This window comes from Salinimicrobium marinum (assembly GCF_014651535.1).
Taxonomy (GTDB): domain Bacteria; phylum Bacteroidota; class Bacteroidia; order Flavobacteriales; family Flavobacteriaceae; genus Salinimicrobium; species Salinimicrobium marinum.
Genome location: NZ_BMXB01000002.1, coordinates 173014 through 230684, shown reverse-complemented (window position 1 = coordinate 230684; position 57671 = coordinate 173014). Strand labels below are relative to the sequence as shown.

Below are 57671 nucleotides of genomic sequence, written 5' to 3'. Positions count from 1 at the left end.
TTATAACCGTAAGGGCCTTACTATAACAATACCCCCTTCAGTTTCCTTAAAGATAGATTGCGGTACCTTGGGCAGCGCAAGTGTAGAGGGCTTAACCAATGAGCTTGAAATAAACACCAATGTGGGCTTTATTAAACTCAACAATGTGACAGGCCCGGTTACGGCACACAGTGCTACAGGAAATATTGATGCTGTTTTTACCAGTGTTGACCAGGGTGCGCCCATCTCTGTAAGTTCCTCTACCGGAATGATCGACGTTAGCCTTCCTTCCAACACCAAAGCCACCATAGAACTTAAATCTACCATGGGGTCGGTATACTCAAATTTCGATCTTGTGAAACCAAGGGAAGATGGGCTAAAGGCCATAGGCGGCAATAAATCCATTTCAGGCAACATAAACAATGGAGGAGTCAAAATTTCATTGAAAGCTTCTGTGGGCAATATTTATCTACGAAAAAAGTAAAAACCATTCATCAATCAAAAAACAACAATTATGAAAAATCTAGTCTTATTACCTTTTATTGTACTATTTGTTACCGCTACCTATGGACAGCTAAACGTAGAAGAAAACTTCCGTGTTACCCCGGAGCAGCAAATCAGCTTGAATTTAAAATTCGCAGGCGAAATCACAGTTGTTCAATGGGACAAACAGGAAGTAAAGGTAAATGCCAGTGTATATGTGGATAATGGCGAGGGAAATAGTGCCTACAGTTTAAAGTCCAAGGAATCTTCGGAGGGAATCAATATATTTTCTGACTTTGGGAATTATTTTGAACAAAAGGAAAATACGGTAATCAATAATTGCAATAGTAAAACCGAAATAAGTTATGTGGTCTATGTCCCCAAGAATTGTAAGCTTAAGGTAAAGAGCATTACCGGTAACGTATTTTCAGAAAGCTTTTCAGGAAAACTGGAAACCGATTTAATAGCGGGGGGCGTAGAGCTAAAACAATACCATGGTGAGCTGGTATTAAAAACCATTAGCGGTAACCTGGATGTCACTATGGACAAAGCCAATATTGAGGCACAAACCCTTACCGGGACTATATATTCTGACCTTGATATCTCTACGACCCAAAATAGCAAGGAAAACGCAATGACCACAAAAGTCTCGGGCGCTGTTAACAATGGAGGGGAAAGGGCAAAACTTGAAACCATTTCTGGGAATATTTATATGCGCAAGGGATAACAGGAATTTATGTTTAAAATATGGCCTTTTGTATTTTAAATATAGAAGGCTTTTTTTTTCTCTGACCTTCTAGTTGGACAATTGAAAAAGTGATAAAATATTCCTAAAATACGCTCAACCCAACAAATTCTAGGACATTTACAATCACTGAATTTCCCCATGCCGTTCACACCATTCCCTTCCACTCCGCAAAAGCTCCGTTTCAGAATAAGCGGTTTGCAAGAAAGGTCTTGGACACGAGCCAAAAAAGATCCATAATTTGGTATAGAAGAATGAACGAAAGACTTTTTTGCCCCGAGTCCGCTGTTTGGAACCAGGAACAAACTTTTGTTTTCAGAAGCAGCATTATCCGAAACTCAGGATTTGCACCTGGTTTCAGACGCCTTGCCTTTTTATGTTCAAAGGAACAGGATTCGAAATTAGCAACCTGCATTAAGCAGTTGTTCAATTACTTCTCTTTTGTTCCTCATCGTTCCCAAAGTTCCTGTTTTTCACGTTTACTTTTTTGTTTCCAAAATCATAGGATAGTGAGACTCTCAGATTTCTAGAACTTTCATTCTGCCTGTAAATTTGTTCAATCCCGTTTACGGTAGATACATAATTGTTCAAACTTGCTGTGTTAAAAACATCGCTCAATAATATAGACAATTGAAGGCTACCACTAAAGCTATGCTGTAACCCAAGAGACAAATCAAACATCTCGCCCACACTGAATAACCCCCTGTTGTGCTGCGAACTATAATAAGAATTTAGTTGAAGCCTGGTCTTATCACTTAACGAAAATGTATTGTTCGATGTCAGGTAAAACTGAACGCCGTTTTTAGGTTCGGCACCAAAACTTTTCGTAAATTTAGTGTAATACCCTAAAAGGTTGATACTGTTGTCACTTTTAAACCATTTGATATTATTGAACGAATAGCTTTCCGTTATTCCGTAATTGTATTGTTTAAAATAGTTTTCCCTGGTAATTATCTGTGTTTGATTTTCTGCATCCGAAGTGAAAACAGTTCCGGAACCATCAGTTATAATGCTTAAAAAGATACTGGAGTTCAGTTTCCTTTTGTACAAATGATTGAACTCAAGATTATCTGAAAATGAAGGCTGTAAGAACGGGTTCCCAACACTGTAGCTACTGGCATTTATATAAAAACGAAATGGGTTTAGGTTTCTAAAATTTGGTCTGTTGATTCTTCTCCCGTAGGACAAGGAAAAGTCATTATCATCGTTGTTGGTATAGGAGAAATAAATGGTCGGGAATAGTTTTAGGTATTTGTTGACTGTTTCCTCACTCACCTCCGCATTGATCCCTTTAGTTCTGGTATCTTCCAATCGCAAACCAAATTGGACATTTAGGTTTCTACTTAGGGTAGCATTTCCGGATATATAGCCAGCCAGCACATCTTCCTGGTAATCAAATTCATTGGACCTCTGCGGATCTAGGATTTCGTATCCAGATAGTTTGTCATAATATAGTGCATCACTTTTCGTTCGTGTAAAACTTGCTTTTATTCCGTAGGATAGATTAATTTTTTTTCCAGGAAATTCCACATCAATTTTTGAGCTGAAATTTTCTATTTCCTGATTCGCAATATTTAAGGCTGCGGAATTTATACCCTGGGAAGTACCGGAATTATTGAATTGTTCTGTAATGAAGTCGCGGCTATTCTCGGAATTGAATATAAAATAATCTGCGTCGAAAGAAATACTTTTTCCTAAAGTATCTAACTGGGTAATAGCATGGAAATTCAAGCTGTGATTATTGTTATCCACATCATTATCTCCTTGGTTTACCAGGGTTCTTTCTAAATTATTATCATTATCAAATATTGAAGAAGTTGTTGTGCCTGTTATATTGGGTTTTGAAGTATTGCCCAGGTATTGCAGCCCCATAGTTATTTTTTCAGAAATAGCATAATCCATTAAGAAGCGTCCGGAAAGCTGGTCTTTTCCTAATTCTGAGTCCACAGCGATATCCCAGTTGTTTGTGGGATAATCAATTAATAAGCCCTCTAGATTTTCAACACCTCCTTTGGTCGCATTCAAACTTCCAGAAAAAGATATTTTATCTTTGTTGTAAAAGAAGTTGTTACTGATAGATGCAAAACTGTATTGGTTTTGATTGTAGGAAAGGATGGTTGAATTTCTCCAGGAATCCTGAACTCCCTTTTTCAAAATTATGTTGATTAAGCCTCCATTCCCGGTTGCTTCATATTTTGCGGGTGGATTTGTAATTACTTCTATTTTTTGGATATCACTAGCAGAAATCCCACTTAGAAAACTAGCCAGTTCATCACCTTGCAAGGGGGAAATTCTATCATTGATCATGACTTGGGTTGCACCCTTTCCAAGAATTTCAAATGATCCGTTTTGAACCTGAACCCTAGGAGTGATTTTTAAAACATCCAATCCATTTCCCCCGGTTGATGCTATACTTTTATCCACATTAAAAACCAGTCTATCAATCTTTCGCTCTATCAGTCTTTTTTCTGATTTAAGAACAATTTCATTTAAGGATTGTGCACTTTCCTGCAAAATGATTGTTCCTAAATTGACATCTTCTTCTACTGAAACAGTCTTTGCGATACTTTTATACCCAATAAAGCTTATGGTAAGGTTGTAAGTCCCCGAAATTACTTTTACTATAAAAAAACCATTTTCATCGGTTGTTGTGCCTGTTGTACTTTGATTATCTTCCCTGGTCAAGATCACATTTGCGAAGGGAATAGCGCTATTTTCTGTTACGTCCATCACTTTTCCAGAAATTGACTGGGCATAAATAATAGCTGGAAAGAGCAGAAGAATTGAAAAGGCAAGTGTTCTCATTTTAGTTTTCATCTTATTTCATTTTGATGAAACAAAAGTGCGATAGGAATGTATTTTAGATGACCGATAACAGAAAGTCGAACGCATTTTTAGAAGAATAATGAGTTCGACTTTATATTAAAGACGTTCGACTTTAAGACAACGTCCTGATATTAAGTTGATTTCCTAAATTCGGTCGGTGTCTTTCCTGTATGTTTTTTGAAAGCAGTATTAAAGGAAGATTTAGAATTAAAACCAACTTCATATAAAATTTCTAGGATGGTTTCTTCTTTTTTTACCGGGTTTGCTAAGATGTCCATGGCTTCCCGGATGCGATAATCATTTATAAAATCGAAAAAATGTTGGTTTAAGTTCTGATTGATTAAAATGGATAGATCCCTTGAATTCATTTCCATCTGCTCAGCTAAATTTTTAAGAGATAAAGACGGGTTTAAATAAGGTTTTTCTGTTGCCATATAATGTTTTAACCGCTGAATTTCGTTGTTGTAAAGTTTATAGTTCTCACTTTTATCTACATCAACTAAGTTATGGGCTAAGGATATTTTAGAATCTACCCCGCTAAATAGATTGGGATAGCGTAAGGCTTTCAAAACATACCAGCACACAATGCCTAAAACAAATAAAGCAACAATAGTCTGGGCAATTTTGAAAACATCACCTTCCCCAATATACTTTAAAGTATTCTTGATTAATGCTACGCCATACAGTAATGAAGTAAATAGTAAAAGCTGAAACAGCCATTTATAGGTTTGTATCGTATTACTGGAATAATTTTCTAAAAATATATTTTTGGCTTTATTTAAAACAATGAAGCCGGCTGTTAGATAGATTATTGCTTGAAGGTGAAGTGAAATATGAAAAAAAATTATTTCGGGAATATTGTTGTAATCCGCAAAAAGTTCTAATTTTTGATTTGTGTTGCTCAAATAAAACCTCGGTATCAATATTAGATTTGCAATTAAATATGGTAGAACATGCCATAGGTGTTTCCATTTTATTCTGAAATCGGAAAAACAAACAGATAATATGTATAAATAAAATATTGGCATTGGTAAATAAGCCAATAAATCTTTTGCTATCAGCAGATTATGCAGCAAATTATTAGGTGTGTCAAAAAAAAGGTACATAAACCAACTGCTGAATTCCAGGGCATTGAGCACTAAAAAGGAGGCAAAAAGTTTGTTGCTGATCTTATTTTTGGATTCAACAGAAGAAATAAAAACGGCTAAAAGTAAGGCAATAAAGGTGGAGATTATCCCTGCTATTGTTATTAAATCAACTTCTCTCATCTAATCTCTAAAAGTTTTAGAAATCAAATGTACTTTTAAATCTTGTTTTTACAATTGTAGTAGGTTTTGTTATTCAGAATTTTATTTCAATGAAAAGTTGACTTTAAAAGAAAACAAGAATAGTATTTTCGACTAAAACTGGTTAATCAACGCAGAATCAGGTTAAATGAACTTTCACCCCATTTTCATGCACTCCGCAAAAGCTCCGTTTCAGGAAAAGTGGTTCGCTAGAAAGGTCTTGGACACGAGCCAAAAAAGATCAATAATTTCGTGTAGAAGAATGAACGAAAGACTTTTTTTGACTTCAACCCGCTGTTCGGCACCAAGAAGAAAATTTCGTTTCAAAAGTAGCGTTATCCGAAACTCAGTATTTGCACCTGGTTTCAGACGCCTTACCTTTTGATGTTCAAGGAACAGGATTTGAAATTAGCGGCCTGGATAAAGCCGCTTTGCTGCGCTCCGCTTTTTATAAGGCCTTCCTAATTTCAAATCTTGATATGTAGGGCCACATCAAAAGGTAATGCAGACGGCTCTGAAAGAAGTAAAAACAAAGGCAGTAGTTTTTCTTTTCGGCCGTTGTATTTTTTCAATTAGAAATAGCTCGAAGTAATCAAAGGAAAATGCACCGGGTAAAAAAAGTAAATGTTTCTAATTCTTGTTTAACTGCCAACATTTTTAAATATTAAGTTGTCAGGGAAAAAATTGTCCAATTAGGAAGCTGGTAAATAGTGTAAACAAAATTGCTTATATTTACATAATGGATAACTTCTTAAAATATAAGGGCATTCACCCGGGAATTGTTATAAAACGTGAACTGAAAAAACGTTCTATAAAACAGCGCCCTTTCGCTATATCTATACAAGAACATCCGCAAACCTTGAACGCCATTACCAATGGGAAAAGAAACCTTAATACAGCCCTAGCACTAAAAATTGAGGATAAACTAGGTTTGGAAGAAGGTACGTTGGCAATCTTACAGACTTATTACGAGATAGATAAGGAAAAAGAAAAGCTTGAATCAAAAAAACCAAATTTATCCTTACTTAGAAAATCATTGTTTTGGGATACCGATATAGATCAGATCGATTGGCAGAAGCAAAGTAAGGCAGTGATAAGAAGGGTTTTCGAGCGTGGAAATGAAACAGAGAAGAACGAAATCCTTCGCTTTTATGGCAGGCAAAAAGTAAATACCATATTAGGTTCAATTCCGAGAAAACCATATACTGTTTCAATCAAATAGCACCAAAGATGCTTTATTACAATACAGTGAATCATTTGCTTCGTGACAGTCTGATTAATCTTCTGGCTGCGAAGGAATTCAGTATGTTCAGATTGGTTGGTGGCACTGCATTGAGCCTGCAGATCGGTCATCGGCAGTCGGTCGATATTGATCTTTTTAGCGATATTGAGTACGGCACCATTGATTTCGATGTAATTACCGATTATCTAGAGGTGAACTTTCAGTATGTGTATCACCTGTCGATGCAGCCAGCAATGGGAAAATGCTATTTTATTGGAGAAAATGCCGCTAAAGCTATCAAATTAGATATTTTCTATACCGATACCTTCATTCAACCAGCACTCGTAGAAGACACGATACGTATGGCTACCCTGGAAGAAATTATCGCTATGAAAGTGGATGTCGTACAACGTGGAGGACGTAAGAAAGACTTTTGGGACCTGCATGCGCTTTTTGACTCATATAATATGGAACAAATGTTACAACTGCACGAAATACGGTATCCTTATAGTCACGATAAAGAGCTAATACTATAAAATTTTACTGAGTTTACGGAAGCGGATAATGATTTCGATCCTATCTGTTTAATGGGAAAATATTGGGAATTCAATAAAGATGATATCCAGGGCATTGTCTCCGATTATATGCGGAAAACAGATCTCTGATGAAAAATGTGATCAATAACCTTCCGGAGTACCCACTGTTGATTTTTTAGGTACTAAAAAATCAACAGTGGGATCAGGGAAGATCCATTTTGCTGACACTGGTGAGACTACATAGGGAACATCCTTAACCAGAAATTCCACGGACTGATTTCACAACCCCCTTCCTGAACGAACATCAGTATCAACTTTTTCATTCAGGAAGCTTACCACTTCGTCAATAAATTTCATTTCAGCAAATGGAAGTAATTTTATAACAATGCCAATGACATCTGCAATGTTATATTCCGGATCGGTGATATAGGGTTCTTCTGAAACATGAAGGCCATCAAGGGCTTTCTTTGAGGTTTTGAGCAGATGGCAATAAGGTTGACCAGTTCTGAGTAATTTGAAGCCAACCCACAGGTCATATTGATCCCTTGTTTAGGGTCGATCATTTCTATATGCGTGGCTTTAAGCTCATGGAGTTTTTTGACCAAATGTTTATTTTTCATTTTAATTGGTTTTAGAATTTTATCTGGCTTGTTTCTCTCCAGAGTTGTTGAGATTATCACCAAATTCTTGAAATATTATTTCTTTGATACGGTCCATACAAACCATTTGGTCAGTAGGTAGCAGGTCAATGGCCATTTCCAGAACCAGGTTCACTGTGGCGTCTTTTGTAATATGGGTGAACTTCTTTGAACAGAAACTTCCCTGTCCTTCCAATGCAAACACACAGACTTCCAGCAATGCTCGGATCCTCATTAGGTAGTCTTCATGATCCTCTACAGTAAACCTAATCTGCTTTAGGTTTTTCCGGCAGCCAGGGATAGGCTGCAGTCCTTCATCACGATTCTTCAACAGTGCTTTTATCGCATTGTATTTCTTATTGTTTGCTTTTGTTTTCATGGGTTTTGGAATTTTAGTTGAGATATCCGTTCCTGAAGAATTGGTGCAACTTGTTCTTTAAATGAAAGGACGTTCTGATAAAATAGCTGTACTTCTTTTTTGCTGAACCTATCAGTGCTGCGGAACCGGAGATCGCTGGCACTTGTTTTTAATTGTCTTTTAAATCTTTCCTGGTGAAACAAACTATCCGGAAAAACCGATGCAGGAAGTCCGCAGCAGCTTTTACAAAGCTGGAAGAGGTACTGAACATTGAATTGATTGGGATGGTAATTAATGAAAGCATATAATATTCCCAGACAAAGCTGTTCAATTGTATTGCGAAGCATATAAGCAGCAACAAGGGGTTGATCAATGAACAATTGTACATTCTCCAGTAAACCCTCTGCAATGCCCAGACGGTTTCTGGTATAGGTAATGATGCCCTTATAATCAAGGTCAGGAAGGTTGTCTAGCTTTAGGCGGGCTAATTCTGGGGGTTCTCCATAGATCAACCAACCTGACCGGATTATTTTGTCAAAAAGATGCTTGTGTTCATTATTGGATTTAGCTATCTCTTTGAGACTGTAGCAAAGAAGAATTAGACCTATTTCTCCTTTAGATTGCTGGTAGACGATATCCGCAAGATTTGCACTGGAATGGGAAGGAATGTTCTCACCAATAAGCAATAGGTTTATTTGCCAATGTTGGTGGTTTTCACAATTTCCCTCTATCACCATATTCTGGATAGAATGACAATTGGATTCAAAGCCAAAGCAATAGACCGCTTCTAAATTCACGTGCTTTAATAGTGTTTGCAGCACATCGTTCAAAACTTGTTGAATAGTCTGTTGAACTTCTACCTTGTCTGTAGGATAAATTCCTATATTTGTTAATACCTTCATAATTTGATCTTGTTTTTAGTTCTTGTTGAAGGTAGAAAGATGCAGGGCCGTACCCTACCAAAGCACTTTGTAGAATACTTGAAAGTGTTTGTATTTTACCCGTGAGGGTAATTCGTAAAAGTTTTAGAAAGAGAAATCGTTATTTTTAAGTTATGACAACAGCAACAAAACCCCAACACATAGGCAGGAAGATAGCCCGGATTCGTGAACTGCGCGGAATGAAGCAGGAAACCCTTGCCGAAGAACTGGGCATTAGCCAACAAAGCGTTTCTCACATCGAAAAGAGCGAATCTTTGGAAGATGAAAAGCTAGAAAAAGTAGCTAAAGTTTTAGGTGTTACTAAAGAGGCTATTGAAAATTTTTCTGAGGAAGCAATTTTCAACAATATTCAAAATAACTACGAAGGATCAACTATAAATGCTGGACCTACAGTAAATCATCACTGTACCTTCAATCCTTTGGATAAATTGATCGAGGCTTACGAAGAAAATAAAAAGCTTTATGAGCGGTTATTGGCTGCTGAAAAAGAAAAAATAAGCTACATTGAAAATTTGCTGAAAAAAAATTAGTATTCATAATTGTGTATAAAAAGTTTAAACCATGAGTGATCTAACCAATATAAAAATTGCTTATGGTTTTAAATTTTATAGAATAGGCTTTCTGTGAACATTAGAAGAGAGAGGAAAAAATTAATTAATTTTCTTATTATATGTCTTGCATATAGTTGTCGTTTCTTTTTTGGCTCAATTTTAAATAATCGATATTAGAATAGATATGAGTTCACCGTTAATTTTTGAGTTTATCATGAGCTGAAAATCTATATCATGCTTATTCGGTTACCTAATCGGTTAACTTTTTTGTCTTTTCTTTCCCCAGATTTGAGTTTCCTGAATTTGTTTAAATAAGTACTAAAAAACAAAGGCGATAAAATCCATATCCACTCCACACTTTTTGTATCGCATCTCAAAACTACCTTGAATTTTCCTTAACAGATTTTCATAAATTGTTCTTTATAGATGTTGATTTTTCCTAAGTATTGTAGGAATTATTTATCTTAGAACTGCCACTTAAAAACGGCATTAAAACCAGATTTATGTCTATTCTGCCTAACAGACTTACGCGGTATCAAAAATTCCTGAGTTTTATGCTCAAGTATTGGAACAGTGACCTATTAAACGAAACAACATCCAATGCCCTGGAAGGTGAATCTGCCGGAGAATTCTCCGATTATGACCAGTCTCCCGAAGAGCTTGTAGATGATCTTAAAAAAATGGGACCTACTTATATCAAACTGGGCCAGCTGCTTTCAACACGTCCTGATTTGCTTCCTGATAATTATTTAGAAGCACTCACAAGTCTACAGGATGATTTGCCCACCATACCCTATGAAAAAATCCGGGAAATAGTGGAGGATGAATTAGGAAGCCGGATTTCGAAAGCGTTTAATTGGTTTCAGGAAGAACCACTGGCAAGCGCTTCTATAGGTCAGGTTCACCTGGCAGAACTGCGTTCTGGTAAAAAAGTCGCGGTAAAAATTCAGCGTCCGGGAATCAGGAAAAAATTTCTTGAAGATCTGGAAACTTTAGAGGAAGTGGCAGGGTTTGCAGCAAATCATACTGAAATAGGAAAACAGTATGCATTTGACGATGTTCTTGCGGAACTTAAAAGGATCATGCTGCATGAACTGGACTATCTAAGAGAAGCAGAAAACCTGGTAACCCTTGGAACTAATCTCAAATCGTACAGAAGATTACTGGTTCCTCAACCAATACCTGACTATACTACCTCGAAGGTTCTTACCATGGAATATGTTCAAGGCAAGAAAGTGACCAGCGTCTCCCCTTTAAGAAAATTAGAGGAAGACCACACAGCCCTTGTTGATGAACTTATTGAAAGTTATTTAAAGCAGATTATCTCTGATGGTTTTGCCCATGCTGACCCTCATCCCGGAAATATCCATTTAATGGATAACAATAAGATAGCTCTTATGGATCTCGGTATGGTGGCACAGTTCACAAAAAAGATGCAGGAGTATTTGCTCAGGCTACTCATAGGACTAAGTAAAAATAACGGTGAGGAAATAACGGATATCTTACTGGAGATGAGTGAAAGATCAGAAGTCAGTACAGAGAAAGAATTTCGTAGACATATAAATACTATGATCAATGACAGCAGGAATAGCACTGCTCAAGATATGCAAACCGGGAAGTTGTTGATTCAAATGAATCGCAGTGCCGCTCTTAATGGGATACATCTTCCTGTTGAAGTAAATATCCTTGGAAAAATCCTTTTAAATATGGATCAGATAATTCTGGCCCTTTCCCCGGGATTCGATCTAAAAGATGCAGTAAGAAGGCATGTAACGAAAATTATGCAAGATAAAATGGTAAATGAACTTGCTCCGGAAGAAATGTTCTCAGCACTACTAGAGTCCAAGAAACTTGCAGAAAATTTACCAGAACGTATAAATAAAATCACAGAAAATCTGGCAAATAATGATTTCAATATAAAAATTGATGCACTAGATGAAAAAAGGCTCACAGATGGTTTTCAAAAAGTGGCCAACCGTATAACTTTAGGAATTATTATTGCAGCCATGATTATAGGAGCAGCCATGATGATGCGAGTTCCGTCACCCTTTATGATATTTGGATATCCGGGATTAGCAATTATCTTCTTTTTAGTGGCAGCTATTGGAGGAATTGCTCTTAGCTATACAATCCTTTTTAAGGATGAATAGTCACTGAATAATATATTAAGAAATATAGGAGCCTCTTCTGAGAAAGGATAAAAAGATGTAGTTTTGAACAAAAATTAATATGTTTTCATTTTTTCAAAAGAAAGTTTTTTTGAAGGATCATTTAAATGGTCTTGTAGATATTCATAATCATATTTTACCTGGAATTGATGACGGTGCTGCAACGGTAGAAGATTCCCTTGCTCTCATTAAAATGTTTTCAGAATTGGGCATAACTGAATTTATAGCAACTCCGCATGTAATGAATGACTATTATCCTAATACTCCTGAAACAGTCCATAAGGCGTTGGAAGAAGTGAAACTGGCTTTGCCCGAAGCAGGTTTGAACAACATAAAAATAAAAGCTGCAGCTGAATATATGATGGATCAATCTTTTCTTGAAATAATTGAAAAGGAAAAATTACTGACCGTTGCGGAAAATTTTGTTTTGGTAGAAATGTCTTATTTTCAGGCACCCATCAATTTAAATGAGATTCTATTTCAAATACAAACGAAAAAATATCAGCCTATCCTTGCTCATCCCGAACGTTATGCATTCTATCATTCTAAGGACCTGATAAAATATGAAGAGTTAAAAGATCGTGGTTGCCTATTCCAGTTAAATCTACTATCCATTACCGGTCATTACGGAAAAAACATTCAGGAAACAGCTTTCCAGCTTCTGGATCGCAATATGATTGATTTCATAGGAACCGATACTCATCAAATGCGGCACCTAGACAAACTATTAGAGATAAAAATGTCTGAAAAAAGAATAGATCAGCTAAAACCTATTTTTCGTAGAACAACAGAAACTTTTAAGCCTTTTTTCGATTAAATAATCTATCGATGAGGGATTTCTTCTCATCATCGGCGCCATAGCCATAACCGTATCCATATGAATAACCATATTTGGCGCCATAAGAGAACTTCGAGTAATCCACATCATTTAAAACTATTGCCACCCCTTTTAATTTTCCTTGCTCCCTCAAATCCTTAGGAAAGTCTAATAATTTTTTTTCAGTATAGCCTGCTCTTGTGATATACAATGTAGTGTCAGCCAGAGGGCTTATAAGCAATGTATCTGTAACAATCATTGTGGGCGCTGTATCTACAATTATATAATCATAGTTATTTTTTTCACTTTCGATCAATTTCTCCATTCTATTGTTCATCAATAACTCAGCAGGATTAGGAGGGATTGCACCTGAAAGTATTAAATCTACAGGTATATCGCCCTGATTAGTTGGAGTGATTACATCGTTGCTGTTTAAATCATAGTTATACAAATAGTCTGATAATCCTTTGGCTCCAACTGTGGCTCCTGTAAATTTGTGAAGCTTTGGATTCCTAATATCTGCACCTATAAGAAGCACACTTTTACCTGTACTGGCAAGCGTACGGGAGAGATTATAAGAAACAAATGTTTTGCCTTCTCCTTTAATTGTCGAAGTAATAAAAATTACTTCAGCCTTTTCTTTGTTCCTAGATTGCACGAGGTATGCAAGGTTCGTACGTAATATTCGGAAAGATTCAGCCAATGGAGAACGATCATTAACTTGAATAATGTCGTCTCCTTCAGGTGAAACTTTTGGGATTTCTCCCAAGAAAGGTATGTGCTTGTTCAATTTTTGTAGATCCCCTTTATGGTGCACTTTCGTATCGAGGAAATTCTTCACAAAAACAACCAGTAAAGGAATAATAAAACCAATTAAAAACCCACCCAGGAGGATGAACCAGGGTTTGGGATCCACCGGAGTGTTTTCTGAAAAGGCAGGATCAATAACTTTTGCAACCGGTGAGGTTGCAGCTGAAGAAATTGCCGATTCTTCGCGCCGCTGCAATAGAAAAAGATATAACTGTTCTTTTATTTGTTGTTGACGCACAATATTTCTCATACCCTGCTCCAAACCTGGAAATGCACTGAATTCACCCTCTGCCCTTTGACTCCGTTGATCCAGTTCTCTAATCCTAATTTGCAATGAATTAATAGTACTTTCAATATTATCTAAAATATTACTCCTCAAAGCATCTATTTGATCGGTCAAAGTTTGAACTACTGGATTTCTTTGGGTGGATGTTCTTAAATATTCATTACGTTCCAGAACTAAGGTATTATAATTGTTAATTCCCCCCGCAATTCCAGCTTCCTGAACACCAACTCCTGAAGGAAGTAACCGGTAAGGGTCTGAAGAAGTTAATGTTTCTCGAATTGACCTGATAATCATCAACTGAGTCTCCAAAGTAAAGACTTCCTGTTCAGCTGAGGTCGATTGTGTAATATATTGTGATGCACCAGCATCAACGCTTAAAAATTGATTTTCCTGTTTAAATTCAGCTATGTCACTTTCAACTGAATCAAGTTCTCCCGTTATTCTTTGCAACCTATCCTGGATAAATGCTGCAGTACTCTCTGATACTTGTCTTTTATCTGCCATTCCATCAAAGTTGAAATGCTTCATCAAAGTGTTTAGAAAATCCTGTGATTTTTGTTTTACTTCCCCTGTGACAGATAAAGCAAGAATATCTTCAGCTTTACCCCTGGAGGAAATTTCCATTTTGGATATATAATCATTGGCTATTTTTCGTAAAGGGGAAATCTGAATATTTACAGTGTTGTTATTGCTTAAAGAGCCCCCTCTAGGCTCGATAAAAAACTCCAATTTTCCAAGCTTTACAATTTCTCCGAATTTATGCACCTCGTCATATTCAAAAGATTCTTCCTTTAGTCGAAAAGTGGTTTCAGATTCTGGAGTCACTAATAAATTTCCCGAAGCAGCATGAACAATGGAGTCGGAACTTAAAAACTGAATCACCACAGAACTGCTCTTATATGCTTCTACAGCAATTACATTTCCTTCATTAAAATAAGAAACATTCAGGTCCAATTCATTTACAACATTCTCTACTAAACGTTTAGATCGAAGGTTTTCAATATGGTTCTGAATCCCTGAGTCATCTGTAGTCAAAATTCCCCCACCGGGAAGAGCTCCAGAAATTCTTTTCTGCTCATCCTGCAAAATCATCATTGAAGCCTCTGTACGATACTCAGGAATAGTATACCTGTTATATAAAAAAGCAAGGAGCAAACCCAAAAGACTACCAAAAACCAGCCATTTCCAATGAGCTAAATATTTATATATTTCTGCTTTAAGATCAAAATTAGATTCTTCTGCTTCAGAAAATTCCTGTAATTCTTCCATATACTATTATCGAGTAAATAATATGACGAGGCTTAATGCTGTTGTGAAAATGGATACAAGTCCTTGCCAACTGTTGATAAATCCTGCAGACTTCACTGTCCTATAAGTAGGTTCAACGTATACTATATCATTCTGTTTTAAAAAATAGTAAGGGTTCTCAAAAATATCAACATCTGTTAAATCTACCCTCCCATAAGATTTTTTACCATCGTGATCCCTTATAACTAGAATATTTTCCCTCTTTCCATTGTAGGAGATATCCCCTGCCATAGCAATAAGTTCGGGCATTGTGATACGCTCATTGGGAACCTGAACAACCGAAGTCCCTGTTTCTCCAAGGACTGTAATCCTAAAATTAATAATTCTCACCCGCACAACCACATCAGTAACATACTCTTTTAATTCTTCAGTAAGAAATGTTTCAAGCTCTCGCCGAGTTTGACCTTCTACATTTAAATTTCCCAAAACAGGAAATTTAATAGTTCCATCCACTTCTACTATATACCCCATGGGACCTCTATTCTGGCCGGCACTTCCACCTCCCCCACCAGACTGCCTGTTCACCTGAAACTGGAACGGTGCAGCCAGATCTTCATTGAACGAGGAAACTTGAATATCCAACACATCATTCACTTCTATTCGAGGCTCAAAATGCTCAATGGCCTCCATATCATCCAATTTTTCAAGGTTTTGAAAGTACACTATTTCGTCTTTTGTAGCACAGCTGCTTAAAGAAATGATTACAATAATAATTAAAAAAATATTCTTCATATGTTAGGGTAACGTTCAATGAGATTGGATTATTCTCCAAAGTTTTTTCTAAACTATTTTTCTCTGTATATTCTTTTTCTCCAAATTAATAGAATCCAGTTTCTCAAAACTAGAGTTATTGCTTTTAAATTCCGGAACGAGCTCTTTAAGTTTAGCCACCACTTTCCTGCTCTTCAGTTTATTTGCAGATTTCACTATTTTTTCTACTGAAAGACTTATATATTCGTAATCTCCTACTTCATCCTGGGCAATCATTATCTTTTTGTGATGAGTAGGTAAAGTTTTACTTTTATCACTTAAAAGTTCCTCATATAATTTTTCACCAGGTCTTAACCCAGTGATCTTTATTCCTATCTGCTCATGAGGCGTAAAACCTGCTAGTTTGATCATTTTAATAGCCAAATCCATGATTTTTACCGGCTCCCCCATATCAAAAATGAATATCTCTCCACCATTTCCCATGGCTCCTGCTTCCAACACTAATTGGCATGCTTCAGGAATGGTCATAAAGTATCTAATAATATCAGGATGGGTAATGGTTATAGGTCCTCCTTTTTCTATCTGTTTTCTAAATAAAGGAACAACAGATCCATTTGATCCCAAAACATTACCAAACCTGGTTGTAATGAATTTGGTACACTTTTCATTTTTTGCTTGATTATGATATAAGGACTGAACATACATTTCAGCCGCACGTTTGGACGCACCCATTACATTGCTAGGGTTTACAGCTTTATCCGTCGAAACCATTACAAAATGACCTACATTAAATTTCACTGCTAAATCTGAAAGGTTTCTTGTCCCAGCTATATTCACAAAAACAGCTTCATGAGGATTTTCTTCCATAAGAGGCACATGTTTATAGGCAGCTGCGTGATAAATGACATCAATACTTGATTTCTCAAACAGCAACTCCAGACGCTTTTTATTGCCTACATCACAAATAATAGGTTTAAAATGTAAAGAAGGGAATTTGGATTGAATTTCAAGCTGCAAATTATGAAGAGGTGTTTCTGCCTGGTCCAAAATTAGCAACATTTTAGGCTCATATTCCGCTACTTGCCTTACAATTTCACTACCTATAGAACCAGCTCCACCTGTCACAAGTATCGTTTTTCCTGTAAGTTGTTGTCTCTTATTTTCTTTATTCAGCAGAATCGGTTCTCTATCTAACAAATCCTCAATCTGCAGAGATTTCACCTTATGTGAGACAGCCTTTTCATCCTCATAATTTGATACTATAGGAGAGTTAAATACCTGTATGTCATTCTCCAAACAATCTTCTACAATTACCAATTTTTCTTCCGCAGTAAGTGTATGTTCAGAAAAAACTACGGCGGATGCTCCAAGAAGCTTTACTTCTTCACTTAATTTAAAGCCATTATATATCACAGGTTTGTCAAGAATTCTAATATTCCTCCTCGTTCTATCATTAGTAATAAAACCACGAATATTGAATCTTTTAGGGTGCTCTATTTCTAATGCACCGGCAACAGAGATTGCATTCTCATCAGCTCCAAAAATTACAGCCTGCTGCAACTTTTCGGATTTCTGTGCCCGTTTAAAATATTCATAGACCTGCTTTACACTTAATCTAAATAAAAACAGCATAGAGAAAGAAAACAGGAAATAGAAAATAAGCCCAGCAACCAAAAAAATCCTCTCTCCAATGATTGCTTCAGTAGTGTAATTGAGTAATAGAAGAGTCACAAATGTACTGAAACTGGCTAACAATAATTTTAATGCATCAATATATGATGAGTGTCTAATCAGTCCTGCATAGGTACGGTATATAAAAAAGAAAATAATGTTTACAGCCAGGATTAGTAATATACGTTGAGACAAGGTAAGAAGAGTATAAAACATGTCTGTAAGATCTCTTAATGCCAGAACCGTTAAAAGGTTAGCCAATAATATAATAAATATATCAATAGCTAAAATTGCCCAACGAGGCAAATATTTTATATTTCTAATATCTAGCTTATTCTCCTGAGCTAAAATTTGTTGCAGGGCGTAATTTAGTTTCTTACCCATTATATCTCTCTTTTCCTAATCCTCATACTGCTATACCTCTTTCAAAAAGCCATTTATTGCATCACCTATTCGTTGCATTTCCTCTTGTTCCAAATTTGACCCTGAAGGAAGACATAAACCAGTGGTGAATGCATTTTCAGCTATACTTTCCCCATAAAAAGGTGCATCTTGAAAAACAGGTTGTAAATGCATAGGTTTCCATAGGGGACGACTCTCAATATCCTCTATTTCCAAAAATAACCTTAGTCTCTCGCGGTTTAGTTTTGGATTGGCATTTCCTTTTATAGTTATCACTGTTAACCAGTGGTTACAAAAATACGTATTTTTAGGTTCACTATATACTTTTACCCCAGTTTGATCTTTAAATAACCCTTTGTAAAAGTCATTGATGTTCCGCCTTTTTTGTACATGGTCATCAAGCACCTCCATTTGCCCCCTACCTATTCCAGCACAAACATTGCTCAACCTATAATTGTATCCTATTTCACTATGTTGATAATGCGGAGCCTGATCCCTGGCTTGTGTGGCGAGGAAAATAGCTTTTTCTTTTTTTCCAGCATCTTTAGTAACCAAAGCACCACCACCAGAAGTGGTAATTATCTTGTTCCCATTGAAAGACAATATGGAAAGGTCTCCAAAAGTCCCACATTTTTGGTTCTTATAAGAACTTCCTAAAGCCTCCGCACTATCCTCAATTACTGGAATTTCATACTTTTTGGCAATGGAATGGATTTCATCAACTTTATAAGGCATACCATATAAATGAACTCCTATAATTGCTTTTGGTTTTTTACCTTTTTTGATCCTATCCCTTATTGCTTTTTCTAAAAAGTAAGGACTCATATTCAAAGTTTCCTCCTCACTATCCACAAAAATCGGCGTGGCACCTAAATAAACAATAGGATTTGCCGACGCAGCAAACGTAAGACTTTGGCATATTACCTCATCTCCTCTCTGCACGCCCAGCATGATCAATGCCAAATGCAGCGCAGCGGTACCGGAACTTAATGCTGCAACTTTGACACCTTCGCCCAGATAATTTTCCAAATCTTTTTCAAACCCTACTACATTGGGTCCTAATGGAGCTATCCAGTTTTCTTCAAAGGCCTTATTAATATATTTTTGTTCATTTCCTCCCATATGCGGAGTAGAAAGCCAAATTTTTTTATGACCCATATTATTTCAAGTTTTTATTATTCTACCTGGGTTTCCCACTACCGTGACATAATCGGGAATGTCTTCAATAATTACTGCACCTGCCCCCACAGTGACCCATTTTCCTATCGTTAGCCCCTGAATCACAGAAGAACCAATACCGATATGGCTCCCCTCTCCAATTTGGACGTCTCCCGCAATGGAGGCATTTGGAGAAATATGTACGTAATCTTCCAATATCACTTCATGCTCAACAACAGCTCCTGTATTTATTATACAATGTTTCCCCACTTGAGCTTCTGAATTTATAGTGGCATTGGCCATAATGACTGTGCCGTCACCAATTTCAGCAGAAGCTGAAATAACTGCAGAAAGGTGTGAAATGTAAGGATGCACCCCTCCTTTTAAAGAATCTGCCACTTTTTTGCGTATTCTATTATTTCCAATCCCAATGACGTTCAATTTGCTTTTCAACATTTCCTCTGTGGGATAATTTACTACTTCATAACCCAATATACTTTTAATCTCCGGGTTATCATCAAAAACATAATCTATCTGTCCATTTTTTGACTTGACAATATCAATTATAACTTTGGTATGACCACTGGCCCCATATAAGTTCATTCCTTAATTCTTACCGTTAAAAGGTTCTGTTGTTGCCGTATTTGCGGCATTTATACCTTCAGATTTAAAAACTTTTTTAATTGTCATATATAAAATTTTGATATCTAACGCAAAGGATAAATGGTTCACGTACCATACATCATATTCAAACTTTCTGTTCCAACTTATTGCATTTCTACCATTTACCTGTGCCCAGCCTGTAATCCCAGGTCTCACCAAATGCCGTTGTTTCTGGAATTTTGTGTACAATTTCAAATATTCTGGCAACAATGGCCGAGGTCCCACTAAGCTCATATCTAATTTAAGAACATTGATAAGCTGCGGAATTTCATCAAGGGAGGTTTTCCTTACAAATTTTCCAACAGCCGTTAATCTTTTAGAATCAGGAAGCAGACATCCTTTTGCATCCTTCGCATCTGTCATCGTCTTAAATTTGATTATCCTAAACAATTCCCCGCTTTTACCCGGCCTCACCTGAAAGAAAAAAGGATTACCTTTATTGGCAAATCCTAAAACGATCACTACTAGAACAAAAAGAGGGGAAAGAAAAAAAAGTCCTATTAGTGCGGCAGTAAAATCAATAAGGGGCTTTAGTATTTTTTGGTACACAAATCTACATTTGACCACAAAATAAGGGTTTTCCAATATAATATTCAGGTAAAATTTTGTTAAAGAACAAAATTCAATCATGAAATTCCGCCTCTAATAATAGATGATTAATGGACCATCAACTAAATTTTTTTTCACCCAAATATTTTTCCTGAAGTTTATATTCTTCTAAAAGTAGTTGCCAAAAAATCTCACGTTCAAAATTATCTGTGATCTTTTTTCTTGCGTTTTTTTGTAGCTGGGTTCGCCAGGATTTATTCTCCACCATTTTCCGCATTGCACCCTGTAATGCTGACCTATCTTTAACCGGAATGACCGTTCCATTCTTCCCCTCCTCTATTATCTCATTACAGCCATTAATATTTGTGACTATTGCAGGTAACCCCATTGCTCCAGCCTGCATTACCACATTAGGAAATCCCTCCCTATAACTAGGAAACGTCAAAACATCTGAAACCATCAAATATGGCCTAACATCCTCTTGGTAACCCACTGTAAAAATCTTAGGACAACTATTAATCAATCTTAGCGATGTTTCACTAATAGGGTCCAGCTCCTGTTCAAACGGACCAACAAGCAGCAAAGAAATATTCCCGTGAATTTTCTCGAGCTCTTCAAAGGCTTGTACCAATTCGTTTATCCCCTTGTCTGCAACTAATCTGCCCACAAAAATAAACACGGTGTCATTTTCTGGAATTTTTAGTCTTTTTTTAAATTCAGCCCTTTCCTCCTCGCTATACTGCCCGGGATTAAAATAATTAGTATCGATTCCGTTAGAACTTCCTTTACCCAATACCTTCAATTTATTTTCGGATGTAAATTTTTCGTCCAAAATGATTTTATAGAGTCCTTCAGAATTTGGGTACACTTTTGTAGCACAGGCATACGTTAGTTTCTCCACATTGTTCAAAATGCGTCGCTTTGCACCTGTGGTTTCCATGAGCGGCATACCAGCAACTGTATGCAACCTAATTGGTACACCGGCCATTTTAGCCGCCAACATCCCGATAATTCCAGCTTTTGGAGTATGTGTATGAACAATTAAAGGCTTTTCTTTCCTGAGGAAAGAATATAGCTTTAAGAGGGCTTTAGTATCCAATAAAGGTGTGATTTCCCTGGTCATCCCAACATGGAACGTGTCCACTTTATTTTCCTGTCCATATTTTTCCAGACGTTTCTTTTCCGCAGAAACAGCAGTAACCTCATAATTATTTGACATGAAAGTTAATTGTCCTTCCAGAAGCTTTTCAAGCGAAAGTGGAATGGTGGTAATCCTTATTAATTTAGCCATGGTTTTAGATAATCAACAAATCTAGAATTTTAAATTATCACAGAACCAAAAAATATGTTAATCGGTTTTCTTTATTCCTCAGAAACAACTGCCCTTCTCCTAGGGAAAAGGGCAGCACTACAAGGTAATGCTGGAAAATAATTATATTTGTACCAATTAAATCCTCTATGAAAAAAAAACTTATAATATATGGTGTAGGAAAATATGCGGAATATGCCGCGTATGTCTTTGAGAATGATAGTGAATTTGACGTAGAGGCGTTTTGTATGGAGAAAGCCTATCTCGATACTTCTTTATTGATGGGAAAACCTATATTGGAATTTGAAGAGGTGGAAAACACCTATTCCAGTGATTTGTATTCAATTTTTATTGCGGTAGGAAACAACCAAACCCGCAAGAAGATATTTGATGCAGTCAGTGCAAAAGGTTTTGGTTTCGCCTCTTATATTTCATCCAAGGCACGAACGTGGGACAATTTGATTGTTGGAAAAAACACTTTTATAGATGAAGGTTGCGTTTTGCAGCCATTCACTAAAATTGGCGACAATGCCATTTTATTTACTTCAGATATTGGCCACCATACAATCATTGGAAACACCTCCTTGTTAAGCGGCTGTAAAACGGGTGGGAATGTAAATATTGGAGAAAACTGTTATATTGGTTTGAATGCTTCTATTCAGCAGAATATTACTTTGGGCAAAAACAATATTATTGGGATGGGGTGTGTCATAGAGACAGATACTCTAGAAGGATCTGTTTTTACCAACAAAGGGACGAAAAGAAGAAGTACTACCTATGACCAGGTTGCCGGCAGATTTCTAAAATAAGGCTTGATGGATTTCAACGGATTTTTGAACAAGTACCAGAAAAAAGAAGTTTATCAATACAAAAATACCGTAGGCCCAAATCCTTTGGTAAGTGTCTGTGTCCAAACCTACCAGCATGAAAACTACATTGAAGACTGTCTCAACAGCATATTGGGACAACATACAAATTTCGATTTTGAAATACTTCTGGGGGAAGATTGTTCTAATGATAGGACAAGGGGGATTTGTGTTGCATATGCAGAAAAACATCCAGGAAGAATAAAACTATTTTTGCACCATCCGGAGAACAAAATAAAGGTAGGAGATATAGTAACAGGCAATTTTAATGTTTTGTATAATTTATTTTCGGCCAAAGGTAAATACATTGCCGTTTGTGAAGGGGATGATATTTGGAAGGACCCGCTAAAATTACAAAAACAGACGTATTTCATGGAACAAAATCCAGACTACAGTATTTGTTACCATGAATTTCATTCGGTTGATGAAAATGGGGATTTTCTACCTTTATCTCCTGCTTCACCTCTTCGCAGTGACCTTTCCTGTCAAGAATTGAATTTTCCTTGGAAGCATCCAGCTACCCTTACTATCTTGTTCGAAAACATATTTAATACGATCCCAAAGGAAGTATTAAAAGTAATCAATGTGGATATTTTCCTTTACAGCCTCTTAGGGCAGAAAGGCAAAGGGAAATTCATAAATAATATTGAACCTGCAGCTTACAGGGTGCATCCTGAAGGGATTTGGAGTTCAACTACATCAGATACAAAGCTACTTTTATTGATCAATACATTTAAGGAGTTAGCCAATTATTACCAGAGGATAAATGAACCTGAAAAGTCCATTCATTTTCGGAATCGCATCTTTAAATTGTACCACAGTTCAATTTATAATTCCTTGCTATCGTTTAAATCAATTAAGGCTTTTCAACACCTATGGAATTATTCTAGTTATAGACTGAAAAAAGGTGAGCTATAAAAGGAAATTTATCCTAGTTTTTTCCCGACAAAACCCGTCATAAATTTCTTTATAAAAATCTTCATATTCCTTACTTACTGTTCGTATGTTGAATTTAGCACGTGCGTATTCCTGTGATTCAGCTAATTTTGTTTCCCAATCAAGTGAAAGGGCTTCCTGCATTCTTTTTTTCAATTCTTTCACATCCCCGGCAGTAAAGAAAAGCCCACCCTCCTCTGGAAAACATTCCCTGTTTTCTGGAATATTGGAAACTACACAAGGTATTTTGGCAAGTATTGCTTCTACGAGTGCCCCGGAAAGCCCTTCATAGTATGATGGAAAAATAAAATAATCAGCCAATGCCAAAAGGTGCGGTACATCCTCCCGATACCCCAACAAATAGATTTTATCTTGCAAATCCAAAGTATGGATCAAATCCTCCAGTTCTTTCCGAAGGTAACCTTCACCAGCAATCAAAAGCACAAGATTTGGCACCTCCTGTACTAGGTCTTTAAAAGAAAATACAAGGTCTCTCTGTCCTTTGCCCTTGTGCAGCCTTCCTACATTTAGAAAGACAATTTGGGAACTTAAAAGTCCCAGTTCCTGTTTAAAATTTATTTGTGGTTCAACAGAAATATCCTCCTTTTCAATTTTTCTCCCCCTATAAATTACTTTTACTTTTTCCCTTGGAACATTTAACGCGTGAAGATTGGTTTCCATAATTGCCTGTGAATTGCTAATTATATAATCCACTTTTGATATAGAAATCCTATCCCGAATTTGTGTGGAGAACAACTTGAGCCGTGACACAAAATCTAATCTCCCGTATCTGTTTTTACTATATGAATTGCTGACGAAACTTCCTACTAACAAAATGTTGGGAAAATGTTTTTTGATGCCCCGCGCCACCTTATCTGCTTTAAAAAGTGTGGAATGGATAATTTGAGGCTTTTCGATTTTCACAATGGGGATGACCAAAGCCCTAATTTTTTTAAATGTTGTTTTAGGTTCCAAATTAAGGGAATGAATTTTTATTCCATGCTTTTCAAGTATTGGTTTCATCTCATCACCTTTATACAAGTGGATAAAAACCGGCTCTACCTCCTTGAACTGGAGTGCCATTTGAGCCAAACTTTTTTCAGCACCATATCCCACCAAAGAATCTATTATATAAAGTACCTTCATTTAATAATGGTTAAATAAATGGTTTTAACGAGTGCCTTCAATTTTGATTTTCCACTTTCCCATGACTCCTTGTAATATTTTAAAGCAGCATCTTTCTCGCCCTTTTTCTCAAAAACATGTCCAATGATATAGGCCATTTGAGCTTTTTCTTTTGGGTGCTTTTCATACTCCTTTTTATGTTTTGCATATTGGTGAAGACCAGACTTCAACCTATTGTCGAGAGAATTACTTGTTCTTGAACCTGTATCAACATTATATTTCAAGAGGGGCTTATTGATAATTTTGATTTTAAGCTTATTCTCCCTGCTAATCCTAAATCCAAGCTCATAATTTTCCCCAAAATCCATAGCTGGGTCATATCCACCCACCTTCAAGAACAAAGACTTCTTATAGCCAACACTTCCTGCTAAAAAGGAAGCCTGGATATTGTTATAAAACCTACTAAGTTTTCTTGGCTTCCATAATTCTTCCTTGCCGTCTATAATCTTTAATACTTCCCAACAGACCAAATCATATTTCGAAATATTACAAGACTGCAAAAAATGTATTAGTTCTGGGTAAAACGTGTCGTCTGAATCCAGAAACACTATATAGGAACCCTTTGATTTTTCCACACCAAAATTTCTAGCAACAGCAACACCCTGGTGTGGCTGATAATAATATTTCACCCTTTCGTCCACCAAATAAGGCTCCAGCCCTTCCCCTGTTCCGTCACGGGATCCATCATCGATAATGATCAATTCCCAATCTTCATTTGTTTGGTCCAATACGCTCTTAATAGACCGAGAGAGACTGTCTTTTCTGTTATAAGTAGGTATAATAATGGAAATAAGCAAAATATTTTTTTTTAATTTACCTCTGGATACTTCTAAACTTTTCAGTATAGAAAAAATCACACTATCCTTTCTGCAATTTCACCATGTCCCGAAAGACGCTAGAATCCCTTAACAGGTCCTGATAAGAACCAGTTTGGGCAATTTCCCCATTGTTAAGGAGTACAATAAGATCAGCAGATTTTATGGTGGCAAGTCGATGGGCAATTATTACGATGGTGACCTTACCTTTAAGTTTCTTAATGTTGTCTTGAACAACAGCCTCAGTTTTTCCGTCAAGAGATGAAGTGGCTTCATCCATGAACAAAAAATCCACTTCTTTGTATAATTCCCTCGCAATGGCTATCCTTTGTTTTTGTCCGCCACTCAAATTAATCCCATTGCTACCAAGGTACGTTTCTTCTTGTTCTGGTTGCGCCATTACAAAATCATAAATTGAAGCCTGTGCTACAGCCTTCTTAAACTTTTCTATATTTTCAGGTGATTTTGGTGCCCAAAAGGTGATATTGTTAAATATACTGTCACTAAAAATCGGAACTTCTTGAGGGACGTAACCAATTTTGCTTCTGAAGGAATACAGTTCTAACTCTTTAATAGGTCTCCCATCTATGGAATAATTTCCTTCTGAAGGAAGCAAAAGACCCGAAACTATGCGCATTAAAGTAGACTTGCCCGATCCACTTTCACCTATAAAGGCAATAGTTTCATTCTTTTGAATGATAAGATCAATGTTTCTTAGCACAGGAGTTTGATCGTATTTAAAAAATACGTTTTCCAACTCCAATTTATCTTTAAAACAATTAAATTTAAACTTACCATTTCTCTCCTGCTGCTGCTCCAAATGTTCTGTGAATTGCTGAACTCCTTCCAGAGAACCTGAAAATCCAAGGAACAAATTCCATTGTTCCTGCATTGCCATAAAATAAGAGAGAGATCTATAAAGTAGCAGAAGACTTAAAAACATCAACGTGATGTCTTCAGCAAAAAACTGGAGCTGTAAATAAATTGCGATGACTACTACCGAAATAACGAGTGGTTCACGTAAAGCAATTAAAAAAGAATCAATTAACCCAATCCGCCTTTGGTCTTTTTCAAGTTCTACAATTTTACTTTTCAATTTTTCCCCATACATTAGGCTCAATCCAGTGGTTCTCAGGTAGTTGAAAAATGTGACCTTTTGAATCAACAATCCCTCAAAAACATGTGCTTGTGCCGTAAATCTGTTGGACAAAAACCGGGTACGACTATAAAAACTTTTAAAAACAAAATGTATACACAATCCACCTACGGTAACCATAAGTGAAAAAATAGGATCTGCAGAAAAAGCGAGAATGATATAAATAATTACAAGAACCCCATATTGAAAGGACTTAAAGAATATTTGAAAGGCGTGGGACACCCTCCCAACTTCCCCGCTGAATGTATTTTGAATTCTTCCAGCATCCATTTTGGCAAAACTTTCAAATTTGAAACCACTTAAAAGGTCTATGTTTGAAATCCTGATCCGGCGCATGAAATACTGCTGATAAAGAACTCTAAGATAGCCTTCAAAAAATTTCGCAAGACCCTTTAAACTGAAAAATGCAAAGATCAATATAAGAATGTTGGGAAGTGTCAACTGCATATCCAATACCTCCAACACAAATTCTGCAATAAAACCATCTCTAGAGACTTCGTCCTGTACTACTAACTTTAACAAAGGAATAAATAGTGCTAAACTTATACCATCCAATAGCCCTACCAATAAACTTAAAATAAAAGTAATGAAAACCCTGTATTTTAAGTAACGATAAAAATAAAAAAAATATTTGCTACTCTTATTTGCTATCAAAGCACTTTTTTAAATGGGTTAATTGTTCAAATATAAGTTAAAGTCACTGGATGAAGTGCATTGACAGTAGAAGCTTTGGATAAGCCAAAAAAAAATTATTTCAATTCCTAAGAATATTTTGGAATTGCTTATTCACCCCATCCATATTCAAAGATTGGAACCCAAACTCTTTATGGCATCTTTTGTAATGTTCCAGGAGCACCTGTAGGTCTTTTAAATTCTCCTGTGGATTACTGCCAAAGTTGTGCGGATGCCACCACAAATGGTAAATTTCTTCGTTACGGGCAGCATAGGTCATTTCAGATTTTATCCGGTCGATTTTTAATTTGTTAAGGATCTTATTATTGGAATATGGTCGTAACAGCCTACTCGCTTTTTGCGCAAGGGGTTTATCTTTCTCGGCTTTTAATGAACTTATGGAGTAGGATTTATTTATTGGTCCCAAGTAAGCATCCCCAGTCCTGAAAATTTTGTCTTTCAGCGAATCTTTTTGAGTGTCTTGCCAAAACCAATCTGTTGGGTTGGACCTCACATTTTCTATACCCAATTTTTTACAAACTTTAAGGTACTCACTGTTGAACTGGTTCCTGGGAAAAACCAGGGATTTTAATTCAATGTTCATTGCTCTTGCCATTTCAATGGATTTTTTGAGATCAACTTCAAAGGACTGCAGGTCTTGTCCCGGCTCTAAACAGTAATAATGGGAATACGTATGCGTACCAATTTCCTGACTGGGAGTGGCATTTATTTTTTCTATGATTTCTTTGGCAAAACAGTAGAATTCAGTTTCAGGAGACATTATTGATTCTCCATAAGCATAGGCCGATAAACCTTCATTTTGGTATTCCGGAAAATTTTCCGGAAAATTAGATTTCCATTCCTCCCAGGTGGAGTTAAAGAGCATCCCCACTGTAGCCCAGGTACATTCAATATTATACTCTGAAAATAAATCAAGAATTTCCGGAATGACTTCTCTTGTATTCTTGAAGTAAGAACTTTTCTCTTTGTAATCCACCTTATCAAATACTCCCCAGATAAGTTCTAGATCTAAAGAGATAACAAAAATTCCTTTTTTTTTCATAAATAATATTTTCAATCAGGCAAATCTAATAAAACCTTAAATTCAAGAAGGATTACCTGAACATTTTAATTTAACCTTAAGAAGATGTTACTTTAATTTTAAGATAATTAGGTAAAAATGTCAATAGTTTTATAAAAAAAAATTATGACACAATTTATTACATCCGTTTTCAGAATTCCTACAACAGTAAAAATCAATAACTACTTTCCACCCGCTCAAAAGTTCCTAATGTTTTTATTAGGTATTGATTTGCTTTTCATCGCATTACATGTATACAGTTTTTCTCTTCCTGTAACAGATGCAGGTACTCTGCAGTTAAGGCTCGACATGGATTTTGGATATGCTGAGATGTTTCAATATTTCCAATTTTGCACCAGTGCTTTACTACTTACAATTTTATTTTTCCGACAACGAAAAGGCATTTATTTAATTTGGAGCCTGTTTTTTTTAGTATTATTTTTTGATGATGCTTTTGCTTTTCACGAAACTTTTGGAGGAAACCTTGTTAACTTTTTTAACATCGAAGCAGCATTAGGACTTAGAGCCCAGGATTTCGGAGAATTAGCAATAGCAGGAATGCTTGGGGCTACTTTTGTTTTACCTTTTACACATGCATTATTTCTGGGTGAAAGAAAAACGAGGGAAGTCACTTTACACCTCATTTTAATAGTGGGAGTATTAGTATTTTTTGGTGTAGGAGTAGATATGGTGCATAGTCTCTTCAAGGATTTGCCAGGCTCAGGTGCACTTACTGTCATTGAAGATTCCGGAGAAATGATTTCAGGTAGTTTAATACTTTGCTATTGTTTATGTTTACATCTACGCCAAAACAATCTAATTTCAAGTATTACGAAAAAATGAAAATGGAGTAAAGTTATTCCTAATAAGTAAAAACCTCCAGTATCTCTACTAATTCAATCCTGAGAATTTTATTTTGATAAAATATTTTTTATATTTTAAAAATAAGTGAATATTTCAAAGTCTCGATTTTTAAAGAGTCGGGACTTTGTTAAATAGCTTTTCCTTCATAGGCATATTCAAAAGTAAGTCAAATTCCTCTTGAAGAAGCCAATAATATCCCGGTAAGTACCTCTTGTCGGGTATTTTTTTAGTGGATGTTTAATATCGAATGTTTTTTCAGGTATAATGGTTGGACTTTTAACCTTGGTTTTGGAGAACAAGGCATAGCTTTCCTAGGCCCCATCTTGGAATCCAAAAGCTCAAAGGAACGAACCAGTTCATCCCACAGGATTGCCAGATAGATCTTGCCCAAATCACCTTGCAAAAAGCGCTGGTAAAATGAATCAAATTGTTGAATAAAAGATGAGAAGGAAAAACTATGCTGAAAGTTGGAAATTCTTTGTATTTTGTATCTACGATTTAAGATTAAAACCCCGATTTTTGAGCTAGAGACTCGTTTTCGGGGTTTTATTATACTTAAATATAAGAATTAATTGCTTGATAATCACTATTTTAACGTACTTATGAATACGCCATAATAATCTGAAGCATCGATGCTAATGATACTCTAATCCTGGGCTCTATGCATGATTTCTTCTTTTCTTCTTTTTTGTAGCTTCTTAAGCTTAACCATTCTTTTATACTTCTTTTCTGCCATATAATAATAAATCACAAAAAACAGAAAGTACATCACCATCGACTTTTGGCGCATGATGATCCCCAGATTTGACATAACAAAAGTCATGGCCAGGGAAGTCATAAAAAAGACCACAGCACTCATTTTCACCAAGGCTGGGGATTTTTTAATAAAGGAAATAAAATCTTTTTTTAAGATTTTAAATGCTATAATAAGATACAAAAGGTTCTCTGCTGAAACAATTAACCCCAAAATACCGGGTGCATCAAAAAATAATGGTCTAAACCAGAAGGTAAACAACTTTACAGGAAGGGGATAACTGGCCATATCCACGCCAGAACCTGCATCCTCACTAAGCCCTTGAGACCTTGTGGAGGTGAAATCCTGGAAATCGCTCACCACATTCTCCGAACCTCCAAGATTTACTACCGCCAATACTTTATCCTGAATTAATATCAGTAATCCAATCATTCCAATAAATGCCCCCACCTTTTGGGCCATTGATATTTTTTTGTTCCCGCTCATAAAACCCAGGCCTGCCCCCACTACCATAAACATAAAAACGTGCGGCCTCACATGATAAGTTATTAAAGACCCCACTAAAAGGGTCAACCATCTTTTCTTCGGGGCTTTTAAGGCATATACAAACATCATAATTCCAAGAAAAATAACAGAGCCCTTCCCTAAAGATGAGGTCCAGAAATGCATGTTTGGCAAAAACATAAGTATAAACAGGAAATCGAACCGTTTAAACAATTTGATTTTTATTGGAATATTTTCTCTGAAAAAAATATAGGTGAAGATAAATCCTAGATAGCCAATCCATGCAAATATTACCATTACAACCACATAAGGTAAATCCATCCAATTGGTAAAAGGATACGCTATAAAATCAATAAAGGTAGTACTGGTACCGTAAAGGTCCAGCCATTCTCCTGTATAGGCGCGCGTATTCCGGTAGTAGTTTTTGGAGTCGGATGGATTATTTAAAGCATAGATATAGTAGGTCAGCCAAAATATAAGGTGATAAAAATATAACTGGTTCATTAAAGAAACAGAAAAAAACTTATGCCTGTTCTTAAAAAATCCAAAAATACTCTGGTTTACCAGATAAAGCACTAAAGCTAAAAATATCGCTCCTCCCATTTAAAATAACTCTAAATCCCCCAAGCTATAATTAAAATGGTTCAGATCCAATAAATAATTGAACTCCTCATTAGGGAGATTCAATTTTCTTACTGTCATCACGGGACCAAAATTCCCTTTTATAAAAAAATTACCTAAACCATCCTCATTGGCCATTGAAATAAAAGCTGTCCCAAATTTTTTAGCCCAATTGGAAATAATATTCTTGATCGTGCCATATGCCCCATCATCTCCAACCACAATTTCCACAATCCTTAATTCCTTGAAATAGGTATGCTCCTTTACATAACCTGCCATATAAAATGAAATATCGGCTATTACTTCATATTTCTGTAATGGGTTATCCTCATATCTCCATCTAAGATATTCATTTGATTTTGGGGTAAAATATTTAGCCTTCTTCACCTTATCTTCATTGGTAAGAGAGCACAATGTCTTAATATTTTGAGAAGGAGTTCTAATTTCTGTATTATAATCGGTTATCTTATTAGAGAACCAGTTTAACGGAAAAGTTGGTTGGATTTGCACTTTTAGCTTGTCAACTTTTTCCCACCCCATTTTCAGGTAACCCGGAAGGCTTAGGTGATTTGGGGTATTGAAAATAAAGTGTCCACCTTCTTGTTTTGCCAATTCTATTGCTTGTAAGGTCAGTTTTTTAAAAACCCCTTTTCCCTGGTGTTTCGGATGGGTTGCAGTATCAACAGCCCGGAAGGTGGTATGGATCTTATTTCCTTTTTGCCATTGCCAACGCATAAAAGCCCTAACTCCTATCATTTCCCCAGCTTCAAGAGCTACCAAGATCAATGATTTACCAAAAGGATTTTCAACATGCTTAAACCTCCAAATTTCTTCTGTTTTTTTTGAAGAAGTTTCACCGAGGCTTGCCTTGAGTACTTTTAATATTTCAGGAATATCCTTCTCTGTCCCTTCCCTTATCTCCATCTTTCTGACTAATAATTTGAATATTTCATTAGGTGTTGTCTTGTAAAACCGATTTAAAGTTTTTCCTAAACTTTATGAACCCATCTTATTATCAAATTAATTTTGATAATATGAACTATAATGACCTTCCAGTTGCTCCACCATTATTTTTAAGCTAAAAGCATCAACGACCCTTTTTCTCGCAGCAATTTTAAATTTTTCAAGTTTTGTAGGATCATCAAGTAAAACCTGAACCAAACCATTCAACTTCTCCCATTCTTCAACCTTACAGGTAAGCCCGGTTTCCCCATTGATCACCACCTCCTTGATCCCTCCGGCATCGGTGGCTACAACAGCACATTCCATACTCATAGCTTCTAAAAGTGCAACAGGCAAGCCTTCAAATGAGGAGCTCATCATAAAAATATCCATGGCTTCAAAATAGGGTTTTACATCTGTTTGAAGCCCGGGAAAAAAAACCTTTCCTTCCAACCCTAATTTTTTATGTTCTTCTTTGACCTCTTCTTCTAGTGGTCCCGCACCCACAATGATACCATAAACATTAGGATTAGATGTTTGTACTTTCGCAAAAACCTGAAGCCATTCTTTTAATCTTTTCTGAAACCTAAATACGGCTACATTACCCAAAACAACAGCTTCCCTCGGGAGATTTAATTTTTCCCTAATAGATGTGTCCCCTTTTCTCGTAAAAGAATCAGTATTCACGCCGTTAAGAAGGGTTTTCACTGGAACAGAAGGATTTATATTAATTTTTATGGAATTTGTTACATCTTCAGAAACCCCAAAAGCCATACTTTGATGGTTAAAAGTAGATTTATTGATTTTCTTTGTAACCACATGGTAACGTTCCTGCATATTATGTTCGGTATAAAGAACAGGGATACCGGTTTTTTTGAACACCAATCGACCTAAAAACCCTGCCCATGGCAGGTGGCAATGTATAAGCTCAATTCCTTCCCTTTTACAATAATCAATTACCTTATTGTAACGCAGGAAAAGTTGTATATTGTTTTTGGCATCCATACAGGTCACCTTTCCTCCTGCATCTTCCAACGCACCTACCATTTGATCCTTCCACGGCAAAAAATAGATATAATGAAATTCAAATTTTTGGGTGTCGTGGATTTTAAGGGTCTCAGGAAGCAGCATTTCTGCCCCTCCCCTGCCAAGGGATTTAATTATATGAAGGATTTTGATCTTGTGCATTAGTAATATATGATTATTGACCACAAATTTACTTGATTGCAGGTGGTCGACAAGCTTTTAATATAAATTAACAGCCTGGGTTATGAAAAAAGTATAGAAGATTTTCATGAACGAATTTCAGCATATATCTGCAAAAATTGTTTGGCTATCTCACTATTCCTAAATTTTTCTGAAACTAAATTGAATGCATTTTCAACTTTCTGTTTATCGGAATTTTCCAAGTCTTTTAAAACAGCATCTGCAAAGGAACTTTCATTGTTCTTCTCAATAAGGTAGCCAGTGTTGTTACTTAGTACTTCTGAAATACCACCCACGTTATACGCTACCACCGGTAAATTTTGATTCATGGCTTCTACCACAACAGCTGGGAGACCTTCTATTAGACTGGGTAACATAAAGATATCAGAAGATTTAAGGAATAAAGTTGGGTCCTCCACTTCCCCATGAAAATGAACCGAACCTTTCAGATCCAACTGGCTTACTTTTTGCTCAATTTTATCCCTTAAGATCCCTTCACCCACCAAATGAAGTTCTACTGACGGTTCATCATTTAGAATCCGCTGAAAAATATCCAATAGTCCATAATGATTTTTTTCCTTGGTGAAAGATCCAATATGGAGCAGCTTTTTTTTGTGTTGGGATTCTGTTTTAAAATGATCACCCCCTAAAAACCCTTTTACTTCAACCCCTACTGGAACAACAGATGTAATCGTGGAAGTAAAAGGAAATAGTTTGTTCAAATCATCCTTGGAAGCTTTTGACACCGATACAATTGCATCTACCCGCTTCAACAAGAATTCATTGATTTTTTTTGAAAACCGAGTTTTCACATAAAAACTGGAGGCACTTGCATTCCTGTAAACCAGAGGTTTCTTCCAGTTGAAAAAGATTTTCGACAACACCGCGTATTTTAAAGTATCGGCAGCATTTGCCTGAACAATATCTGGTTGAAATTCTTCAATGATCCGAGCAAGTTGCGACCAGCCGTGATAATCAATAAACCTTCTATTTCTGGGCCTGGCAAGGGTTTTTACTTGTTTATAAAGTAATGGCAGTGAAGCATTACCATCGTAAATACTATATACCTCAACCTCATGCCCTAGCTCTATTAGATGATTGGAGAGTTGACAACAAAATACTTCTGCCCCTCTGTACTGTTTCTTTTGTATTAATTGAAGTATTTTCAACTTACGCATTATTTAAAACCAAATGTTTATAAAGAGACTCGAACTGTAAAGCATTTTTAACAGGATTAAAACTTTCCTGTACTAAATTATATGCTTCATTCCCCATTTCTTCCCGCAAAACTAAATCATTCATTATATCCAGTAATTTCCCTTTAAACTGGTTTTTATCAAAATTGTCTATCATAAATCCAGATTCGCCATCCTTAAGCACTTCAAAAACGCCACCTACATTTGTGGCAACAGATGGGACTTTCTGGGCAGCGGCTTCCAATATCACTCCAGGAACACCCTCTACTTTGCTTGCAAGGACAAAACATTCTGCTTCAGAAAGTAGTTCTGGAATGTCTTTCCTAAACCCAAGGAGATAGACCGTATTTTCCAAGCCCCTTTCTTGAATATCATTCTTGATTTTTTCAAAAAGGACACCATTTCCAACACATACCAATTTTACTTCAGGCTGTTCTGTTTTCAATTCTGAGAAAATATCCAGTAAAAACAGATGGTTTTTTTCCGGACTAAAATTACCAATATGCATCGCAATTTTATCATCTTTTCCAAGATTCAGTTCTTCTTTTAGGCTCTTCCCTGACAGGGATCTGACTTCTTTAATGGGAATTCCCCTCCTAATCACTGATGTTTGGCTTAGAGGATAGTCAAAAGTCCTAATAAAATCCTCTATTGCTTCTTCGCCCACAGAAGAAACATGATCGATCTTAGTAAAAATTTTTTTGTAAAGCAGCTTTTTTGGTGTGTTGGACAACCATTCGCTGATAATACTTATATTACGGTAGACCAAGGGGATTTTGGGAGTAAAAAAGGAAGCGGCAACCATATATTTAAGGGTATCAGAGCCATTACACTGAATGACATCGGGCTTTGATTTTTTTACCAGCCGCACTACTTTTTGAACTAGGGGAAGGGAAAAAGCACCTTTTTTCATCAAACTTAGATCTAGGTTCTCTGCTCCTTCTACTTCCAGTACATTTTTTTCATTTTCATATAAACCAGCAAATACGATTTCGTGCCCCAACTTAAGGAGTTCACTACTTAGGTTTGCGGCAAAAACTTCTGCTCCCCTATATTGTCTTTTTGTTACTAACTGAAGAATTTTCATTTACCCTTTTTTATATCCTACCTTCTAAATCCCCTACAGAAAAAGCAATGTTACCACTGATTCCAAATTTATCATCTTTGCTGACTACTGCTTGCGTGCCCCGATCTAACTTCAATAGAAATTTAAGGTGTTCGTTTTTCTGGTTTTCCAGAAAATAAACTGCTTTTGCTTTATTTTTTGAACAAACAGAAATGAGTCTATGGGCACTCCTTTTTTTGTCTCCAAAGGAATCCACTAAAACAATGCTTTTGATCCCTTTCAATTTTGTTACCTTGTATACAACAATCCCACCATCATCAAACTTTGCTATACTATAAGCTTTGTCTGAATACCTCCAATCCAGGTATTCCCTGGAAATGTTTGTTTGACAGGGAAGCTCTTCCATCCATAATTTATCAAAGCCAATTTTATTGGAAGGTATTTCCATAAATTTTTCTTCTCTTTTCAAAAAGTTTATTAGCCCAACTTTATAGCTAAAGTTGCTATCTATGGTTCTCCATCCCATTTTCAAATAGCCAGGTTTGCTGTTCTCATTTGGAGTGTTAAATATAAGTTCATATTCATCCCTGATATTTTCCAGCCCCTGAAGTGTGATTTTCTTAAAAAGTCCTTTTCCCCTATAAGCATGATCTGTACAGGTATCTACAGGACGAATAGCCTTTATAATTTTATTGTCACAGATAAATTCCCACCTCATAAACATCCTTAACGCAACAATCCTTTGATTATCTACTGCAAGCAAGCCATATGATTGCCCGAAAGGATTAGCAAAATGTTTCCAAAGAAAGGCTTCTTTTGTATGGTCGGTTTCAAAATTAGCATTTAAAAGTTGGATGATTTCATCTACATCATTATCATAATCTATTTTTCTAAACTTCAGCATATTTACAGATGTTGATTAAATTGATCATTCTACTTTCTAAGATGAAAGAAAAACGGATGTGCCCCCGAAACTTTCGCTTTAAATTCCGTCATTTCAATATCGCTATCAACTCTGATGCGCGAAATGTTAAGTGGATCCATATTTTTTTTATTGATCTTGTGGTCAAACAGAAACACAAGTTCCATCCTGAATTTTTTCAAGATTTTAGTGGTTTGTTCATCGGCATTTCCATTTGGATAGGCAAATACATCAAATCCAGAAAACTGCAAATTTTCAAATACTTTTTTTGCTTCAGTTAGTTCTTCTGAAATTTCTTCTGGAGAACATTTATCGAGCATGGGATGGGTGTGGGTATGGTTTGCTATAAACATTCCATTTTGACTCAATTCCTTCAAATCTTCGGCGGTCAATTGTGGTTTAGACACTTCGGGATATTCTTCCATTCTCCCAAGACGTTCAACATTGGATAATTGTTTAAAACTTTTCACCACTTCCCTTGCCTGAAGATAGGTTTTACCTTCTTTCATTTCCTTAGCCTCTATCCTCTTTATCCAAACATCTTTTGAGGTATTTATTAAACCCGTAATAATAAACAAACAGCTACTAAGATTATGTTTCTTAAGTACAGGTAAACCCTTACTAAGTACAGTAACATCCCCGTCATCAAAAGTGATCAATAACGGATTTTTAGGCAATGGTTGGTTATCCCTGAAATGGGATTTCAAAGTTTCTATATTAATAATATTGTACTGGGATTTAAGGTAAATTAACTGCTTCTCAAATACTATTTCATCTGGCACTGTATGATAAGCAAGCACCCTTAACCTGTAGGCGTATTTCTTTTTAAAAAAGAAATGGAAGCTGCTTAATGCTGAATACAATTTATTCCTCATTCTCTTGTTTATCGTGCTTTTGATATTATCACTTGGTCGTAAGTCTTTTCATATTCCATTGCAATTTGATTGATATCAAATTTTTCTGCAGCAATCTTCCGGGCATTTTTTCCCAAAACTTCAAACTTCTGCTCATTGTCCATAGCAGCCAAAACCTTTTCGGTGAGGTCTTTTACGTCTCCCCTTTTAAAGATAATGGCAGAATTTTCATCTACACATTCCATATTTTCTGGAATATCGGAGCATACAATGATTTTTTCCGTTAACATCGCTTCTATTAATGCGCCCGGCAAACCCTCAAAATAACTGGGGTACACAAAAAGATCTGCAATAGCAAGCAGCTGCGGCACGTCTGGTCGTCTTCCTAGTACTTTAATTTTATTTTCAAGACCAACTTCTTTTGCTCGTTTGTTTAATTTCTCTTCATAAACGCCGTGACCTGCTATTAAAAGTACTGTATCGGGAAACTTTTTCAAAATGGCTGGCATGGCATTTACCATGTCTAATTGCCCTTTTCGCTCAATGAGTCGGCTTACATTCAGTAACACCTTCTTATTTTCTATCCCCAAGGATTTTTTTAAACCTTCTAAATCTTCTGTTTGCTCTACATTTGCGAATTTATCAATATCCCTCCCCCTGTAGATTACTTTGACTTTATCTAAATTCACCAGCGTAGATTTCGCCTTAGATTGCTTGATAGTTTCAGAATTAGAGATAAAATAATCGACTTTTCTTGAAGTATAGGTATCATATAATTGAACCATCTTCAGTTTAAATTGCATAGAAAGTGGCTGGTTTTGAAAACGCAGTTCGTTATAGGAATTATTCACAAAACTACTTATCAGGGGGATGTCAAAATTCGATTTTAACTTACGTGTTACAGCATCCGATCGAAATAAAGTGGAATGGATTATGTCTGGTTTCTCCTTTTCATAGATTTTTTCCAGTTCTTTTGCTGCTTTTGAAAAGTTTCGTGAACCGGGAATATTTAAGGAATATACTTTTATTCCGGCATCTTCCAAATTGGGCTTTAATTGATCTCCTGTATAGAGGTGCGCAAATACCGGAGTAAACTTTTTAAAATGCTGTGATATTTCAACCAAACTCCGCTCTGCACCTGAACCATTCAGAGTATCAATTACAAATAATACTTTCATTAATCTACTCTTTATTAGGAAATTTTCTAACCCACAATTTTCTTCTTACGAATGGAATTTCAAAAGCTATTAAGTTAGCCACATTTTTTAATGAAAAATCTTCTTTTAATAGCTTGTGGAATACCTCTCTACTTTTTTTTATTTCACCTACCCTTACATAATTTATTGCAGAAGATTTTAAAAAACCATTTTTTCTAAAATGAAGAACTCCTGAATCTTTATACTTATTATGTAAATATAAAGTAGCCTCTGCTCTTTGTCTATCCCGTGCTTTTTTCCTCACAGGATCATTATGCACATTGTATTCAAAATTGCAATTATTTGTATAGTCAATGCTGAGGTTTTGTTTTTTACAGTATTCAACAGCACGAGCAGTCATTTCCCAGTTGGTACTTTGCGACAATAAAATATCATAGCCGTCTATTTGATTAAAAACATCCCTTCTTATGGAAAAAGTGCCTGCTAAAGAAGAATATTTTGCATCTGAAATGTTCTTTTTTATTCTTGGGAACAATTTTTCACCTCTTATAATATAACCACAACTTATGTAACCTGTATCAGCATCCTTCACATCATAAAAATCTTTTAACCACTTCTCACTTACCTGATCATCGCTGTCGAGAAAACAAATAAACTCTCCTGTTGTTACGGAAACGCCGTGGTTCCTTGCGACAGTAACTCCCTGGTTCTTCTGTTTAACATACTTTATCCTTTCATCTTCTAAAAATGGAGCAATTTGCTTTTCTGTATCGTCCGTTGAACCGTCATCTACAATAACTAATTCCCAATTGGTGAATGTCTGTTTAATAACACAATTAATAGATCTTATTACTGTAACTGCATTATTGTAGGTAGGTATTATTACTGAAAAATCCCTCATGAATTTATTTATCTAATTTTAATTCTTTGAAATTATCTCTTTTCATTTTTTGAAAATTTTGTTCCAAAATATCATATCGATCTTTGAATTTTGTCCCTTCAGGAATATCCCCTTCATCTAAGTAAAGATAATTAAACTCAAGTTGTGGGTATACCTGCGGCAGGTTTATCAATACTGAAGAGATGTATGAAATTACCATACCCGGCAATTCTTTTTCCACCTCCATTCTCTCCTCAAATGGTATGTTGTCACGAACAATTTTTCCAAAGAATTCGTATTCTCTCAGGTTTTCATCCTTTTCCCGTCGATGAGAGAAATAGAAAATTTCCCCATCGTGAAACCGACTTCTGATCATTTTAAGATATTTGAGGTGTTTTTCTTTATTAAGGTAACCAAGTTCTACTAATGGACTCCCTACAAAATAAATTTTTTCTTTCTTGATTTTTGTAGTAGCGGAAGATTTAAAATTAAAAACCTCCACGGAATCTGATGTTGCAACATTCAGCTCCCAGGGCGAGTAAAAATGCAAATTTTCTACAGGGGATAAACCGAGGATATTGTTAATGAAGAATTTACTGCCCTTAAAGGGAATATTTTTATCTTCCTTCCTCAACGAAGCAATAGGTATGATCCCAGTACCATCACTAATCAGAACTGTTTTCTTGGGATTGTACTGCTTTAAAATGTAATGCTGGATCCAGGAGTTGTAATTAGAAAAAAAGACATTATCGAAAGATTTTTGCTTTTCTTTTATTTGTTTCACCTTAAACATTGTAGAAAATATCTCGAGGTAATGGAACGGAGGTTTTCTTTGTTGATCTACATAAATAACCTCTAATAGTTCAATTTTGGGATCCTGATTTATTCTATTGCAAAAATCTTCATGGCCAGAAAACCTTCTAATGTTTACCACCATATAATTATCTGCATCAGCATGGGTGTCAATATAGGTTTTGACATTTAAGAGATGAGTGGTATTGGTAATTAAAAAAAGGTTTCTAATTCTTTTCGAGGCCATTCAGTACATTTTTATAATCTTAGTTTATGCTTCTCACAACTGTAAAGGCTTCTGCAAAATCTTTGCCCACAGCAATTCCCCAGCGTTGTGCCTGGATTTTTAAAGCCTCAGGGGAACGTGGATGCGGATACTGCCTTTTCTCAAATTCGTAGCTTTCCATACCCCTTATTTTTGCTTCAATTGCCTCTTCGCTCACACTTACGTACATATTCGGCACAAAATGCCGCGGATCTGTCGCCGCCCTCCATTCGGTTCCTGAAGGAGTTTCAAATGTGATCACTGTTTTCACCCTCTCATCTTTCATAGGTCGGGTAGCCGTTACCACAGCCTCAAAAGTACGCTGGTGATCTACATTCACATCCCCACCGTGATGGGTAAAGATCACTTCTGGATCGAAATCCTGCTTTTCCTTTTCAATAACTTTGATGATGTCCAACAAAGAAACAGTATCAAAACGATTATCGGGAAAATCATAGATGCCTACAGAACCATAACCAATTGCTTCCTGAGCATTTTTTATATTTTCTCTATGTATTTTCAGCTCTTTCTCCCATTTTTCAGGATCCCTCACTTCTGCCCGGGAAGTAATACCTTCCCCAAGGATAACTACCCTGGTTATACAGGAATAATCGTTATTTAGCTGATACATTGTAGCCCCCAAACCCAGAAGTTCATCATCGGGATGTGCTACTACGATTAAAATTTTTTTATTTCTTAATGATTCTAACATCTGCTATAATTTCTTTTTCTGATTTTAATGAAGCACGGGTAAATTCAAACCGAAAATTTTCGTTTTCAATATAAGCCGGTGGATATCCTTCACAGTCCAACATCCTTATAAAATCGTATACCTTTCCTGTTTCTGACAGGTCATTAAGGTTACCGTCTTCGGGTTTCCTTCTTTTAAATTCCACTACATCCCCTTTCTGCGGAACTGGCTCCATTCCTTCCTGAATAATTTCTTCAATCATCTCTTCAATTATTTCCGAACAGCGCAGGAAGATTTCTTTGGTGGTACCATTTAAATTTAAATCCTTTTTTAAATAGATTGGTCCAGTATCCAATCCTTTTCCTGCTTTTAAAGCAGTTATCTTTGTATGATTTAAACCCCGCGCTATTAAATTCTGAATGGGACTACCTCCCCTTCCATAAGGAAGGTCTGTTTCGTGGAAAACCACGCACTCAAACTTCTCATAAATGGAAGCCGGAATAATATAGGACCAATGTGGAATAAATATTTTACCGGGTTTAAGTTCTTCTAATTCATCAAAAGAAAATTGGTCTTTTTCATCTATTAAAACCCAATGATACTCCGAAAGATTTTTTTTCAGGGACTCAAAGAGGGGTTTGTGCCAACTTTTCTCCGATAAAATAATAAAGGTTTCCATTTCCGGTACTATCGTTTTACTTTAAATCAAAGTATTAAATGAACATCATGGTTAAAAATCAATAAAAGAATCTATTCAAAATGTTCATTGGACAAAGGCTGACCCCGCTTAATATCCTGTCTGGCTTTTTTTCCTAGTACAGAATTATAATATTTTGGTGCTAAACCATGCCCTGGTCGTATAGATCGTATATTTTTTTCAGAAAAAACTTCCCCTTCTTTGATGTCTTCTACAACAAAGAGTGATCTTCTTCTTGTTTTATTGGGTTCGGTCACTTCATAAACCACTTTTCCAAGTGCTTTTTCTGCTTCACGGGCAGCTTTCACCATGGCAGCAAATTCATCAGGTTCCATAGAAAAAGCCGAATCGGCACCTCCTTGGGAACGCTCAAGAATAAAATGTTTCTCAATTACTTGCGCCCCGAGGCTCACTGCAACCACTGGTACGGCACTTCCCAGAGTATGGTCTGAAACCCCCACCTTAACACCAAACCTTTCCTTAATATCTGGCATTGTCAATAGGTTTGCATCTTCAACAGTGGCAGGATATTGTGAAGTACATTTCAATAAGGTAATATCATCATTACCCACTTCCCTACAGGCTTGCACTGCCAACTCAATATCTTCGATCTCTGCCAAACCTGTTGAAATGATCATAGGCTTCATTTTTGAAGCCGCGTGTTTGATCAACGGGATATCTGTGATTTCAAAGGAAGCAATTTTGTACCGTGGCACATTGAGCGTTTCCAGGAAATCCACTCCCGCAATGTCAAACGGGGAACTAAAAAATTCCATCCCTAAATCTTCTGAAATTTTTTGCAGTTTTGGTTGCCACTCATACGGCATGGAAGCTTCTGTGTACAAATCATAGAGTCTGTAGCCTTTCCATAACCCTGAATCTTTTGGTTGAAAATAAGGATTATCATCATCCTTCACGTCTATGGTCATGGCATCTGCAGTATAAGTCTGAACCTTTACAGCGTCGGCTCCTGCTTTTGCCATTGCCTCAATAGTTTTTACTGCCAAATCAAAATCATTGTTATGGTTAGCAGATAATTCTGCAATGATATATAAATTACTTTCTTTCATTTTGTCTTTATTTAGTTTATTCCACAAAAATAGGTCACATTTAAATTAACATTTGTAATGTTACTTTCCTAGGCATTGGCGCATTTCTTCTTTATATACTCTACTACTCTTAAAGCCCCTTTATAGTCAACCATATCAGTTCCTCTTGCAGTACGTTCTATCCGCTTTGAAAGATCTTTAATCTCGATTATTGCATCTTCCAACTCCTTCGGAAAATCCTCAGAACCTACATTTATATTATTCTTTAATATACCCCTTTCGTTCCAGGTTTGTATATTCTTGTTTTGGTTATCGACTAAAGAAATACCTATTGCCGGAATGCCCAACAAAATCACCTCATTAAGGCTTTGTCCTCCGTTAGTGATTATAAGGTCGGCTGCTTTATATTCCTCCAACAAATCTAAAGGATTTAGAAAACCCAACCTTTCAACCCTATCCGGCACCTGAATATCAGCATTGCCAAGTATTTTGATAACCGCATTGTTCAAATAAAGAGATAATGTTGCAATCACCCTCTCGAGCACTTCGCTATTTGCATGCCCTCCTAAACTAATGAGAACTGTTTCAATAGTATTTTGCAGTTTCTTTTTTTCAATGTTCCAAAATATTTTTCTGAAAAGCATATATTCTGGTCCTGCCAGGAAATCAAGTTTATTTTTACCGGAAGAAGAAAAGTCCATTTCTTTTCCATACACACTTCCAAGTATTACAACACCATTGTTTGAAAAATTCAGTTTTGAATCAGCTATAGATAACACATAGGGAAATTCTGCTGCAATTTTGTCAAGGGTTTCCACGGGGACCCTATAAGAATCGAAAACAATAAGGTCTTCTTTTGAAACCAACCTCCTTATTTCTTCGGTATTCTGCCATTCCACCTTTTTCTTTGGATAATCCAGGTTCAATGCTTCATCCTTCCACTCTCTAATCAAAAACTCAACTTCATACCCTTTCTCTTGAAATGCATCTGCCAGGGATGAACACCTGCTTAAATGCCCAAAACCAACGCTTTTTGAATATTCTGTCAGAAAAAAGACTTTCATTAATTGAACTTTTTGAGGCTTACATTTATAAAATCATCTTTTTCCAATTTTAGCAATACAAGATCCTCATCCTCCCCAAATTTTTCAAATCCCCAGGAAATATTGGATTTTATTATCTTCTCATTCAACTTTTTATTCCTGGAATAAATTGTTTCTTTATTTAAGGTGCAAAACCAATACTTAAAAATCAGCAATTTTACCTTCGTCCCCAGACCTTTCCCCCTATACTCAGCTTCCCCTATAATTGCACCATATTCTGGCTGGGAATCCAAATTTTTAATATTGAATACTCCTACTGGCTTATTCTTAGAGAAAAGAATAATATCTACCCTATCATATAAACAATAGTTTTCAAGAAATGCAATTTGATCTTCGAGCTTTAACTTGTTGTCCATTTCCATAAAGGAAAGAATGGCTGGATCGTTCCTCCATTTTACCACTACAGGGGCGTGGCTTTTATTTATTAGCTCCCAAGCAAACCCTTCTGGAGCCTCCAGTTCTTGTAGCCTTTCAATAAATATATCCTTCGTTTTCATATAAGAACTAGCGAAACAATTTACAAGAGAGTTTTCAAAGCTGTAGCCAACTCCACATCTTCTTTGTTATCAATATCCACTGCTTTTTTCCAGTCCATTTCCCAAAAAATATGTCCTTTGCCGTAAAAGGTTTTGTCCCTTTTTAGATCTTCAATTTTAGCAATCCAAATTGCCCCTGTTGGGGAAAAAAGATCTGGCAAATCCTGGGACCTTTTTCGGGTTTCTTTAAGAATCCAATTAGGCTCATTTTTTTCATTCAGGGTGACCGCCCACCACGGGTTCATCCAAACATATTTATAACAGGACAAAACAAAAGGTACTGCTCTATCCTTAAAAAATTGATAACTGTTTGTAATATCTGAAGCATCCCTTAAAGGACATACTGCAAAAAGCTGCACTACTTCGTCGTAAAACTCACCTTTTTCTTCCAGTTGTATAATAGTCCGCAAAGTTGCCTCGCTAACAGGACTATGGTCATCGGCTGCTGAATCCCTCAAAAACGGTACTTCTGCACCATATTGTTTGGCAACTTCTGCTATTTCAGGAGAATCTGTGCTTACCACGATTTTTTCAAACAAACCAGATTCTTTGGCAGCTTCAATGGTCCAGGCTATCATTGGCTTCCCATTAAAATCTACAATATTCTTTTTAGGGATCCTTTTGGAACCACCTCTCGCCGGGATTACCGCAACTACTTTCTTATCTGTTTTCAACTTGCTCAATAATTTTTAAAACATTTATTCCGTCTTCCAGGGTAGCATTTAAACTTGTCCCTCCTGAAGCAAAACCACAGAAATCTTCCATTTGGTCCTGGTACATTTGTGTATATGCTTCGGAAGGAGGTGAAAATACTTTCTCTTTTTCACCTCCTTCATAAGGGGTGAAATAAATATCGTTGGATCCCCATTCGTATTTTCCTTTTTCTGTAAAAGCTTCAAAGACTTTTACGTTCACAGGGGAAAAGAAATCCAGTTCAAAATTCAATCTTATGTTTTTGCTCTTGGTGGTAAAAAATGCATAATCATCTGTATCAAGTTCCAAAAAAGAAACTTTATCCACTACACCCTTTACTTCAGAAGGTTCCCCAAACCAATCCAGCGAAAGGTCAATTTCGTGGCTAAGGGTTCTTATCACACCTCCACCTAAAGATTTTTGCGCTGTGTATTCCTTTCTATAATCTGCATACGGATGCCATTTGGGCAAATAAAAAGACCTTTTGAAACCTACCTTGAACGGAGGTTCTTCCTGAAAAAGGTTTTTTAAATAATGGTTTACCGGGTGAAACCTCATACAATAAGCAATCCTGATCAAGTCTGAATAAGATCGCAGGGTTTCTGCATTCTCCACAGAGGTATCAATAGGTTTTTCTATTAATACTTTAATTCCTTTTTCAAGAAATGGTTTTGCTGTCTCCACGTGTAAAGATGTTGGATTGGAAATAAGCACACCATCAGGTTCAAAATCTAGTGCATCTTGAAGCTCATAAAATTCCTTTATACCATTTTCCTCCTTTAGCACCCCTTTTTTGGTACGCAATGCAGCCAACTCCAATCCGCCTATTTTTTCAAGGTGACCTAAATGCCGCCGACCTATTGAACCTAAACCAATCAACAATATCCTCATACCCTTCCCTGTTCAATAATTTTCACCAACTCTAGCGTTTCTTCTGTTTCTATTAGCTGTGTTTTATTGTTCACCTGTTGTACAAATTCGTACAGCGACCTTTTAAAAGATGCATAAGTGCTACTGAATTTTTTGGTAATACTGTTTTCAGCTCCACAAAAGGTAAAAGCAAAAGGCGATTTTACTGTCCCGGTCACCTTAATATAGGCATTTAAATTTTCCCATTGAACTAATCCCTGATGAATATCTCCATTCCGGATACTTTTCACCTCTACTAATTTCCCGCGCTCCGGGAATTGAGCAACAATGGGTTCTAAGACATGAATTGCATAAGTATCCCAATATTTCCCAATGGAAGCTTCCACATATTTTATACTGCCCAATTCCTTCTTTTCGTCCTCGTTCAGTTTTAATTCCTCCGCAAAACGTATGGCAGAACAAGTATAGATTTGAGTATCATAAGTCCTCAAGGATAACATTTCTTCCGCGTCCTCCATGCTTAATGCAAAAGGCTTGTCAATAAAAACTGGCAATCCTGCTTTTAAAAATGGCTTTGCCATCTCCTTGTGGTTCTCGGCGTCATCCCTGGCTAGCAAAACAGCATCTACTTCCCCAATCATATCTTCCATATTCCCGACCACATTCTTGATCTTCGAAGCGGCAGCAATATGTTTGGACACTTCTTTATCCTGCGTCCAAACGTGGGTAACCTCACCAAATTCCCCCAGGCTATCCTCCGGGAAATTTTGTTTGGCAAGATATTCGGGGATCACGGGAAATGGACAATCTTTCATTAATTCGGGATTGTAACCATTAAAAATGGCACTCCAAGAATATGGATGCCCATTTCCTTCACTCAATCCTATCACTCCTATTCTTAACTTTTTGGCCATCTGGAGGGTATTAGAATATTGTCTGATATAGTTTCAGTAAGTTCTGGTAAAGTAGGTGCTTTTCCAATACTGTCGATATTTTTCAATAATTGCGCTTCAGTCTCAACCCCCGTGATCACCTTATCTATAAAAGGTTTTTCCATGGCAAATTTTAATAAAGCACCATTTAGGAGTTCTATTTCCCGAAGCTGCTCTAGAAGAGGTTTTACTTCAGCAAAATAATCCTGAAGCTCATTGGGATCCATAAAAAATAAACCTTGCAAAAAAGCAGATCTTGTATGGATTTCACAGCCTTTCTCCTTCAACTCTTTAATAGCCTTTTCAAACCTGCGGTCAAAATAATTGTAAGGCACCTGCACCAAATCGGGCTCAAATCCTTTTTCCAAAAGATTTTCCAGTTCTTCAGGTTCATTAAGTGAAAATCCGATGTTCATCACTTTTCCTTCAGCTTTTAAAGCTTGCAGTTCCTCCCACTGTTCCGGATGGTTTAAAAGTTCCATGGGCCGGTGGGCGAGGTATCCGTACAAATGGTTGAGTTCGAGGTTATTTAAACTTCGCTCTAGCTGATCATTAACCTTTTCCCCTCCAGAAGGAGGCAGAAATTTAGACACCAGCTTAAAACCTGAAATATTGTTTCTCCCTATAACTTCTTCCGCATCGCCATACGCAGATGCAGAATCCAGCATTTCGATGCCGCTATTCCTGGCTAATTTTAATATTTTCTGTACTTCTTCCGCAGATGTTTTCCCTTTTTTATTGGAAATCCCATAAGATAATCCAAATTGTACCGTTCCTAAACCTAATTTTCCACTAACCTTCATAAAATGAATTTATCTTTTCAATAACAAAAGATTGTTCATCATTGGTGAGGGTTGGGAACATAGGCAAACTTATGCAATGCTTATAATATTCTTCGGAATTGGGCAAATCACCTTCTTTCCAGCCAAATTGTCTGTAATATGGCATAAGATGGCAAGGGATATAATGGATTTGCGCAAAAATATCATGTTCCCGCAAAAAGTTGTACAATCCTAAACGATTCTCAACTTCAATAATATATAGGTGATAGGCGTGGCCTTCAATTACGGCAGACTGACCTTTTATATATTCTGAATTTTTAAAAGCTTCATAATATTGGGAAGCCACCTCTCTTCGCCGGTCCAAGCCTTCATCAGCCCTTTTTAACTGACTGGAACCCAAAGCTGCCTGAAAGTCTGTGATACGATAGTTGTAACCCAAATCCTGCATTTCCATATACCATCCGGGGTATGTCTCGACTCCGATCGACATGACAGAAGATCCTTCAGCAAATTCTATTGAATTTTGATATTTCTCATCGCTTTTTACAATCCCGTGGGTCCTTAGCTGAAGTAGCTTTTCATAAAGCTTCTCACTATCAGTTGTGATCATTCCGCCTTCCCCGCTGGCAATGTGCTTCACCGGGTGAAAAGAAAAAATGGAAAGTTCTGCAAATTTTCCATTTCCGCAGATTTGCTTGTTTCCTTTGGAATCTTCAAAATATCCACCGGGCGCATGGCATGAATCTTCAATGATCCACAAACCATGTTCATCTGCCAACTTTCTAAAAGCCTCAAGATCTACAGCCCTTCCGGCAAAATCTACCGGAATGATGCCTTTATAAGTTCCTTTAGGAGAATTTTCAAGAAGTTCACGAACCTTATTTATATCCAGCAAATAAGAGTCAGGATCTATATCAGCAAAAACCACTTCCCCACCGCAATATCTCACGCAGTTAGCAGAAGCAGCGAAAGTGATAGGGGTTGTAATTACTTTATCACCATTTTGAACACCTAAAGCAAGCGCACATAAATGCAAAGCAGCCGTCCCATTAGAAACGGCAACCGCATATTTGCTTCCGCAGTAGTCCGCAAATGCTTCTTCAAATTCTGCAATTCTGGGACCTTGTGTTAGGTAATCTGACTTTAAAGTTTCTACTACTGCATTAATATCTTCGTCAGTAATATCCTGTCTTCCGTATGGTATGATTTTCCTCATAATCCCCTGTTACGCTTCAAAAGTAGGATCTACATGTTCCTTAATAAGCTCCCTAAGCCTTTCTACCGATTCCCATTCGGTATTTTCCCCGGAGTTATAACGGAAACCCATTTCAACTTTTTCAGCATTAAATTCCTTCATGAAATCCTCTACCTTCCAACGATGGGTGGTAGGAACTATAACATAATATTTACCCAGATCGTAGGTATAAAAAGAATCGGAAGAAGTGATCATCTCTTCGTGTATCTTTTCACCCGGACGAATACCTACCACAGGTTTTTCACATTCAGGGCCAATAGCTTCGGCTACATCTGTGATTTTATAAGAAGGGATCTTCGGAACAAAAATCTCACCACCCCAGGCATTTTCAAGCGCATGCATTACCATGTCTACACCACCCTGTAATGAAATATTAAATCGAGTCATGGTAGGATCGGTAATCGGCAAAACGCCCTCTTTTCTTTTTTTTAGGAAAAAAGGAATTACTGAACCATTAGAACCCATTACATTTCCATATCTAACTACAGAAAAACGGATAGGATTTGAACCCACAATATTGTTTGCTGCTACGAAAAGTTTATCTGATGCAAGCTTCGTAGCCCCATACAAGTTTACGGGTGCAGCCGCTTTGTCCGTAGATAATGCCACGACACTTGTAACCCCTGAATCTGTACACGCATTTATAATATTTTCCGCCCCCAGTATGTTAGTTTTAACGCATTCCATAGGGTTATATTCTGCAATAGGAACATGTTTCATAGCCGCAGCGTGGATCACATAATCCACCCCACGAAAAGCCCTTTTCACCCTTTCATAATCCCTTACGTCACCAATAAAAAAACGAAGTTGAGGGAATTTTGAAGAAGGATATTCCTGAGCCATTTCAAATTGTTTCTGCTCATCTCTGGAGAAAATTACTAACCTTTTAATTTGAGGGGATTGTTTTAAAATATGTGCAGTTAAAGCTTTTCCCAATGATCCTGTTCCGCCCGTAATAAGGACAGATTTACCAGATAAATCCAACATATATGAGTTTAATTTTTTTAGAATTGTTAAAGATAAAAACTTTAAATAGGCTAACAGGGCAACTGCCGTTATTTTAATTATACTTTAACAGGAACAACTAGAACAAGAATGTCACCTGTATATGCAGAATATTTATAGGAAGAACTAATTTTCATGCCTAGAGAGATAGTTACTACTAAAGCTTTTTAAGAAGCTATCCATTTGCAGCAAAGAAAGAGCCAGTTGTGAATAAAAAAATATTCTCCGTTTCCAATTACTCTCGAGAAGTTTGCTTTGGGCACGAAGAATTTCTTTTAAATGATATTTTTTTTCAAAGCCGTACATATTAGTCACTCCTACATTTTCAATAAATACAGCATACATCAACAACCTCGATTTTACCGTTCGCGAAGTGATTCTGTTATCCTCATGTTCCCTAATCACTGCTACAGGTTCTTTTAGTTTTCCTGCAAAAAAGTTACCACGCCTTAATAATCGTCTCCACAGTTCCGAATCCTGATGTAATCTAAGCCGCTCGTCGAAAGGTTTATCTTCGAGGAGAAATTTTTTCCTAATGGTTAAAGTGTTCGTATGAAAAGATGGATGTTGTTGTTTTACGAGAAGAGAAAACTTATAAAATTCCTTTGGTTTTGCATTCTCACCAATGATCTTTCTTGGATCACCGATTTTTGCATTCTTTAAAGGAGTAGTGTTATTTTGTCCCGATTGCGCAGAAGAGTAAACAACATCAGCATTTGCATGTTCTGAAAAAACTTCTTTGTCATTTTCAAATCTGTTGGGCAGGTACCAATCATCTGCATCAAGAAAAGCTATATAGTCATATTTCGATTTTGAAATTCCAAGATTTCGACTTGCTGATGCCCCACGATTCTCCCCATTGGGATGCTGAAACAATCTAATTTTATCATATTCTTTTTCCAATGATTGACAAATTTCCAGGGCATTATCAGGGGAATTGTCTTCCACAAGGATTACCTCCCCTACCTGCTCCATATGAACAGCAGATTCTACGGCATGAGATAAAAATTGAGCGGCATTATAAACTGGCACAATTACAGAAACCTTGAAATCATTAAATGGCATAAAAAAAATTCTTTTTAGAAAGAAGTTAATACTGGTTTAGCCCTCGAAGAAAACTAATAAAATTAAAGGTATTAAACTTCATTAACAACTGAATTCAGAAAGATACTTTATTAAAGTAATTTTAACTCTTATAAAGACAACATCAAAAATAGCTTTTTGAAAGTTAAGATAATCTTAAAACGATAACAAACACAAATGCAATGATATGATAACTGCGAAAATATTTTGATATTAGTCAATATTTTCTGTTCTTACAGAACCCTTCAGCGTTGTTGCTAGGCTTTTAAACACCGATTAAAAATAGATTAAATAAACAACAAAACACCACACATGCCAGGTTTTAACCTATCTACAGGAGTATATCGTTTTCCAGAAAAAGAAAAGTTGGATCATATCTTTTATGAAAGTATCTCAAGATCTGAATATGCAATCAACAGATTTACTTTAAAAAAATTTATAAATGATAAAATATTCTACGACGATGAGCACTATATTATAATTCTTGATGGAGTTGTGCTCAACAAGAATTTTCTGGTCCAAGAAGGAGAAAATTGGGAAAAAGCGGTAATTCGGTTGTATAAAGCGCATGGAGAAACCTTCTTCAATAATTTCCGGGGTAGTTTTACTGGAGCTATTTATGAAAAAAAAGAGGAGAAATGGATTATTTTCAATGATCATTTAGGATCTAAACATTTATACTATTTTCTTCAAGATGATAAAATTTATATTTCTAGTGAAATTAGAGATCTTTATTCCTTGTTTAAAGGATGTTCTATAGAATACCATCTGGACCAACAGGCAACGTATATGTTGTTGAGTTACGGATATATGTTGGATAACCATACGCTCTGTACGGAAATAAAAAAACTTGAGCCCGGTTCTTTTGTCAGAGTTCAAAATAATAAAATCGACATTGAAAAATATTATACATTACCCTTAGCACCTAAAGAAGATAATCGAAGCACCTCGGAACTCATAGATGGTATAGATCAAAAATTTAAGGCTGCCATTAAATTACAGTTTGATAAAGATCTGGAATATGGTCATAGCCATCTTGTAGCATTGAGTGGGGGATTAGACTCCAGGATGACGTCCTGGGTTGCTCATCAAATGGGTTATAAGGATCAAATTAATTTCACATTTTCTCAAAGCAATTATTTGGACGAAACCATTCCTAAAAAAATAGCCGCTGATTTAAAACATGAATGGATTTTTAAAGCACTGGATAACGGTATCTTTCTCAAAGATCTTGATGAAATTAATAGGATTTCAGGAGGAAATGTATTGTATTACACCTTAGCTCATGGAAACAGCATGTTTAAGTTGTTAAACCTAAGTAACTTAGGGCTAGTGCACTCAGGCCAAATTGGAGATATAGTAATTAGCAGTTTTATAAAGGATTTTAATAACCTTGAAATTAGTGGCGTAAAAGCTTATTCGAAGAAATTTTTAGATAAGATTGAAAGGCCTTCTCCTGTAGCAAATAATATAGAAGAAAAAGAAGGAATTCTGATTTACAGAAGAGGTTTAAACGGAGCGAACAATGGTTTATTAATATACCAAGATAATACCGAAACTATGTCTCCTTTTTATGATATTGATTTTTTTGAATATTGTCTCTCGATTCCTATAGAGCGGAGAAAAAAGCATCAACTATATATTAAATGGGTTACTACTAAATACCCTGAAGCTGCAAAATATGTCTGGGAAACCACTAAAAAACCTGTTAGTACAAAAGAAGTAAAACCTATAATTATTCCTATAGGAGGAAAAAAGATACCCCTAAAATCTTTTCTACCTTTATTTTTACATAAGACGGGTATAAAAAAGCAGAAAAAGAAAAAGAAAAAATCCAAAGAACAAATGAACCCTCTGGATTACTGGTATGAAACAAATAACGATATTAAAGAATTTCAGGATCAGTATTTTAACCAAACCATACATCTATTAGATAAGAATAAAAAAATGAAACAGGAGATAACAGAACTCTACACCGAAGGAACCGCTATCGAAAAAAATCAGGTCCTGACTTTGCTTTCAGCTATAAAGTTGTTCTTCTAATTTTTTGATAATTATTTTAATCTTTACTAATCCTAATTATTGTAAGAATAAAGAATTTATGGCCTCTCTTTATTCTTACATTAAGTTCACCACTTCTCACACCACTATTGATAATCAGCGTTTTGACCAGCTGACCCGCTACTTTGAGCATATGAATAAGGCCAAAGATCACCAAAGGTTTACCTTCCTCTATCATAACAGGAAAATGTGCAGCTGGTGAAGGATTCTTATGAATACAAGTAATTTATGGAACATTACCACCGTAAATATGCTAAAGTAAAAGGCTCTATGAAGCTCGATCATGACCCTGGCCATGATCTTTTCATTGATTTTGCAGGCAAAAAACTTCATATTGTGGATCGAAGTTCCTGAGAAGTCATTGCGGTGGAAGTCTTTGTTGCTATCCTACCCAATAGCCATTACACCTATGTGGAAGCTTGTAAGAGCCAGAAACGAGAGGACGTGAATGCTGCGCCAATGCATTGCAATTCTACGGAGGTGTTCCCAAAGCCATTGTCTCAGATAATCTACTTCTTGGAATTAGGTGCACGTTGGAAGAAAATATAAATACGTTTCTAGTTGAGAAGGTCAGATTATCTATAAATGTCTTTCATGATCTTTTCAATCTGACATTTTAAATCTTTTAGTAAAACTTCCTGACTAATTTCCTTCTTTAATAACTCTCTATTTCTATTTTGCTCGGAAGGCGGCAAAAGATCCAGGCAACCAGGATTGTCTGGTTTTAAATCCATGGAAATAGAGAAAATTTTTATACCTAAACTTTTCAAATATGCGTATAGAGTATTCTCTTCGTTTAAAAAAACTTTAGCTCCCATCCATAACATTGTTAAAACGTTTCCTACAGCTTGCTGTCTATAATGGTTCATAATTACTATCCCGCACTGAGATATGTAATGATTATACTCATGCAAAGGCATGAAATCCATTAAGGAATCAAATTGGTTACCAAACAATTCTTTGCCCTTTTTTGTAATTTCCATGGCATAGGATCTGTTCCCGTAACTTAAGGGAGCTATTATTTTTTGTCTATCTAATGAGAAGGTGCTCAAAATTTTTAAAACTTCAAGGTGGTTATTTGTATAAGAAGCAGAATTACCTATTAGAATATTATTTGATTCTATTCTTAAAACCGGATCCTTTAGCATTGCTTCAATCGGGTAGTAAGAAAATTTCAGATGCCTCAATTTAGCTTTTGTTGTTTTTTCTATAAGATTCAGCTCCTCCTTGTATAATATTCCACAATAATTCATGCCTCGAATAGCCTTTAAAATAACTTCGTTTTTTCCTAGTACTTGGCCCATTATTCTTCTATAGAGTTTTCCCGGAAGCCTCCTAATGGAAGTCTCATAATTTTTGCTTCGATCTTTCTCAATAAATTTTTTAAAAGTGAGTGGACCATGTAAATCAGATGGATCAAATATTAATGAATTGCTATACACTTCCTTTCCGAAGACAATCCATATTTTTTTATATTTTGCGGGAATAACATTTGCAGCAAGACTGGCAAAATAACTTAAACCATGAAAGATTATAAGTTCGTCGCCCTTAAATTCCTGAATTATATTTTTAAATGTTGAGGCTCTTTTATCTACTAAAATAAAATCATCATTAATATTTACATATTCTATTTTCTTAGCAACATCATCTACTAGAAGGTAAAAAACATTGTTGTTTGGAAAACATTTGTTGAACTGCCAATAAGCGCTGTTAATAAACTTCTCATCAGTTGAAATATGTATTAGTTTTTTCATTTATTCTAGCAATTTCTATTTGCTTTTCAGGACCTTTAAGATATATTCAATATCATCTTTCGTCAATTGAAAGAAAAGTGGCAACCTGATTAAATGATCAGAATAAGTATCTGAATGAATTAATTCCCGAGAGCCATGAATGCCTTTATAGAAAGGACTTTTATGTAAACTCAAATAATGAAAAACAGAGTGAATTTTTCTCTTTTTCAGTTTTTTAATAATAAAATCTCTTTGAGCTCCACTTTCGCAAACTATATAAAACATATGAGCATTGTTGGTCGCATAACTGGGAATGTATGGTAAATTCATTCCCTGTTCCCGTATCCAGTCATTCAAACCTTCAAAGTACTGGTTCCAGTGTTCTATTCTTTTTTTTTGAATCTCCTCCAGGTTTTCCAATTGAGCCCATAAAAAAGCAGCTATTATTTCCGAAGGAAGGAAAGAGCTGCCAACATCCACCCATCCATATTTATCGACCTCTCCCCTAAAGAAGGCCGATCTGTTGGTGCCTTTCTCCCAAAGGATTTCAGCACGATCCATGAAGTCAGGATCATTAATGGCCAACATTCCACCCTCTCCTGAAATAATATTCTTCGTTTCATGAAAAGAAAATGCTGCAAGATGACCAATAGATCCTAACGCTTTCTTTACTCCGTCCTTGCCCGTATAGTAACTATCTATTGCCTGAGCCGCATCTTCTACTACGTATAGTCCATACTTCTCTGCTAATGCCATGATTTTATCCATATCACATGCTACACCTGCATAATGAACAGGAACAATAGCTCTTGTTTTCTCCGTTATCAGCTCTTCAATTTTGTTTTCATCCATTCCGGGATGATCTTCTCTACTATCAACAAAAACCAATTTTGCCCCCCTTAGCACAAATGCATTTGCAGTACTTACAAACGTATAGGAAGGCAATATAACTTCATCTCCAGATTTTATATTGAGCAAAAGGGCTGCCATTTCCAGAGCATCTGTACAGGAGGTTGTGAGCAAACATTTACCAAAACCATACTTTTCTTTAAAAAAATCCTGGCATAAATGCGTATATTTTCCATTTCCAGATAATTTACCGGTATAAACAGCATCATACACGTAATGTGCTTCTTTACCTGTAAGATAAGGCCGGTTAAAAGGTATTATTCGTTCCATACATGATATATTAACTGTACACTTTTTTTAGTAAATCCTTTTTTCTCATATAGCTTACATGCAGCTTTATTTTCGAGCTGTGTGACCACTTCAATTGAGCTGAAACCCTTATTAAAACTGTTGTTTTCACACTCGGTAATTAATTTTGACGCAAGATGCTTACCCTGATGTTTTTCATTCACTGCGATTAAGCCAATTTGAGATCGGACATTATCTTTATTCCCCAAAGTGACAAAACCACTTATATCTCCTTCAGCTACTGTCACTAGTGTTTCAAAAGCTATATCTTTATTAATACTATTATCCAACCAAGTTTTATATAAATTCTGAAAATGAGAAAGTGAAATCCTTGGATCTCTTCTAAATCTTGAATATATACCGCTAAGGTAGGCCAGAGATAACAACTGGTCATAGGAATGTAAACGGGAATCGAAGGATTTGACTTCTTCATTTCCTTCTATTGGTGCCAAGGCTTTGCTATATGTGGTTTTTTGGTCTACTAAAGTCAGACCAGGTATCCTTAATTCAAGATCAGAAAAAATATAAATTAGTTTAAAATCTTTAGAATAAGAAAGCACCTCCTGAAGGTTATCTTCCGGTCTATAGTTAATTTGCCCTACTGAAAAACCAAAAAAATTTGAATCCCATTCAGCCTTTTCTATCATTATTTTAGATAAATTAAATTGCTCTTTATTTCTCTTTTGATCCTTTCAGTCGTTTCTTAAACATGAAAAAACCTTTGGTGACTGTAATATCAGTGATAGAAAGTATGAACTGTCGGTCTTTTTCACAACTTCCTTTGCTTTTACAGTTTCCTCCTACAAAATTCAATTCTTCTTTTTTATGCCAGAAGGTTCCTTAAATAATCCCCATACTTACTCTTCTCATACTTATCTATGGCACTTTCTAGTTTATCTTTCCCTATAAATTTATGGATGAGGGCGACTTCTTCAATACATCCTATTAATGTACTTTGTCTGTTCTGCAGTACACGTATGAATTCAGTAGCATCATCAAGGGATTCTACTGTCCCGGTATCAAACCAACTCATTCCCCGTGTCATTACCCCAACTTCCAATTTCCCCGCCTCCATGTACATTTGGTTAATGGTAGATATTTCTTTTTCACCACGAGCTGAGGGTTTTACCTGTTTGGCATACTCCACCACTTTATTGTCATAAAAATATAATCCGGGAATGGCATACTTCGACTTTGGTACTTTGGGTTTTTCTTCGATACTTTTTACTTTTTTGTTATCATCAAATTCTACTACTCCATAACGTTCGGGGTCTTTTACAGGATATGCAAAAATAGATGCTCCATCAACATCCACTTTACTTCTTAATAAATTTCCAAAACCATTTCCGTAAAAGATGTTATCTCCCAGAATTAAAGCTACTTTTTCCTTGCCAATAAATTCCTCTCCAATAGTAAAAGCTTCAGCCAATCCTTTTGGCTCATCCTGAATAGCGTATTCAAAATTACAGCCCAAATCAGCTCCATTTCCCAACAATTTTTGGAAAGCTTTCTGGTCTTGTGGAGTAGTTATGAATAAAATCTCTCTTATTCCTGCCAACATCAAAACAGATAATGGATAGTAGATCATGGGTTTATCATAAACCGGTAATAGCTGTTTGCTTACAGAAATGGTAATGGGATATAATCTAGATCCTGAACCTCCTGCTAATATAATTCCTTTCATAAAAATTGGTTTAATACGAATTAATTATCATATTGTTTTGCATAATATTTCTGGTACTCTCCCGAGGTTACATGCTGCAACCATTTCTGATTCTGTAGATACCAGTCAACCGTCTTCTCGAGCCCTTCTTTGAAAGTAACCGAAGGTTT

The 57671-nt window shown here is 36.2% G+C and carries 56 protein-coding genes (2 of these 56 only partly in view); 12 read left to right on the top strand and 44 right to left on the bottom strand.

What is annotated here, in order from left to right; genetic code table 11:
* Positions 1–463, top strand: the 3' portion of a protein-coding gene (locus tag IE056_RS04995; RefSeq protein WP_189603590.1) for a DUF4097 family beta strand repeat-containing protein. 350 nt of this gene lie to the left of the window's left edge; the window shows 463 of its 813 coding nt (coding positions 351–813); the start codon falls outside the window, past its left edge; its stop codon occupies positions 461–463.
* 30 nt (positions 464–493) lie between these two features.
* The gene (locus IE056_RS04990) at positions 494–1189 is read left to right on the top strand and encodes a DUF4097 family beta strand repeat-containing protein (RefSeq protein ID WP_189603589.1); all 696 of its coding nucleotides are present in this window, start codon (positions 494–496) and stop codon (positions 1187–1189) included.
* Between the two features lie 444 nt (positions 1190–1633).
* On the opposite strand, the gene IE056_RS04985 is transcribed toward IE056_RS04990, so the two are convergent.
* Positions 1634–4024 carry an outer membrane beta-barrel protein gene (locus IE056_RS04985; RefSeq protein ID WP_189603588.1) on the bottom strand — a complete coding sequence of 797 codons (2391 nt, stop codon included), beginning with the start codon at positions 4022–4024 and terminating at the stop codon, positions 1634–1636.
* Between the two features lie 140 nt (positions 4025–4164).
* Complete coding sequence (locus IE056_RS04980) at positions 4165–5301, bottom strand: helix-turn-helix domain-containing protein (protein ID WP_189603587.1); 1137 nt, start codon at positions 5299–5301, stop codon at positions 4165–4167.
* Positions 5302–6058: 757 nt separating this feature from the next.
* Between IE056_RS04980 and IE056_RS04975 the strand changes: the two genes are divergently transcribed.
* Positions 6059–6541: a helix-turn-helix transcriptional regulator gene (locus tag IE056_RS04975; protein ID WP_189603586.1), complete on the top strand. Its 483-nt coding sequence runs from the start codon at positions 6059–6061 to the stop codon at positions 6539–6541.
* Positions 6542–6549: 8 nt separating this feature from the next.
* Positions 6550–7077, top strand: a complete 528-nt coding sequence (locus tag IE056_RS04970) for a nucleotidyl transferase AbiEii/AbiGii toxin family protein (RefSeq protein WP_229793659.1) — start codon at positions 6550–6552, stop codon at positions 7075–7077.
* Between the two features lie 377 nt (positions 7078–7454).
* Here the strand turns inward: IE056_RS04970 and IE056_RS04965 are convergent, their stop codons facing one another.
* Genes IE056_RS04965 through IE056_RS04955 form a run of 3 tightly spaced genes read right to left on the bottom strand, consistent with a single transcriptional unit; the run spans position 7455 to position 8975 of the window.
* Positions 7455–7697, bottom strand: a complete 243-nt coding sequence (locus IE056_RS04965) for a hypothetical protein (protein ID WP_189603585.1) — start codon at positions 7695–7697, stop codon at positions 7455–7457.
* A 19-nt stretch (positions 7698–7716) separates the two neighbouring features.
* Entirely contained in the window at positions 7717–8094 is a 378-nt protein-coding gene (locus IE056_RS04960; RefSeq protein WP_189603584.1) for a hypothetical protein, read from the bottom strand.
* Positions 8091–8975, bottom strand: coding sequence for a hypothetical protein (locus IE056_RS04955; protein WP_189603583.1), 885 nt, complete (start codon positions 8973–8975; stop codon positions 8091–8093). Before IE056_RS04955 ends, IE056_RS04960 begins: the two co-directional genes overlap by 4 nt.
* A 152-nt stretch (positions 8976–9127) precedes the next feature.
* On the opposite strand from IE056_RS04955, the gene IE056_RS04950 reads away from it, so the two are divergent.
* The 3 genes from IE056_RS04950 to IE056_RS04940 all read left to right on the top strand — a co-directional run bounded on the left by IE056_RS04950 (position 9128) and on the right by IE056_RS04940 (position 12550).
* On the top strand, positions 9128–9544 hold the full coding sequence (locus tag IE056_RS04950; RefSeq protein ID WP_189603582.1) for a helix-turn-helix domain-containing protein: 417 nt from the start codon (positions 9128–9130) through the stop codon (positions 9542–9544).
* A 575-nt stretch (positions 9545–10119) separates the two neighbouring features.
* Positions 10120–11715, top strand: coding sequence for an ABC1 kinase family protein (locus tag IE056_RS04945; RefSeq protein WP_229793658.1), 1596 nt, complete (start codon positions 10120–10122; stop codon positions 11713–11715).
* A gap of 109 nt (positions 11716–11824) precedes the next feature.
* Entirely contained in the window at positions 11825–12550 is a 726-nt protein-coding gene (locus IE056_RS04940; RefSeq protein ID WP_308427599.1) for a tyrosine-protein phosphatase, read from the top strand.
* On the opposite strand, the gene IE056_RS04935 is transcribed toward IE056_RS04940, so the two are convergent.
* The 7 genes from IE056_RS04935 to IE056_RS04905 all read right to left on the bottom strand — a co-directional run bounded on the left by IE056_RS04935 (position 12531) and on the right by IE056_RS04905 (position 21399).
* Positions 12531–14915 carry a GumC family protein gene (locus IE056_RS04935; RefSeq protein WP_189603579.1) on the bottom strand — a complete coding sequence of 795 codons (2385 nt, stop codon included), beginning with the start codon at positions 14913–14915 and terminating at the stop codon, positions 12531–12533. The genes IE056_RS04940 and IE056_RS04935 overlap by 20 nt on opposite strands.
* A gap of 6 nt (positions 14916–14921) precedes the next feature.
* On the bottom strand, positions 14922–15686 hold the full coding sequence (locus IE056_RS04930) for a polysaccharide biosynthesis/export family protein (RefSeq protein WP_189603578.1): 765 nt from the start codon (positions 15684–15686) through the stop codon (positions 14922–14924).
* A gap of 48 nt (positions 15687–15734) precedes the next feature.
* On the bottom strand, positions 15735–17720 hold the full coding sequence (locus IE056_RS04925) for a nucleoside-diphosphate sugar epimerase/dehydratase (protein WP_189603577.1): 1986 nt from the start codon (positions 17718–17720) through the stop codon (positions 15735–15737).
* Positions 17721–17750: 30 nt separating this feature from the next.
* Positions 17751–18896, bottom strand: a complete 1146-nt coding sequence (locus IE056_RS04920; protein WP_189603576.1) for a DegT/DnrJ/EryC1/StrS family aminotransferase — start codon at positions 18894–18896, stop codon at positions 17751–17753.
* Positions 18897–18902: 6 nt separating this feature from the next.
* Positions 18903–19499 carry an acetyltransferase gene (locus tag IE056_RS04915; RefSeq protein WP_189603575.1) on the bottom strand — a complete coding sequence of 199 codons (597 nt, stop codon included), beginning with the start codon at positions 19497–19499 and terminating at the stop codon, positions 18903–18905.
* 3 nt (positions 19500–19502) lie between these two features.
* The gene (locus IE056_RS04910; protein WP_189603574.1) at positions 19503–20108 is read right to left on the bottom strand and encodes a sugar transferase; all 606 of its coding nucleotides are present in this window, start codon (positions 20106–20108) and stop codon (positions 19503–19505) included.
* Between the two features lie 118 nt (positions 20109–20226).
* Positions 20227–21399 carry a glycosyltransferase family 4 protein gene (locus IE056_RS04905; RefSeq protein ID WP_189603573.1) on the bottom strand — a complete coding sequence of 391 codons (1173 nt, stop codon included), beginning with the start codon at positions 21397–21399 and terminating at the stop codon, positions 20227–20229.
* Between the two features lie 167 nt (positions 21400–21566).
* Here IE056_RS04905 and IE056_RS04900 point away from each other — a divergent pair, with 167 nt between their 5' ends.
* Positions 21567–22226: an acetyltransferase gene (locus tag IE056_RS04900; RefSeq protein ID WP_189603572.1), complete on the top strand. Its 660-nt coding sequence runs from the start codon at positions 21567–21569 to the stop codon at positions 22224–22226.
* Between the two features lie 6 nt (positions 22227–22232).
* Positions 22233–23201 carry a glycosyltransferase family 2 protein gene (locus IE056_RS04895; protein ID WP_189603571.1) on the top strand — a complete coding sequence of 323 codons (969 nt, stop codon included), beginning with the start codon at positions 22233–22235 and terminating at the stop codon, positions 23199–23201.
* On the opposite strand, the gene IE056_RS04890 is transcribed toward IE056_RS04895, so the two are convergent.
* The 4 genes from IE056_RS04890 to IE056_RS04875 form a co-directional block, all read right to left on the bottom strand.
* The gene (locus tag IE056_RS04890; protein WP_189603570.1) at positions 23196–24365 is read right to left on the bottom strand and encodes a glycosyltransferase; all 1170 of its coding nucleotides are present in this window, start codon (positions 24363–24365) and stop codon (positions 23196–23198) included. The two genes, IE056_RS04895 and IE056_RS04890, sit on opposite strands and share 6 nt — an antisense overlap.
* Positions 24362–25201, bottom strand: coding sequence for a glycosyltransferase family 2 protein (locus tag IE056_RS04885; protein WP_189603569.1), 840 nt, complete (start codon positions 25199–25201; stop codon positions 24362–24364). Before IE056_RS04885 ends, IE056_RS04890 begins: the two co-directional genes overlap by 4 nt.
* Before the next feature lie 61 nt (positions 25202–25262).
* Entirely contained in the window at positions 25263–26897 is a 1635-nt protein-coding gene (locus IE056_RS04880) for an ABC transporter ATP-binding protein (RefSeq protein WP_229793657.1), read from the bottom strand.
* Positions 26898–27129: 232 nt separating this feature from the next.
* Positions 27130–28110, bottom strand: coding sequence for a polysaccharide deacetylase family protein (locus IE056_RS04875; protein ID WP_189603567.1), 981 nt, complete (start codon positions 28108–28110; stop codon positions 27130–27132).
* Positions 28111–28254: 144 nt separating this feature from the next.
* Here IE056_RS04875 and IE056_RS04870 point away from each other — a divergent pair, with 144 nt between their 5' ends.
* Complete coding sequence (locus IE056_RS04870) at positions 28255–28971, top strand: DUF8692 domain-containing protein (RefSeq protein WP_189603566.1); 717 nt, start codon at positions 28255–28257, stop codon at positions 28969–28971.
* A 667-nt stretch (positions 28972–29638) separates the two neighbouring features.
* Here IE056_RS04870 and IE056_RS04865 read toward each other — a convergent pair.
* The 22 genes from IE056_RS04865 to IE056_RS04760 form a co-directional block, all read right to left on the bottom strand.
* On the bottom strand, positions 29639–30853 hold the full coding sequence (locus IE056_RS04865) for a hypothetical protein (protein WP_189603565.1): 1215 nt from the start codon (positions 30851–30853) through the stop codon (positions 29639–29641).
* Positions 30854–31795, bottom strand: a complete 942-nt coding sequence (locus tag IE056_RS04860) for a GNAT family N-acetyltransferase (RefSeq protein WP_189603564.1) — start codon at positions 31793–31795, stop codon at positions 30854–30856.
* 96 nt (positions 31796–31891) lie between these two features.
* A complete protein-coding gene (locus IE056_RS04855; protein ID WP_189603563.1) occupies positions 31892–33001 on the bottom strand; it encodes a glycosyltransferase in 1110 nt (369 codons plus the stop codon).
* A 104-nt stretch (positions 33002–33105) separates the two neighbouring features.
* The gene (locus IE056_RS04850) at positions 33106–34197 is read right to left on the bottom strand and encodes a glycosyltransferase family 4 protein (protein WP_189603562.1); all 1092 of its coding nucleotides are present in this window, start codon (positions 34195–34197) and stop codon (positions 33106–33108) included.
* On the bottom strand, positions 34190–35302 hold the full coding sequence (locus tag IE056_RS04845; protein WP_189603561.1) for a glycosyltransferase: 1113 nt from the start codon (positions 35300–35302) through the stop codon (positions 34190–34192). The genes IE056_RS04850 and IE056_RS04845 overlap by 8 nt, the downstream gene beginning before the upstream one ends.
* Positions 35303–35312: 10 nt before the next feature.
* Positions 35313–36185 (bottom strand): GNAT family N-acetyltransferase, encoded by an 873-nt coding sequence (locus IE056_RS04840; protein WP_189603560.1) that lies wholly within the window; start codon positions 36183–36185, stop codon positions 35313–35315.
* A 29-nt stretch (positions 36186–36214) separates the two neighbouring features.
* Complete coding sequence (locus IE056_RS04835; RefSeq protein WP_189603559.1) at positions 36215–37078, bottom strand: polysaccharide deacetylase family protein; 864 nt, start codon at positions 37076–37078, stop codon at positions 36215–36217.
* Positions 37079–37086: 8 nt separating this feature from the next.
* Positions 37087–38235 carry a glycosyltransferase family 4 protein gene (locus IE056_RS04830; protein ID WP_189603558.1) on the bottom strand — a complete coding sequence of 383 codons (1149 nt, stop codon included), beginning with the start codon at positions 38233–38235 and terminating at the stop codon, positions 37087–37089.
* 4 nt (positions 38236–38239) lie between these two features.
* Positions 38240–39115, bottom strand: coding sequence for a glycosyltransferase family 2 protein (locus IE056_RS04825; RefSeq protein ID WP_189603557.1), 876 nt, complete (start codon positions 39113–39115; stop codon positions 38240–38242).
* Between the two features lie 4 nt (positions 39116–39119).
* Positions 39120–40133: a glycosyltransferase family 52 gene (locus IE056_RS04820; protein WP_189603556.1), complete on the bottom strand. Its 1014-nt coding sequence runs from the start codon at positions 40131–40133 to the stop codon at positions 39120–39122.
* Between the two features lie 19 nt (positions 40134–40152).
* Complete coding sequence (locus IE056_RS04815; RefSeq protein ID WP_189603555.1) at positions 40153–40863, bottom strand: PIG-L deacetylase family protein; 711 nt, start codon at positions 40861–40863, stop codon at positions 40153–40155.
* On the bottom strand, positions 40841–41521 hold the full coding sequence (locus tag IE056_RS04810; protein WP_189603554.1) for a formyl transferase: 681 nt from the start codon (positions 41519–41521) through the stop codon (positions 40841–40843). The genes IE056_RS04815 and IE056_RS04810 overlap by 23 nt, the downstream gene beginning before the upstream one ends.
* Positions 41522–41592: 71 nt before the next feature.
* Positions 41593–42609, bottom strand: coding sequence for a pseudaminic acid synthase (gene pseI / locus IE056_RS04805; RefSeq protein ID WP_189603553.1), 1017 nt, complete (start codon positions 42607–42609; stop codon positions 41593–41595).
* Positions 42610–42677: 68 nt separating this feature from the next.
* Complete coding sequence (locus tag IE056_RS04800) at positions 42678–43652, bottom strand: hypothetical protein (protein WP_189603552.1); 975 nt, start codon at positions 43650–43652, stop codon at positions 42678–42680.
* Positions 43652–44188, bottom strand: a complete 537-nt coding sequence (locus IE056_RS04795) for a GNAT family N-acetyltransferase (protein ID WP_189603551.1) — start codon at positions 44186–44188, stop codon at positions 43652–43654. The genes IE056_RS04800 and IE056_RS04795 overlap by 1 nt, the downstream gene beginning before the upstream one ends.
* 20 nt (positions 44189–44208) lie before the next feature.
* Positions 44209–44901 carry an acylneuraminate cytidylyltransferase family protein gene (locus IE056_RS04790; protein ID WP_189603550.1) on the bottom strand — a complete coding sequence of 231 codons (693 nt, stop codon included), beginning with the start codon at positions 44899–44901 and terminating at the stop codon, positions 44209–44211.
* The gene (locus tag IE056_RS04785; RefSeq protein WP_189603549.1) at positions 44888–45811 is read right to left on the bottom strand and encodes a Gfo/Idh/MocA family protein; all 924 of its coding nucleotides are present in this window, start codon (positions 45809–45811) and stop codon (positions 44888–44890) included. Before IE056_RS04785 ends, IE056_RS04790 begins: the two co-directional genes overlap by 14 nt.
* Positions 45808–46704 (bottom strand): Gfo/Idh/MocA family oxidoreductase, encoded by an 897-nt coding sequence (locus tag IE056_RS04780; protein WP_189603548.1) that lies wholly within the window; start codon positions 46702–46704, stop codon positions 45808–45810. The genes IE056_RS04785 and IE056_RS04780 overlap by 4 nt, the downstream gene beginning before the upstream one ends.
* The gene (locus IE056_RS04775; RefSeq protein WP_189603547.1) at positions 46689–47525 is read right to left on the bottom strand and encodes an aldo/keto reductase; all 837 of its coding nucleotides are present in this window, start codon (positions 47523–47525) and stop codon (positions 46689–46691) included. The genes IE056_RS04780 and IE056_RS04775 overlap by 16 nt, the downstream gene beginning before the upstream one ends.
* Positions 47515–48720, bottom strand: a complete 1206-nt coding sequence (pseC, locus tag IE056_RS04770; RefSeq protein ID WP_189603546.1) for a UDP-4-amino-4,6-dideoxy-N-acetyl-beta-L-altrosamine transaminase — start codon at positions 48718–48720, stop codon at positions 47515–47517. Before pseC ends, IE056_RS04775 begins: the two co-directional genes overlap by 11 nt.
* Before the next feature lie 9 nt (positions 48721–48729).
* Positions 48730–49746: a UDP-N-acetylglucosamine 4,6-dehydratase (inverting) gene (gene pseB / locus IE056_RS04765; RefSeq protein ID WP_189603545.1), complete on the bottom strand. Its 1017-nt coding sequence runs from the start codon at positions 49744–49746 to the stop codon at positions 48730–48732.
* Positions 49747–49890: 144 nt separating this feature from the next.
* Positions 49891–50829: a glycosyltransferase family 2 protein gene (locus tag IE056_RS04760; RefSeq protein WP_189603544.1), complete on the bottom strand. Its 939-nt coding sequence runs from the start codon at positions 50827–50829 to the stop codon at positions 49891–49893.
* A gap of 330 nt (positions 50830–51159) precedes the next feature.
* On the opposite strand from IE056_RS04760, the gene IE056_RS04755 reads away from it, so the two are divergent.
* Positions 51160–52890: an asparagine synthetase B family protein gene (locus tag IE056_RS04755; RefSeq protein WP_189603543.1), complete on the top strand. Its 1731-nt coding sequence runs from the start codon at positions 51160–51162 to the stop codon at positions 52888–52890.
* A gap of 16 nt (positions 52891–52906) precedes the next feature.
* On the opposite strand, the gene IE056_RS04750 is transcribed toward IE056_RS04755, so the two are convergent.
* The gene (locus tag IE056_RS04750) at positions 52907–53086 is read right to left on the bottom strand and encodes a hypothetical protein (RefSeq protein ID WP_189603542.1); all 180 of its coding nucleotides are present in this window, start codon (positions 53084–53086) and stop codon (positions 52907–52909) included.
* A 50-nt stretch (positions 53087–53136) separates the two neighbouring features.
* On the opposite strand from IE056_RS04750, the gene IE056_RS18585 reads away from it, so the two are divergent.
* Complete coding sequence (locus IE056_RS18585; RefSeq protein ID WP_262891437.1) at positions 53137–53262, top strand: hypothetical protein; 126 nt, start codon at positions 53137–53139, stop codon at positions 53260–53262.
* Between the two features lie 221 nt (positions 53263–53483).
* On the opposite strand, the gene IE056_RS04745 is transcribed toward IE056_RS18585, so the two are convergent.
* The 5 genes from IE056_RS04745 to rfbB form a co-directional block, all read right to left on the bottom strand.
* Positions 53484–54662 carry a TDP-N-acetylfucosamine:lipid II N-acetylfucosaminyltransferase family protein gene (locus IE056_RS04745; protein WP_189603541.1) on the bottom strand — a complete coding sequence of 393 codons (1179 nt, stop codon included), beginning with the start codon at positions 54660–54662 and terminating at the stop codon, positions 53484–53486.
* Between the two features lie 15 nt (positions 54663–54677).
* Positions 54678–55820 carry a dTDP-4-amino-4,6-dideoxygalactose transaminase gene (gene rffA / locus IE056_RS04740; RefSeq protein WP_189603540.1) on the bottom strand — a complete coding sequence of 381 codons (1143 nt, stop codon included), beginning with the start codon at positions 55818–55820 and terminating at the stop codon, positions 54678–54680.
* A complete protein-coding gene (locus tag IE056_RS04735) occupies positions 55808–56485 on the bottom strand; it encodes a GNAT family N-acetyltransferase (protein ID WP_189603539.1) in 678 nt (225 codons plus the stop codon). The genes rffA and IE056_RS04735 overlap by 13 nt, the downstream gene beginning before the upstream one ends.
* Before the next feature lie 176 nt (positions 56486–56661).
* The gene (rfbA, locus tag IE056_RS04730) at positions 56662–57522 is read right to left on the bottom strand and encodes a glucose-1-phosphate thymidylyltransferase RfbA (RefSeq protein WP_189603538.1); all 861 of its coding nucleotides are present in this window, start codon (positions 57520–57522) and stop codon (positions 56662–56664) included.
* Between the two features lie 20 nt (positions 57523–57542).
* Positions 57543–57671, bottom strand: the end of a protein-coding gene (rfbB, locus tag IE056_RS04725; protein WP_189603537.1) for a dTDP-glucose 4,6-dehydratase. It continues 918 nt past the right edge of the window; the window shows 129 of its 1047 coding nt (coding positions 919–1047); its start codon lies off the right edge, out of view; it ends in the stop codon at positions 57543–57545.

Bases quoted from the DNA above. Each gene is read 5' to 3' on its own strand.
- IE056_RS04870 (WP_189603566.1), top strand. From the start codon at position 28,255: ATGACACAATTTATTACATCCGTTTTCAGAATTCCTACAACAGTAAAA.
- IE056_RS04785 (WP_189603549.1), bottom strand. From the start codon at position 45,811: ATGAGGATATTGTTGATTGGTTTAGGTTCAATAGGTCGGCGGCATTTA.
- IE056_RS04875 (WP_189603567.1), bottom strand. From the start codon at position 28,110: ATGAAAAAAAAAGGAATTTTTGTTATCTCTTTAGATCTAGAACTTATC.
- IE056_RS04800 (WP_189603552.1), bottom strand. From the start codon at position 43,652: ATGAAAGTCTTTTTTCTGACAGAATATTCAAAAAGCGTTGGTTTTGGG.
- IE056_RS04990 (WP_189603589.1), top strand. From the start codon at position 494: ATGAAAAATCTAGTCTTATTACCTTTTATTGTACTATTTGTTACCGCT.
- pseB (WP_189603545.1), bottom strand. From the start codon at position 49,746: ATGTTGGATTTATCTGGTAAATCTGTCCTTATTACGGGCGGAACAGGA.
- IE056_RS04755 (WP_189603543.1), top strand. From the start codon at position 51,160: ATGCCAGGTTTTAACCTATCTACAGGAGTATATCGTTTTCCAGAAAAA.
- IE056_RS04825 (WP_189603557.1), bottom strand. From the start codon at position 39,115: ATGAGGGATTTTTCAGTAATAATACCTACCTACAATAATGCAGTTACA.
- IE056_RS04750 (WP_189603542.1), bottom strand. From the start codon at position 53,086: ATGATAGAGGAAGGTAAACCTTTGGTGATCTTTGGCCTTATTCATATG.
- IE056_RS04780 (WP_189603548.1), bottom strand. From the start codon at position 46,704: ATGGCCAAAAAGTTAAGAATAGGAGTGATAGGATTGAGTGAAGGAAAT.
- pseC (WP_189603546.1), bottom strand. From the start codon at position 48,720: ATGAGGAAAATCATACCATACGGAAGACAGGATATTACTGACGAAGAT.
- IE056_RS04955 (WP_189603583.1), bottom strand. From the start codon at position 8,975: ATGAAGGTATTAACAAATATAGGAATTTATCCTACAGACAAGGTAGAA.
- IE056_RS04890 (WP_189603570.1), bottom strand. From the start codon at position 24,365: ATGAAGGTACTTTATATAATAGATTCTTTGGTGGGATATGGTGCTGAA.
- IE056_RS04930 (WP_189603578.1), bottom strand. From the start codon at position 15,686: ATGAAGAATATTTTTTTAATTATTATTGTAATCATTTCTTTAAGCAGC.
- IE056_RS04855 (WP_189603563.1), bottom strand. From the start codon at position 33,001: ATGCACAAGATCAAAATCCTTCATATAATTAAATCCCTTGGCAGGGGA.
- IE056_RS04915 (WP_189603575.1), bottom strand. From the start codon at position 19,499: ATGAACTTATATGGGGCCAGTGGTCATACCAAAGTTATAATTGATATT.
- IE056_RS04985 (WP_189603588.1), bottom strand. From the start codon at position 4,024: ATGAAAACTAAAATGAGAACACTTGCCTTTTCAATTCTTCTGCTCTTT.
- IE056_RS04830 (WP_189603558.1), bottom strand. From the start codon at position 38,235: ATGAAAGTATTATTTGTAATTGATACTCTGAATGGTTCAGGTGCAGAG.
- IE056_RS04925 (WP_189603577.1), bottom strand. From the start codon at position 17,720: ATGGGTAAGAAACTAAATTACGCCCTGCAACAAATTTTAGCTCAGGAG.
- IE056_RS04900 (WP_189603572.1), top strand. From the start codon at position 21,567: ATGAAAAAAAAACTTATAATATATGGTGTAGGAAAATATGCGGAATAT.
- IE056_RS04815 (WP_189603555.1), bottom strand. From the start codon at position 40,863: ATGTTAGAATCATTAAGAAATAAAAAAATTTTAATCGTAGTAGCACAT.
- IE056_RS04905 (WP_189603573.1), bottom strand. From the start codon at position 21,399: ATGGCTAAATTAATAAGGATTACCACCATTCCACTTTCGCTTGAAAAG.
- IE056_RS04920 (WP_189603576.1), bottom strand. From the start codon at position 18,896: ATGGGTCATAAAAAAATTTGGCTTTCTACTCCGCATATGGGAGGAAAT.
- IE056_RS04980 (WP_189603587.1), bottom strand. From the start codon at position 5,301: ATGAGAGAAGTTGATTTAATAACAATAGCAGGGATAATCTCCACCTTT.
- IE056_RS04760 (WP_189603544.1), bottom strand. From the start codon at position 50,829: ATGCCATTTAATGATTTCAAGGTTTCTGTAATTGTGCCAGTTTATAAT.
- IE056_RS04975 (WP_189603586.1), top strand. From the start codon at position 6,059: ATGGATAACTTCTTAAAATATAAGGGCATTCACCCGGGAATTGTTATA.
- IE056_RS04860 (WP_189603564.1), bottom strand. From the start codon at position 31,795: ATGGAGATAAGGGAAGGGACAGAGAAGGATATTCCTGAAATATTAAAA.
- IE056_RS04820 (WP_189603556.1), bottom strand. From the start codon at position 40,133: ATGGCCTCGAAAAGAATTAGAAACCTTTTTTTAATTACCAATACCACT.
- pseI (WP_189603553.1), bottom strand. From the start codon at position 42,609: ATGAAAGAAAGTAATTTATATATCATTGCAGAATTATCTGCTAACCAT.
- IE056_RS04845 (WP_189603561.1), bottom strand. From the start codon at position 35,302: ATGAAAATTCTTCAGTTAGTAACAAAAAGACAATATAGGGGAGCAGAA.
- IE056_RS04810 (WP_189603554.1), bottom strand. From the start codon at position 41,521: ATGGAAACCTTTATTATTTTATCGGAGAAAAGTTGGCACAAACCCCTC.
- rfbA (WP_189603538.1), bottom strand. From the start codon at position 57,522: ATGAAAGGAATTATATTAGCAGGAGGTTCAGGATCTAGATTATATCCC.
- IE056_RS04965 (WP_189603585.1), bottom strand. From the start codon at position 7,697: ATGAAAAATAAACATTTGGTCAAAAAACTCCATGAGCTTAAAGCCACG.
- rffA (WP_189603540.1), bottom strand. From the start codon at position 55,820: ATGGAACGAATAATACCTTTTAACCGGCCTTATCTTACAGGTAAAGAA.
- IE056_RS04865 (WP_189603565.1), bottom strand. From the start codon at position 30,853: ATGGGAGGAGCGATATTTTTAGCTTTAGTGCTTTATCTGGTAAACCAG.
- IE056_RS18585 (WP_262891437.1), top strand. From the start codon at position 53,137: ATGGAACATTACCACCGTAAATATGCTAAAGTAAAAGGCTCTATGAAG.
- IE056_RS04775 (WP_189603547.1), bottom strand. From the start codon at position 47,525: ATGAAGGTTAGTGGAAAATTAGGTTTAGGAACGGTACAATTTGGATTA.
- IE056_RS04795 (WP_189603551.1), bottom strand. From the start codon at position 44,188: ATGAAAACGAAGGATATATTTATTGAAAGGCTACAAGAACTGGAGGCT.
- IE056_RS04840 (WP_189603560.1), bottom strand. From the start codon at position 36,185: ATGCTGAAGTTTAGAAAAATAGATTATGATAATGATGTAGATGAAATC.
- IE056_RS04850 (WP_189603562.1), bottom strand. From the start codon at position 34,197: ATGCGTAAGTTGAAAATACTTCAATTAATACAAAAGAAACAGTACAGA.
- IE056_RS04895 (WP_189603571.1), top strand. From the start codon at position 22,233: ATGGATTTCAACGGATTTTTGAACAAGTACCAGAAAAAAGAAGTTTAT.
- IE056_RS04745 (WP_189603541.1), bottom strand. From the start codon at position 54,662: ATGAAAAAACTAATACATATTTCAACTGATGAGAAGTTTATTAACAGC.
- IE056_RS04935 (WP_189603579.1), bottom strand. From the start codon at position 14,915: ATGGAAGAATTACAGGAATTTTCTGAAGCAGAAGAATCTAATTTTGAT.
- IE056_RS04835 (WP_189603559.1), bottom strand. From the start codon at position 37,078: ATGAGGAATAAATTGTATTCAGCATTAAGCAGCTTCCATTTCTTTTTT.
- IE056_RS04735 (WP_189603539.1), bottom strand. From the start codon at position 56,485: ATGATAGAAAAGGCTGAATGGGATTCAAATTTTTTTGGTTTTTCAGTA.
- IE056_RS04960 (WP_189603584.1), bottom strand. From the start codon at position 8,094: ATGAAAACAAAAGCAAACAATAAGAAATACAATGCGATAAAAGCACTG.
- IE056_RS04970 (WP_229793659.1), top strand. From the start codon at position 6,550: ATGCTTTATTACAATACAGTGAATCATTTGCTTCGTGACAGTCTGATT.
- IE056_RS04945 (WP_229793658.1), top strand. From the start codon at position 10,120: ATGCTCAAGTATTGGAACAGTGACCTATTAAACGAAACAACATCCAAT.
- IE056_RS04950 (WP_189603582.1), top strand. From the start codon at position 9,128: ATGACAACAGCAACAAAACCCCAACACATAGGCAGGAAGATAGCCCGG.